Origin of the sequence: Vibrio cholerae ATCC 14035 (genome assembly GCF_000621645.1) — a bacterium.
Lineage (GTDB): Bacteria > Pseudomonadota > Gammaproteobacteria > Enterobacterales > Vibrionaceae > Vibrio > Vibrio cholerae.
The window spans coordinates 57,672-106,542 of the sequence record NZ_JHXR01000016.1 but is presented as its reverse complement, the minus strand read 5'-3'; the positions used below and the strand labels follow the sequence as shown (position 1 = coordinate 106,542).

Here is a 48,871-nt window from a genome sequence, read left to right as displayed (position 1 = left end):
CTTTCCAGAATTGTTGGTTATCACTTTTTTTAAGAAAAAGTGAAATCAAAAACAGAATTTGCTTGGCGACCATAGCGTTTTGGACCCACCTGATTCCATCCCGAACTCAGAAGTGAAACGAAACAGCGTCGATGGTAGTGTGGGGTCTCCCCATGTGAGAGTAGAACATCGCCAGGCTTTAACTTGTTGTTTTTAGATGTTTAAGAAAAATCTAAAGGCAAAAAAAGTAGACGAAACGTCTAACCAGACAGCGGAGCGGTAGTTCAGTCGGTTAGAATACCGGCCTGTCACGCCGGGGGTCGCGGGTTCGAGTCCCGTCCGCTCCGCCACTTATTACGAAACCCAGTCTTAGGACTGGTTTTTTTTTCTAGATAAAAGTGCCGTTATCTCGGTTATTCAATCCTTCTAACTCTCTTATTCTGCTTCTTGAGCCCTTAGAACAATGGTTTATCATTTGTTTTTTGTATGACTCGCACCTCTCCATGCTGGCTGTTATGATGGCAAAAAAGGAGAAAATCAGTCATGCCTCATTTACGTTTTCGCGCAGTAGAAGCGCATATCGTTGAATCGCTAGTCCCTACCTTACTCAATGAGCTTTCCTCTCTACTCAGTACTGCTCGAAATGCTTTTACCTTTGAGTTGATTAATACCCAGTATTTCGCCGAAGGAGGGGTTTATCCCATGGTGGAAGTATTGTGGTTTGGAAGAGAACAGCAGACTCAGGATCAGATTGCACAGGTGATTACTGATCAGATACGTCAGTTGCTCGGTGCTGATTCTCATCTTGCTGTAGTGTTTATACCTTTGCAACGCACCGCTTATTATCTTGATGGACAACATTTCTGAGGAGGCCGCATGAATCCTGTTATTGATACCATACTTAGCCATCGTTCTATTCGTGCTTTTACCCAAGAGCCTATTTCTGCAACGCAACTTGAGACGATCATTGCTTCTGGTATTGCAGCTTCGTCATCCAGCTTACTGCAAGTGATCTCGGTGATCCGAGTGACCGATGGCAGTATGCGTGAGCAATTAGCAGAGTTTGCTGGCAATCAAGCTTATGTGGCGAGTGCGGCTGAGTTCTTAGTATTTTGCATTGATTATCAGCGGCACTATGCATTGAATCCGAACGTAAAACCTGAATTCATGGAGCTCACTTTAATCGGTGCTGTTGATGCGGGGATTATGGCGCAAAACTGTTTGTTAGCGGCAGAGTCGATGGGGTTAGGTGGTGTCTATATTGGTGGTTTACGTAATTCACCGAATGAAGTCGATGCTTTGCTTAACTTGCCGCCTTATACCGCGGTATTGTTTGGTATGTGTTTAGGGCACCCAGCTCAGGAGCCAGAGTTAAAACCGCGCTTGGCTCCGAAGGTGATCTTGCATGAAAACCACTACCAGCCTTTGAATAAAGAGGATGTCGCAGAATATGACCGAACCATGGTTGAGTATTACCAAAAACGTTCCGGTAATCCTAAACAGCAGGGATGGTCAGAACAAATTACCGCTAAGCTTTCTGAAGAGTCTCGGCCATTTATGCTCAGCTATTTGCAGCGTAAAGGATTAGCTCTGAAGTAATAAAGAATCCCAGCACTTGGCTGGGATTTTCGATTTACGCGAGCCCTTGAATTACCACGAACTTTTCGAGTAGTTGCTCTTCGGTTTCGCGATGGGCAGGATCGGTGATGATGCAGTTGCTGATGGGACAAACCGACTGACACGTCGGTTTGTCATAATGCCCCTTACATTCAGTGCATAAATCGGGATTGATCTCATAGATCTTATCGCCCATTGAAATCGCACTGTTTGGGCACTCTGGCTCACACATATCACAGTTGGTGCATTTGGCGGTAATCAGTAGCGCCATAATTACTTGCCTGTTGGGTTACGGGTATCCTGCCCTTGCACTAGGTTACGCATCAGCAGTGCGTAGCTGAGATCCAACTCTTCCGGAACTGGAATGTAAACAAAGTGACCGTTGCCTTTGGCATCATCTGTTGCTTCACCTTTGCGGTTTTCCATCGCTTCTAAAGTGAAGATGACATTGCCTTTTGGCGTCATCAGCTCAAGGCTATCGCCGAGCACAAATTTGTTCTTTACTTCCACTTCGGCCATTGCGCCGCGGCGTTTACCGGTAAATTCACCGACAAACTGTTGAGTGTCGGAAACCGAGTAGCCGTAGTCGTAGTTTTGGTAAGCATCGTGCGTATGGCGACGTAAGAAACCTTCGGTATAGCCACGGTGCGCCAAGCTTTCTAGGGTAGTCATCAGGCTATCATCGAATGGCTTGCCCGCTACCGCATCATCAATCGCTTTACGGTACACTTGCGCGGTACGTGCGCAGTAGTAGAAAGATTTGGTACGGCCTTCGATTTTCAGTGAGTGCACACCCATTTGAGTTAGGCGCTCAACATGCTGTACTGCACGCAGATCTTTGGAGTTCATGATGTAGGTGCCGTGCTCATCTTCAAAGGCGGCCATTTTCTCATCAGGACGATGGCTCTCAGAAAGCAGTACGACATCATCAATCGGTTTGCCGGCCCCGATGGTGGTGTCTGGACGTTCATTTTGAACTTCGATGGCTTGTGCTGCATTAGGGTCAAACTGTTCAACGATCTGACCTGCTTCATCTTCTTTTGCTGCTTCAACTTTGTATTCCCAACGGCATGCGTTAGTGCAAGTACCTTGGTTTGGATCGCGCTTGTTGATGTAACCAGACAGCAAGCAACGACCGGAATAAGCCATACATAGAGCGCCATGCACGAACACTTCAATTTCGGTATTCGGGCATTTTTCGCGGATCTCTTCGATTTCTTCTAAAGAGAGCTCACGAGAAACAATCACACGCTCAACGCCTTGTGAAGCCCAGAATTTCACGGTTGCCCAGTTCACCGCATTCGCTTGTACCGACAGGTGGATCGGCATGTGCGGGAATTCTTCACGAACCATCATGATAAGGCCAGGGTCAGACATGATGAGCGCATCCGGCCCCATATCAATCACCGGCTTAAGGTCACGGATGAAGGTTTTCAGCTTAGAGTTGTGCGGCTGAATGTTACACACCACATAGAATTTTTTACCCAGTGCGTGGGCTTCATTAATGCCGATTTGTAGGTTTTCGTGGTTGAACTCATTGTTACGTACGCGCAGGCTGTAACGAGGTTGGCCGGCATATACCGCATCTGCCCCGTAGGCAAAAGCGTAGCGCATATTCTTCAGGCTACCCGCAGGTGAAAGGAGTTCTGGAACAAAGGTTTTTGGCGTTGTCATTGCTTGCTTCTCTTACAATCTGATCTCAAGTCAGGCCAATACCACCTGATGGTATTGGAAAGGGCGCAAATTTTACGTCAAAAACCCTACTCTGCATAGTGAAACTCTCACCACCTCATTTACGCCGAGGTGGTGAAATTGAGTCCACGATTAGGCTTCAGGGTGAGGCAGGCCACCTAATGCATTGAATAGATCCGGCAGGAAAACCGACATTTCTCCGCACAACAGGGAGAAATCGGCATCAAGACGGGCTGCGCGATCTTCGTGTGGGATGTCATCATTCTGCTCTTTAAGTTCATCGCTGTACGCTAGGCGCTTGATGCTGCAATCTTCCGCGAGGACAAAACGAATTCGGTCTTGCCAGTTGATCGCCAGCTTGGTGACCACTTTATTGGCTTGAATGTGGCTCAGGATTTCATCGCTGCTCAGCTCTTGTTTTTTGCAGCGAATGGTGGCTCCATCATCGAGTAACGATTTGAGCTCCGCTTCTTCCATCAGGCTAAAGCCTTGGGGCAGATTGCCATCTTTCACCCATTGCGTCAGCGTCGTTTCGACCGCTATTTCAGGAATAGCAGGCACCACCGGTAGACTACCCATGGTTTTACGCAGTAGCGAGAGCACATCTTCGGCTTTTTTGTAGCTGCCTGCATCGACTAGAATTAAGCCTTCGGTTGGCATGATCAGCACAAACGTGAGTTGGCTTTTGCTGAAGGCGCGTGGCAGTAAATCGATGACGATGTCTTCTTTCAGCGCGTCTTTTTCTTTTTTCTTCAGTGGGCGGCCTTCTTCGGCTTCCATCGCTTCGACTTTGGCATTGAGCGAATCTTTGATCACCGAAGCGGGGAGCATTTTTTCTTCACGTTTCGCGCAGACTAAAATGCGGTTTTCACTGACGTGGGTCATCATGTCGCCGTGTTTACCCAGTGCGGAAACCCAGCCAAACTTCTGTTTATCTTGACTGCCGCAAGGCGTAAAACGAAATTCGGCCAGCTGTTTTTCCAGCTGATCGGCATTGAAGTTAACCTCGCGATTAACGCGATACACCATACAGTTTTTAAACCACATTGTTGTTTTCCCTTGGTTAGAAAGCCAGACATGATAGGGGAAGATGCTGAGAATGTCTTACCCCGAATGCAAAAAAAGAGGCACATCTTCCAGTTGTTACTTTGCTTTGCTTAAGAGGTTTGGATATATGAATTTCGCCTGAACCTTATATGAAAATTTGTTTGCAAAGGTCACAAAAGTGTCATAAACATTTCCCATAATGCATGGCGTTGGTGAAAAACAAAGGTTAATCAATTATGTCTAGAAGGATTCTGGTTGTTGAAGACGAAGCACCGATTCGTGAAATGTTGTGTTTCGTGCTTGAACAAAAGGGCTATCAGGCGGTTGAGGCTGAAGATTATGATTCGGCGATGAGTAAGCTGGCTGAGCCTTTTCCTGATCTCGTCCTGCTTGACTGGATGTTGCCTGGTGGTAGTGGCATCAACCTCATCAAGCATATGAAGCGCGAAGAGATGACGCGCAACATTCCTGTTGTGATGCTCACCGCCCGTGGTGAAGAAGAAGATAAAGTTCGCGGCTTAGAAGTGGGCGCGGATGATTACATTACCAAACCGTTTTCACCTAAAGAGTTGGTTGCCCGTTTAAAAGCGGTGATCCGCCGTGTCACTCCGACGGCGTTGGAGGATGTGATTGATGTTCAAGGTTTGAAGTTAGATCCGGTCTCACACCGTGTGACCGCTAACGATCAGCCGTTGGATATGGGACCGACTGAGTTCAAGATGTTACACTTCTTCATGACACACCAAGAGCGTGTGTATAGCCGCGAGCAGCTACTCAATAATGTTTGGGGCACCAACGTGTATGTGGAAGATCGCACGGTAGACGTCCACATTCGTCGTCTACGTAAAGCCTTAGAAGACGCTGGACATGATAAGCTGATCCAGACGGTGCGCGGCGCGGGGTATCGTTTTTCAACCAAAGCCTAAGAGGGTGTAGAACAAATCAGTATGGTTGAACGTTTAACATGGAAAAAGCTGGCTTGGGAGCTGGCTTTTTTTTACTTGCCATGGGTTGTGGTGGGATGGATTTTCGGAAGTATGCCGTGGCTGCTGTTGGCAGCGACGGCTTTGCAGCTTTTCTGGCATTTGAACCATCAAATTCGCCTTTCCGCTTGGTTGTGGGATGAAAAACGTCTCACCCCACCTTCTGGAACGGGGAATTGGGAGTCGCTGTTCAATGGCATTTATCGCTTGCAGCAGCGCCATCGTAAAAAACGCAAAGAACTGACTAATCTTATTCGCCGTTTCCGTAATGGTGCGGAATCGCTCCCCGATGCGGTGGTGGTGTTTCGCAGCGAAGGCAATATCGTGTGGTGTAACCGCCTTGCGCAGCATTTGCTGGGTTTTCGTTGGCCTGACGATGCTGGGCAGCCTATCTCGAACCTGCTGCGTACGCCGGACTTTATCAAATACCTCAAAAAAGATGATTTTACTGATCCGCTCGAAATGCGTTCGCCGCTCAATAGTGATCGCATGCTGGAACTGCGGATAGTGCCGTACACCGAAGGTGAACACCTGATGGTGGTGCGTGATGTCACTCAGCTTAAACAGCTCGAAGGCATGCGCCGTAATTTCTTTGCTAACGTTTCCCATGAACTGCGTACACCGATGACGGTGCTGCAAGGTTATCTGGAAATGACAGAAGATCCGGATGTGCTCGCGGGCCCGATGTGGAGTAAAGCCCATGGTGTGATGACCGAGCAGCTCAACCGGATGAATAGCTTGGTGAACCAACTGCTGACGCTCTCGAAAATAGAAGCATCACCGATGGTCGAACTCGATCAAGTGGTCGATGTGCCAGCCATGTTGGAAGTGTTAGAAAAAGAAGCAGTGAGCCTCAGTGGTGAGGCGCTGCATAAGCTGCATTTTGAGGTGGATAAGAGCCTTAAGGTGCTGGCGGATGAAGATCAGCTGCGCAGCGCGATTTCGAATCTGGTGTACAACGCGGTTAAATATACCCCGCCGGGCGCGCAAATTGATGTGCGTTGGTATCGCACTGGCAAAGGCGCTTGCCTCGAAGTGGAAGATAAAGGCGAGGGGATCGAGCCGCAACACTTACACCGTTTAACGGAGCGTTTCTATCGCGTCGATAAAGCCCGCTCTCGTGATACGGGCGGTAGTGGTTTGGGACTCGCGATCGTGAAACACGCACTTGCACACCATGACACGCATTTGGATATCTACAGTAAAGTCGGTGTCGGCAGTAAGTTTTCGTTTGTTTTACCTAAGCGGTTGGTGGCGAAAGGATGAGCCGCATGCTAAGTCGCGTTGGTTGGTTGAGTTCATTGGTTTTGGTTTCATCCACCGCTTGGGCGTTGGATGAAGCGCTGCCACACTATGAAAAAGTCAGCGGTATTTCGGGCAGCCTATTGTCCGTCGGTTCGGATACGCTGGCGGGCATGACTACGCTGTGGGTGGAGGAGTTTCAAGCCTATTACCCTGCAGTCAATGCGCAAGTGCAAGCCTCAGGTTCGGCAACTGCGCCGCCAGCATTATCAGAAAGCACGGCGCAGTTTGGCCCGATGAGCCGCCCAATGCGCAGCAGTGAAATTGCCGCGTTTGAAGCGATGCACGGCTACAAGCCAACGGCATTGCGTGTGGCGATTGATGCGGTCGGGATTTTTGTGCATCGAGATAATCCGATCAAGGGGCTGAATTTCCAGCAACTGGATGCGATTTTTTCCGCCACATTGCGCTGTGGTGCCACTCAGCCGATTGTCACTTGGTCTCAGCTTGGTCTGCCTTATGATTGGGCAAAGCGCAATATTCAACTGTTTGGTCGCAACTCGGTATCCGGTACCTACGGCTATTTTAAGCAAAACGCGCTGTGCCAAGGGGATTTCCAGAACCGAGTCAATGAGCAGCCGGGCTCGGCTTCGGTGGTGCAGTCGGTTGCCTCTTCAATCAATACGCTCGGTTATTCAGGGGTGGGTTATCGTGTTTCTGGGGTGAAGCTGCTGCCGATTGCGCGTGAAGGGAATGACTATGTTGAGCCAACTCAAGCCAATATTCTGTCGGGAGCCTACCCGTTATCGCGCTATTTGTATGTGTATGTGAATAAAAATCCTAACCGAGATTTGTCGCCGATTGAGCGCGAATTTATTCGCTTTATGTTTTCACGGCAGGGACAGGCCTTGGTTGCGAAAGATGGCTATTTGCCCATCACTGCGCTGGTGGCAGAGCAAGAGTTAGCCAAAGTTGGCGTTAAGCCCATCATCGACTGAGTGATGAAATGAAAAACGCCCAACTTGAGTTGGGCGTTTTTCATCGAATTGCAGTGAGTAGGCTGGCTTAAAACAGCAGTTGCCAGCCGACTTCACGCCAGTATTCTTGCTCTGTTTGTAAGTCAGCATGCAACAACTTATTGTTTTCCAGCCAATCTGGCTGTTCACACTCCAATCGCCACTCATCATCTTTGGCGGATAGGGTCAATGGTGGTAAAGGGTCGTCGTTGCGTTGCCTATTAACCACAATCGCCAGTCGTAGGACTCGAATTAAGCCAATAATGTGTTTTTTCTTAAACAGACTAAAGTCATCCAGCTCATTCAATTTCAGCGATTTACGTTGGAAACGTGCCAAATTGGAGAGCACGAGTTGTTGTTCGCTGTTGAAACCTGCCATGTTGTTATGACGCAAAATATACGCGGAGTGACGATGAAAACCTTGTAAGTTAATGCTCAGCCCCACTTCATGTAGCAGAGCGCCCCATTCGAGTAGGTCACACAGCTCACTGCCTTCTGGTAATCCCAACTCATTGGCGACTTGCGCCAAGAATTCACGCGCGTGACCTTTGACTTTGGCTGCATGCTCTAAATCGACCAGATGTTTGGCGGCCAGATTTTCCGTCGTGCGTAAACGGATATCGGAATACTTGAAGCGATCTTCCATCTCATACAGCAGACCTTCGCGCAAAGCACCATCCGAAAAAAGCATCTCTTTGATGTTTAAACCATGAAAGATCGCGGAAAGAATGGCAACGCCCGCCGCAAACACGGGTTTTCGATCATCGGTTAAGCCGGGCAGTTGTAAATCATCAATGCTGTCCCATTCGCAGAGTTTTTCAATTAACTTGCTCAGGCGCTCAAAGGTGATGAGTCCATCTTCATGACCTTGCCCGATTAACACTTCATGAATCGCTTTGATGGTACCGGAAGAACCAAACGCCATTTGCCAACCTTTCTTACGGTATTTGCTGGCAATGGATTCTAATTTTTGCTCACTGGCGACAATCGCTTGGGCAAAGTTTTTACGTGATAGCTTGCCGTTGGCAAAGTAACGCTCGGTAAAGTTGACGCAGCCCATCTGCTTACTGTTGAGCAGTTCTGCTTCAAAGCCTTTGCCGATGATCATTTCCGTGCTGCCGCCGCCAATATCCACTACCAGCATAGAATCCGCTTGGGGTTGGGTATGGGCAACCCCCAGATAAATCAACCGGGCTTCTTCAGAGCCCGGAATGATTTCAATTGGAAAAGGCAACACGTCGAGAGCGCGTTGAATAAACAGATTGGCATTTCTGGCTTGGCGCAGAGTGTGGGTTGCAGCAATACGGACATTACGTGGCTCAAAGCCTTGCAATCGTTCTGCGAACATCGCCAAACACTCTAAGCCACGTTGGATCGACTCTTCATCGAGATTTTTTTGTTCATCCAAGCCCGCAGCAAGACGAACACGCTGCTTATGGCGGCTAATCAATTGGAGATCTTGATCGACCACCTTGGCGACCACCATATGAAAACTGTTCGAACCCAGATCAATGGCAGCGATTTCTCTTGCGTTACTGACTACTGTTGTCATTCGTTTCTTGTTGCCCTTTTGCTTTACGAGTCTGCTTCTCGACATTCTTAAGATAGTCGTAAATGGCAATCTGAGAGCGTACTTTTCTGCGATTACCGCGCTCTACGTACTGATTGCTCATCTCTTTGTCGATGCGACGCGCTTTGACCGTATCAATGAACTGAATATTAAGGATATCAATGATACGCTGTTTGAGTCGTTCGTCACGAATTGGAGCCATGACCTCAATTCGGTGATCTATATTGCGCTCCATCCAGTCTGCCGATGAGATAAAGACCTGTGGATTGCCATCATTATGTACCACTAACACGCGAGGGTGTTCGAGGAAGCGGTCAATAATACTGATGATCTCAATATTGTCACTGACACCTTCCACTCCGGGGACTAAAGAGCACATACCGCGGATGATCATGCGGATTTTGACTCCAGCGGCACTTGCACCATACAGCTTATTGATCAATCCCTTATCAACGAGATTGTTCACTTTAAGGGTGATGGCGGCTTTTTTGCCCGCCTTGGCGTTGGCGATTTCACTATCCAGTAAACGATAAATTTGGGTACGTGAGTTACGCGGCGATACGATCAGGTGGTTAAACTTGACGGGGCGGAATGGATTTTCGATGTAACCAAATACGGCACGGACTTCGGCGGCGAGCTCTTGGTTGGCGGTGAGCAAGGCAAAGTCGGTGTAAATGCGCGCCGTACGTTCGTGGAAGTTGCCGGTACCAATGTGCGCGTAACGAACGAATTCATCCCCTTCTTTACGGGTAATAAGCAGGAGCTTGGCGTGAATCTTCATTCCCGGCACACCGAAAATAACGTGTACGCCCGCATCGGTCAGAATGCGTGACCACTCGATATTGGCCTCTTCATCAAAACGAGCTTGCAGCTCAACCACCACCACCACACGTTTGCCGTTGTGCACCGCATCGACCAGCGAGTTCATCAATTTGGAGTCTTTGGCTACGCGGTAAATGTTGATTTTGATACTGACGACTTTCGGATCAAAAGAGGCTTGGCGCACAAGCTCCGTCATGTGCTCAAAGCTGTGATAAGGGTAGTGCAGTAAAATATCTTGCGCGCGAATCGCATCAAAAGCATTGGCATAGCCTTCAAAGTCAGCACAAGTCATCGGAGGCAAGGGTTTGTTTTCTAAATAATCTCGGCCGACATTGGGGAAAGAAATAAAGTCTTTAAAATTGTGGTAACGTCCACCGGGGATCAAGCTGTCATAGTGGGAAATTTTCAGCTTATAGCATAAGAATTTGAGCATGGCTTCAGGCATTTCACGCTCATACACAAAGCGCACAGGAAGGGCGGTTAAGCGCTGGCTTAAGCCTTCTGACATCTGCTCAAGCAAGCTGTATTCGACTTCGTGGCGCAAATCATACTCGGCATCGCGGGTCATTTTCATCGCGTAACCGTTGAGTGTATCGTAGTCGTAAAAACCGCGGAAAATCTCATCCAGACAGAGACGAATAATGTTATCGAGCAGAATAATGGTTTTGCGCCGTTTGCCTTTTTGCTCAGGCAGCATCACAAAGCGTGGCAGTTGGTCGGTTGGGATCTCGATCAGCGCGTATTTAAATTCATCGCCACTGCGCATTTCGACCGCAATGTAAGCGTATTCGTCTTTTAAAAACTGCATGACATCAATGTCATCACGCAACATGATAGGGGTCACATGCGGCAGCACTTCTTTGTGGAAATACTTTTTCACCCACTTGAGTTGGATTTCATCGAGTTGCGTTTCGTTGACTAAGAAAATGCGCCGTCTGGCCATTTCTAAAATCAATTCGTTGTAGAGGTTATCGAAGTCTTGGTTGAGTTTGAGGGCTTTGCTTTGCATGCGTGAGAGGAGGTGTTTGGAGATATCATTGCCCCCACGTTCTCGATTGATCAAGATTTGTCGTTTTACGTCAGCAAATCTCACCTTATAAAACTCATCGAGGTTATTGGAAAATATCCCCAGAAAACGAATCCGCTCAATCAGCGGGACGGTTTTATCCGCCGCTTCTTGTAGTACGCGCTCGTTAAATGAGAGCCAACTGAGTTCCTTGTCGATGTACAGCTTATCAGCACTCATACTTTACCTTATGCCGTTTTGAGTTGACGTTTTCATCATTAAAGAGCTGCAAACTAAGTGATTTTTGTGACACTTTTATTGCAGTGCCTTTAGTGTCATAGAGTTGTTTTGATTTCAGTAATTTATTGTGAGCTGTAATATAATTGTCACCCAACCGCAATATTATGACACTCCCCAAAACTATAGGTAATCTCAAGCATGGTCAGACAGCCATTTTCATTGAAAGAACGTGATCGCGCGCGGTTAGTGAAAGACCGTGTGGTGCGTTTTGCAGTGACTTGTGGTGGCGTCAGTGTGTTGGGAGCTTTGGTACTGATTTTTATCTATTTAGCCATGGTTGTGGTGCCACTGTTTGGCGATGCGAAATGGCGTGGTGACATTGCGGTTAAAACGGTGTCAACAACAGATCCGTTACTGATGACCATAGGTGCTTACGGTGAAAACGCGTTTTTGATGTCAAATGATGGCGTTGGGCAGTTTTGGTCATTACGTTCCGCCAGCGATCAACCTATCCAGACCCAATCGTTAGGCTTTACGCCTGTATTGTGGGCACAAACCCCCGCTGCTCAAGGTTGGTTTGCCTTGGTAGGTCAGGATAACCAAGTGGCCGTTGTGCATCCGCAGCTCTCCCATTCAATGACAACTCAGGGGCGTGAATTCACCCCGAGCTTGGAACGTTTAGCCTTGCCGGAAGCGTTCCGCTTAAGTGAGCAGCCTCTGCAACAATTCGCTTTTGCCTTAACTGCGGAAGCGCTTATTTTTGCCACGTACGATAACGCGCAGCAGATCCAGATTTTGCGTTTGGATCGCGCGACGCAACAAGAGATTAGCCGTCTGAGTTTGAGTGTGCCGTTCAGCGATCTCAGCCAGTTATTGCTGACCCCAGATGGTAAGACCCTGTATTTGCGTACCCGATCTGAGCTTGTCGTCGCATTACTGGATAAGCAGGGTTATCAGATCCGCGAAATCGTCGATCTCAGTGAAGGCGATAGCCGTCATCAAGTCACGCAACTCTATTTGTTATCAGGGGCGTTCTCTTTACTGGCGGTGCACGAAGATGGTCTGGTGTCACAATGGTTTGATGTGCTGCGCGATGGCCAGCGTCATTTAACCCATATCCGCAATTTTAAGCTCGCCTCAGAAGTGCAGTTTTTGTTGCCCGACACCAACACGAAAGGTTTCTACAGCTTCTATCGCAATGGCACTTTGCAAAGCCATTACACCACGAGTGAAAAGTTGGTGCTGTTTGAGCGTGCTTATCAACGAGCGCCACAGTTGGTGGCGATGTCAGAGAATCAAGCGTATTTGGCGAGTTATGACCAAGGGAAAATTCAGTTAGCGCAGGTGGAAAACCGAAACCCTGAAGTCTCCTTTTCTGCGTTGTGGCAAAAAGTGTGGTACGAAAGTTACCCTGAACCAGAGTTTGTTTGGCAATCCACCGCAGCAACGGACGATTTTGAAGCTAAGTTTAGTTTAGTGCCGATTGCTTTTGGCACCTTGAAAGCCGCTGCCTTTGCCATGTTGTTTGCGATGCCGATTGCGGTCTTAGGGGCGATTTATACCGCCTATTTTATGACGCCTTCGATGCGCCGCGTGGTGAAACCGACCATTGAATTGATGGAAGCCCTACCCACTGTGATTATCGGCTTCCTCGCGGGTTTATGGTTTGCGCCGTTTGTGGAGAGCCATTTGCCCGCAGTATTGGCGCTGATGATTTTGTTACCGCCTTCAACCATAGTGCTCGGGTTCATTTGGTCGCGCTTACCCAAAGCTTGGCTGCGCCGTATCCCCAGTGGTTGGCATGCGCTGATTTTAATCCCAGTGTTGATTGGTATATCAGCCCTGATTCTGTCTTACAGTGGTGAGCTGGAAAATGCTCTGTTTGCGGGTGATCTGCGCGTGTATTTAGCGCAGCACGGTATCGGTTACGATCAGCGCAATGCGCTTGTTGTTGGTTTTGCGATGGGGTTTGCGGTGATCCCAACCATTTTTACCATTGCGGAAGATGCGATTTTCTCAGTGCCGAAACATCTGTCAGATGGCTCTTTGGCGCTGGGGGCGACACCATGGCAGACCTTGATTTATGTGGTACTGCTTACGGCAAGCCCTGGGATTTTTTCGGCGATCATGATGGGGCTCGGGCGTGCCGTCGGTGAGACCATGATAGTGCTGATGGCCACGGGTAATACCCCGTTGTTGGATTGGAATATTTTTGAAGGCATGCGAACCTTATCGGCGACGATTGCCGTTGAACTGCCGGAATCGGAAGTGCAAAGCGCCCATTTTCGTATCCTATTTTTGGCCGCACTGCTGCTGCTGACCTTTACGTTTGCGGTGAATTCCCTAGCGGAATGGGTACGCCAACGGCTACGAGAAAAATACCGTTCTTTATGATGGAGCAATATGTTGAATTGGTTTAAATCCGGTGCTCCGTGGATCTGGCTGACAGGAGGAGCCGTCAGCGTCAGCTTGATTGCTGTACTTGGCCTATTACTGGTGATTGGTTGGCGTGGCTTAACCTATTTCTGGCCAGCGCCCTTGCTGCAATGGCAAACCCCCGATGGAAAAAACGTGGTGGGTCAACTGTACGCTCGTGAAAGTGTGCCGGTTAGCCATTTAAAAGAGATGAATTTACCGCTACCAGAAAAAGTGCAAGCGGCAGGGTTGGCGACACGGCTCAATATCAAAGTCGCTAATCGGGATCTGTATGGATCTGATTTTATTGCTTTACTTGAGTTTGAAACCGAATTTAAAGGCGCGCCACAAGGTTGGGCGGTGATTGAGCGCAGCCGAGGTGGGCAACTGTTTGGTAAACCGCTTCGCTTCGATTCTACGATTGGCGAGCTGGATCTGCCGCTAGAGCGCCATCTGCGTCAAGCATTGTTAGAGGCTGAAGCCATTCGCGATCAAGTGGATACGATGGTTGAACAGCAAGTGCGGGTGATCAGTAGCCAGCTAGAAAAATTACGTTTGGAAAAACGCCGTAAGCAATTGAATAACCAGCTCAGTGATGAGTTTTTACAACACTACGTGTTAAGCAAAAGCCGTTTAGAGAAAGAGCTTGCACTGGTTCAAACTGAGTTAGATGCGCTCCGAGCACCGTTAGAAAAGCAGTTTTTATATCTTGTGGATATGCAAGGAGAGACCGTCTCCGTCCCGCTGAGTGAAATCTTGGATTTTTGGTATCCCAATGATATGAATTTTTCCCAAAAACTCGCGGAGTGGGGCAAGCAAGCATGGCGCTTTTTATCGGAATCACCACGGGAGTCAAACTCGGAAGGGGGCGTGTTTCCGGCCATTTTTGGAACGGTGTTTCTGGTGATCATCATGTCGATCATCGTCATGCCTTTAGGCGTGATAGCAGCTATCTATCTGCATGAATACGCGCAAGAGGGCGCATTTACTCGGATGATTCGAGTCGCGGTGATCAACTTAGCGGGGGTACCTTCCATCGTATATGGGGTGTTTGGCCTCGGCTTTTTTGTTTACACCATAGGCGCTTCGGTTGATAACCTTTTTTATGCTGAGCGTTTGCCCACTCCGACCTTCGGGACGCCTGGGTTGCTGTGGTCTGCTCTGACATTAGCCGTGTTGACGCTGCCTGTGGTGATTGTGGCGACGGAAGAAGGGCTCTCGCGTATTCCGATTTCGGTGCGCCATGGATCATTAGCACTAGGCGCTACCCAGTTTGAAACCATTTGGCGTATTGTGCTACCGATGGCAAGCCCTGCGATCATCACCGGATTGATTTTGGCGATCGCCCGCGCAGCCGGTGAAGTGGCTCCGCTGATGCTGGTCGGTGCGGTGAAACTGGCTTCCAGTTTGCCTGTGGATGGGGAATTTCCCTTCATCCATCTTGAACGCAAATTTATGCATTTAGGTTTCCACATTTACGATATCGGTTTTCAAACCAACAATATTGAAGCGGCACGGCCACTGGTGTATGCCACTTCATTTTTATTGGTCACTGTGATTGTGGCGCTCAACTTAACTGCGATCAGCATTCGTAATAACTTACGCGAAAAATACCGAACCTTGGGGCAAGACTAGTTATGTACTCCGCCAATCCTACTTTGGGCTATTATGTGCCGCCGCTGGACGTGAATAATCTTACCGATCAGCAGACGGCGATTTCGATTGAGCACTTAAGCCTGTATTACCAGCAAAGTCGCGCCTTGAGTGATATTTCCATGCGTATCCCCAAAGGTCAGGTTACGGCGTTTATCGGCCCCTCCGGCTGTGGTAAATCGACGCTTTTGCGCTGCATTAACCGGATGAACGATCTGGTGGAAGGAACGCGTGTTGAAGGTGAGGTGAAATTGCATGGCAAAAACATCTATCATCCGGATGTGGATGTGCCAACGCTGCGCCGCCGAGTCGGGATGGTATTCCAGCGCCCTAATCCCTTTCCTAAATCGATTTATGAAAACGTGGTGTATGGACTGCGTTTGCAGGGGATTAAAAATAGCCGTGCGTTAGATGATGCGGCGGAGCAATCTCTGCGTGCGGCGGCGTTGTGGGATGAAGTCAAACATCGTTTGCACGAAAATGCATTTGGTTTATCGGGCGGGCAGCAACAACGTTTGGTGATTGCCCGTGCGATTGCGATTGAACCTGAAGTGTTGCTTCTTGATGAGCCAACCTCAGCGCTTGATCCTATCTCGACCTTGACCATTGAAGAGCTGATCCACGATCTTAAAACCAAATATACCGTGGTTATCGTCACTCACAACATGCAGCAAGCGGCGCGCGTGAGCGATCACACCGCCTTTATCCATATGGGAAAGTTGATCGAGTACGCAGATACTGACTCTATTTTCACGTCACCATTGAAAAAGCAAACCGAAGACTACATTACGGGGCGATACGGTTAAGCAATTTTTCAGCCAGTTTAGTAAGGATATGCCATGCAGTTCGGTCGACATATTTCAGGTCAGTTCAATGTGGAATTGGAGTCCATTCGTAGCCAAGTATTGACGATGGGCGGCTTAGTCGAGCAGCAGTTGACCTTAGCCATGCAGGCCTTGCATGAAGATGATGAAAAACTGGCGCGCCGTGTGATTGCCGACGATCACAAAGTCAACGCGATGGAAGTCTCGATTGATGAGGCGTGTACGCGCATTATTGCTAAACGTCAGCCGACCGCTAAAGATTTGCGCCTTATTATGGCGATCATCAAAACCATTACCGATCTGGAACGGATTGGCGATTCTGCGACTAAGATGGCTTATATCGCCATCGAACGTCCACCGGCCAAACAGCACCAATTCCAAGTTTCACTTGAGCCTTTGTGTCGCCAAGCGATTGCCATGTTGCATCAAGTGCTTGATGCGTTTGCGCGGATGGATGTAGAAGCCGCAGCGGAAATCTATAAACAAGATGATAGGTTGGATAAAGAGTACGAAGCGGTCGTACGTCAGTTGATGACCTACATGATGGAAGATCCGAAAAACATTCCCCACATTCTGCAAGTCATTTGGTCGGCGCGTGCGATTGAGCGAGTTGGCGATCGCTGTCAAAACATCTGCGAATACATCATCTACTTTGTGAAAGGTAAGGATGTGCGCCATCTTGGCGATCAAGGGATCGACGATGTGCTAAAAAAGCCGAGTTTGTAAGCGGCGCTGTCCGTCAACTTGCCGTTGAGCAGCAAATTGACGGAGTTTGTAGGTAGAGGATTAGTAGCGCTGTGGAACAAAGGTTTGGTCTTCGATGGGGGGGCGTACGTAACCTTGCTTATTGATTTCCGGCAGAGAGATCTGCGCATGCTCAATCTCTTGATACTCAACACTACTGAGTAGGTGGCTGATGCAGTTGAGGCGAGCGCGCTTTTTGTCATCCGAAGGCACCACCCACCACGGGCAGTGTTTGGTATCGGTGTAAGCAAACATCTCATCTTTAGCTCTCGAATAGGCTGCCCAGCGCTGACGAGACTCGAGATCCATTGGACTGAATTTCCAGCGTTTGAGTGGCGTATTAATCCGCTCGATAAAGCGCCGCTCTTGCTCTTCATCGGATACTGAAAACCAGTATTTGAGTAAGATGATCCCAGAACGTTGCAGCATGCGTTCAAATTCAGGGCAAGAGCGCAGAAATTCTTGATACTCTTCATCGCTGCAAAAGCCCATCACCTTTTCGACTCCCGCGCGGTTGTACCAACTGCGGTCAAACAAGACAATTTCACCACCGGCCGGAAGATGGGCGACGTAGCGCTGAAAATACCATTGGGTTTTCTCTTTTTCGGTGGGGGCCGGGAGGGCGGCCACACGGCATACCCGCGGATTGAGTTTCTCGGTGATGGTTTTGATCACTCCACCTTTTCCCGCGGCATCGCGTCCTTCAAAAATAACCACTAGCTTGAGCTTTTCTTGTTTCACCCACTCTTGCAGTTTGACTAGCTCAATTTGCAGCAGCTCTAATTCACGTTCGTAGACTTTCTTATCCAATTTCGCCATCGCATTCTCTCCTTTGCTAGGTTAAGCATAGCAGTGGGAGCGGCGAAGTTCCGTGGCGGATGATCGTATTTTCCCCTTCCTACTTGAAACTGCAGCGGTGTTGGCTACGTTCGTTCACCCCAATCACATCGTTTATCTATGCTCATGGGGATGAACTCACTTGCCGCCTACCTGCAACGCCAAGTCGTTTGGGTATACATCATTAATGTAGGACAGAATTGAGTGCTGCCAGAGCGTGTACGGTTTGCTGTAACGCATCGCGGCTGGTCACCGGGATAATAAAATCATCACAGTCCGCCGCGCCCATTTTGCTCTCCGAGCGAATAAACAGCATCTCGCTCGGACGCGTGGTTTTCGCGGATAAATGCAGCTCATTGACCCCGGTGGCTAACGCAATTTCAGCCACATTCTGCGCATTGATCCCAGCGCCTGCCATGATTGAAATGCGCCCAGCACTCTGTTTGACCAGTTGCGCTAAACGTTCAATACCCAGATAAGCGTTGCGCGCCAAGCCTGAGGTCAAAATGCGTTCACAACCGAGCGCAATGATCTCTTCTAACGCGTGTTCAGGGTTTACACAGTGGTCAAATGCGCGGTGAAACGTCACACCTAACCCGAGGGAGTGAGCAAGTTCGATTAAAGGTTTGCTGCGTTTCACATCAATCGTGCCATCGGCATTGAGTAACCCTAGTACCACGCCTTGTAAGTTTGCTTGATGCGCCGTACGAATGTCCTGCGCCATAATGCTGAGTTCATCATCGTGATAGAAAAAATCCCCTTCTCTTGGTCTGATCATTGCGTAAGCCGGAATCGGTGACACTCTGCCTGCGCTGTACATCAACCCGGCACTAGGGGTTAATCCACCTAGCGCAAGGGATGAACAAAGCTCAATACGGGTTGCGCCTCCCGCGATGGCGTTATGCAGGGATTCGATATTGTCGATACAGACTTCAACTTGATATTTCATCAGGTTAACTCCGGTTGGATAAAGGAAATGGCAGTATCATAGCAGCAGATATCGCGCAGAATGCGCAAGAATAGGGGTAAAGTTTAAGACCCGAATTACCCATTTATACCCTTCCTACTTGAAGCTGCAGGAGGGATATCTCATTCCTGCTGCTTAGCGGCCACTACATAGCAAGTCATCTCGTTTAAGTGTGGGACAGATTCGGTGAAATGAAGAATAGAAAAAGCCCAAAGCAGTGCTTTGGGCTTTTGATGACTTTACTTCTTAACTGATTGGCGTAGCGTTTTCGCTTTATTATTTCCAACCACCCGTGTTGAGCGCGGGGTTAAGAGTCTTATTTTAGGTCAGCAGAGTATTGAGACAGGAATGCTGCAACGCCTTTTGGAGATGCTTCCATACCTGCTTTGCCTGCTTCCCATTGTGCTGGGCACACTTCACCGTGAGTTTGGTGGAAGTTCAGTGCATCAACCATACGTAGCATTTCGTCGATGTTACGACCCAGTGGCAGATCGTTCACTACTTGGTGACGAACCATGCCTTCTTCGTCGATCAGGAATGAACCACGGAAAGCCACGCCAGCTTCTGGGTGCTCAACATCGTAAGCTTTACAGATTTCGTGTTTAACGTCTGCAACCAGTGGGTATTTCACTTGACCGATACCGCCGTTTTCAACAGCAGTGTTACGCCATGCGTTGTGAGAGAACTGAGAGTCGATAGAAACACCGATCACTTCTACACCTTTAGCAAGGAAGTCTTCGTAACGGTTGTCGAATGCAATCAGTTCAGATGGGCAAACGAAAGTGAAGTCTAGTGGGTAGAAGAAAACAACCGCTTTCTTACCTTTTGTAAATTCTGCGAAGTTGAAGTTATCAACGATTTCACCGTTACCAAGAACAGCAGCTGCAGTAAAATCAGGGGCTTTGCGACCAACTAGTACCATTTTTTTGCTCCTAAGCAATTTTGTAAGTACTGAACTATGTGCGTTGAGTTCATAATTCAGTCCGTGAATAACGAGGAGAAATATAGTACAAAGTAGACAAAGTAAAAAATGAATTAATTAGATTAAGTTAATCGAAAAAAGCGATAAGTCTCGGTGAGGTCAGTAGTGCCTAGGTACCATGATGTTTTTAGCGCGGTTTTTGATGAGAGGATGGAAGATGTATGAATAAATGGCCAAGCCTCAAGCAGTTATCTTATTTGGTGACACTTTATGAAACCCGCCATTTTAGTGAGGCGGCTGAGCGTTGCTTTGTCAGTCAATCGACCTTAAGTAAAGGCATTCAAAACCTTGAAGAGTTGATCGGCTGTTCCTTGTATGAAAAGCAAGATAAGAAAAGCCCTCTGGTATTTACTCGGGTCGGAGAGTTGGTGGTCAAGCAGGGGCGAGAATTGCTCGCCAAGGGGCAAGATTTAGTCGAGCTTGGTAAGTTGTGCCAAGGTGACACCATGGAAGGGCAATTGCGTTTGGGGTGCATTCCAACCATTGCGCCGTTTTTGTTGTGTGATTTAGTCCAAGAGATTAACCAGCGTTACCCTAAATTGCACTTATTGTTGCGCGAAGATACCACGGCAAATCTGCTTTCCGCCTTGCGCAGTGGTGAACTGGATGTGTTGATCCTCGCCTTACCCGTCGATATTGGCAATATGGAGAGCTATGTGGTGGGGCAAGATCCGTTTCGTATGGTGATCAGCCGTAACCAAGTTAATCAGATCCGCGTGCCGATCCGCTACGCTGATCTACCCGATGAATCGGTGTTTTTACTCGAAAACGAGCACTGTTTAACTGAACATGCCGTATCGGCTTGTAAGCTCACCGATAAAGAGAAGATTAATCCATTTACCGCGGCCAGTTTGCATACCTTAGTGCAAATGGTGGCCAATGGCTTAGGTACGACTTTTATTCCGCAAATGGCCATCGACCACGGTTTGCTGGATAACCAAAATCTGGTGGTGATCGACCCTCCTGGGCAAAAAGCTTACCGAGAAATCGGCCTAGTGTGGCGTCCAAGTTCTTCCCGAATTCACACTTTTCGCCAGTTAGCTGAGATAGTGGCTGAGCTGTTATAGCGATTGGTCGTAGTGATAATTCTGCTATGGACTAGTGAAAGCGCATTGTCAACGATGCGCTTTTTAGCATTTTGTGTGGTTAGTGATTTTTTAATTGTGAAATTTCACAAGTCAAAATTGGTGGGGCTTTCATAAAATTGTAAATATTCACAATGTGAATTTTACATATCCTGACCGTAACGCTGTTTTAATTACAGACGATGGGTTCCGCTCTAAGCCAGTCATTCCGACCTTTTATACCGTAAGGATAAATTTAAACACTTGTTTAAGTGCTATTTTCAATGTCAATTTTTGTGTAATTAAATTACGTAATAACTTACGTATTTTGGTGTGTGAATTGTGTGGGGGTGGCAACCGAATAAAACTTCGAATTTAACCTTGGGTTAACTTTTGCTCTTTCTTGTTGGTGCTTTGTGGGTTAAGGTTTATTGGCATTGTTAAGACTTATGTCTAGTGCCCGGAGTCTTGCAAAAGTGCGCAATTTAAGTGACTTTAAATCACAACGGATAAGCCAACTGAATAATGAAAATTTGTAGTTTTAAAGTTACAAATGTTCTTGGTGAGTGTTTCAAGGAAGGAATTTATGTCAATCAATACTGCTGAATTAACCCAACACACCACGGAAACCAAAATCACCCAAGGCAAGCTTGCTGTGGTGGGTACCCTTTCACCCGAACATCAAGCGATTTTCCCTGTCGAAGCCCAAACTTTTTTACAGCAACTCTGTGAGCGCTTTGCGCCGCGAGTTGATGAATTGCTGAACTTGCGTGAACAAAAACAAACGCTTATCGACCAAGGCCAGCTACCTGATTTTCTTGCCGAAACCAAAGATATCCGTGAAGGAAGCTGGAAGATTCTCGGCATTCCAGACGATCTGCAAGATCGTCGCGTAGAGATCACGGGGCCAATCGATCGCAAAATGGTGATTAATGCACTGAACGCGAATGTGAAAGTCTTTATGGCTGACTTTGAAGATTCGATGTCGCCCGCGTGGGACAAGGTGTTGGATGGGCAGATCAACCTGCGTGATGCGATTCTGGGCTGCATAAGCTATACCAACCCAGATAATGGCAAGCGTTATGAGCTCAATGCCAACCCAGCGGTGCTTATCTGCCGCGTGCGCGGTCTGCATCTCAAAGAAAAACATGTCACTTACAACGGCTTGGCGATTCCCAGTTCACTGTTCGATTTTGCGCTCTATTTTTACAACAACCATCGCGCACTGTTGAAAAAAGGCAGTGGCCCTTATTTCTACCTACCTAAGCTGCAAGCTTATCAAGAGGCGCAGTGGTGGAGTGACGTGTTCCATTTCACGGAAGATTATTTTGGTTTAGACACAGGCACCATCAAAGCAACAGTGTTGATTGAAACTCTGCCTGCGGTATTTCAGATGGATGAGATCCTCTTCTCACTCAAAGAGCACATTGTCGGTCTGAACTGTGGACGCTGGGATTATATTTTCAGCTACATCAAAACCTTGAAAAAGCATCCCGACCGCGTATTGCCGGATCGCCAAGTGGTGACCATGGATAAGCCTTTCCTCAATGCGTATTCCCGTTTGTTGATTTACACCTGTCATAAACGCGGCGCGTTTGCGATGGGCGGGATGGCGGCGTTTATTCCAGCCAAAGATCCTGCGCTCAATGAGCAAGTGCTACAAAAAATTCGCGGCGACAAAATGCTTGAAGCGACCAATGGCCACGATGGCACTTGGGTTGCTCACCCCGGTTTAGCGGATACCGCGATGGCGGTGTTTAACGAAGTGCTTGGTGAGCGCAAAAACCAACTCAATGTAAGCCGAATGGCCGATGCTCCGATAACCGCGGCCGATCTATTGGCACCTTGCGATGGGCCACGCTCTGAGCATGGCATGCGCCACAACATTCGCGTTGCGTTGCAATACATCGAAGCATGGATTTCTGGTAACGGTTGTGTGCCGATCTACGGCTTGATGGAAGATGCGGCGACAGCGGAGATTTCACGCGCTTCGATTTGGCAATGGATCCAACACGGCAAAACGTTAGATAACGGGCAAGTGGTCACTAACGAACTGTTTCGCGACTACCTCAAACAAGAGATTGAGGTGGTGAAAAGTGAAGTGGGTGAGTCCCGTTTTGCACAAGGGCGTTTTACTGAAGCGGCCGAATTGATGGAGCGCTTAACGACCAGTCAAGAGCTACCGAATTTCTTAACCATACCGGGCTACGACTACTTGCCGTAGGCCTCTATAACACCAGTAAGGTGAAAAAACACCAGTAACGTGAAACCACTTTACGATCAGCGAGCGCAGTACTGATCGAACAAGGAATCGAGCTGCCAACAGGCAACCAATATACAAGAGGGATAGATTATGACACTGACTCGTCGCCAACAAATTGAAGCACTAGAAAAAGATTGGGCAACCAACCCACGCTGGAAAAATGTGAAACGCACTTACACCGCTGAAGAAGTGGTGAGTTTGCGCGGCTCGGTTGTACCAGCCAATACCATCGCCCAACGTGGTGCAGACAAACTGTGGGAACTGGTGAATGGTTCAGCGAAAAAAGGGTATGTGAACTGTTTGGGCGCACTCACTGGCGGCCAAGCGGTGCAACAAGCCAAGGCGGGCATTGAAGCGATTTATCTCTCTGGCTGGCAAGTGGCGGCGGATAACAACACCGCAGGCACCATGTACCCAGACCAATCTCTCTATCCAGTGGATTCTGTACCGTCAGTCGTACGCCGCATCAATAATGCGTTTCGTCGCGCTGACCAAATCCAGTGGTCAAACGGCAAATCACCACAAGATGAAGGCGGAATTGATTACTTCCTGCCAATCGTCGCGGATGCGGAAGCCGGTTTTGGTGGCGTACTCAACGCTTATGAGTTGATGAAATCTATGATTGAAGCGGGCGCTGCTGGCGTTCACTTTGAAGACCAATTGGCTTCGGTGAAAAAATGTGGCCACATGGGCGGCAAAGTATTGGTACCGACTCAAGAAGCGGTGCAAAAACTGATTGCAGCACGTTTGGCTGCCGATGTTGCAGGCACGACTACGTTAGTGATTGCTCGCACCGATGCTAACGCCGCCGATTTGCTCACTTCAGACAGCGATCCGTACGATGCCGATTTCGTGACCGGTGAGCGTACTTCCGAAGGTTTCTACCGTGTACGCGCGGGCATTGACCAAGCGATTTCTCGCGGCTTGGCTTACGCACCTTACGCAGATTTGGTGTGGTGTGAAACCGCGAAGCCGGATCTGGAAGAAGCGCGTAAATTTGCTGAAGCGATTCATGCACAATACCCAGATCAACTGTTGGCTTACAACTGCTCACCGTCGTTCAACTGGGAAAAGAATCTCGATGCGAAAACCATCGCCCATTTCCAGCAAGCGCTGTCGGACATGGGTTACAAGTACCAGTTCATCACGTTAGCGGGTATTCACAACATGTGGTTTAACATGTTTGAGTTAGCGCACGCTTACGCGCAAGGCGAAGGTATGCGTCACTATGTCGAAATGGTACAGCGTCGCGAATTTGAAGCAGCATCCAAAGGTTATACCTTCGTGGCGCACCAACAAGAAGTGGGGACGGGTTACTTCGATAAGATGACCAACACCATTCAAGGCGGCAACAGTTCGGTGACGGCTCTGACCGGCTCAACCGAAGAAGATCAATTTCACTAATCGATAATCCACCATTCTGTGCGAACCTTGGCGGCCGAATGGCCGCCTTTTTTAGGGTGAGCGTTTACTCTGCTTGAGTATGGCGAACCCATTCCTACATGCCGCTACAAATCGTTTGGCCGAGCCGAGAATGAATCGGGTGATAGCTTGACTTATTGCTCCTCATCCAACTCATCGGGTTCACTCTCTTCCTGAAGCTCGAGCAGATTGATCGCAATTGTCACGAAATCACTGTCGGTAATGATCCCAACTAACACGTCTTTGGCGACGACAGGCAAACAGCCAATTTTGTGTTTTTGCATGTAAATTGCGCTTTCTTTGAGCCCCGCTTGCGGCGCGACGCTCGCAACATCGGTGTGCATCACCTCAAACAGCGGAGTTTCGAAGGTGAGAGAATCGCCTTGGGCACTGCGCTGCAAGCTGGATTCCTGAGCCGCCAACAAATCGCGTTGGCTGACGATACCCAGCAGCTTTTTATTCGCATCCACAATCGGCACGTGGCGAATATCCAGCGCCTCCATAAGATGTTTCGCATCGTTGAGCGTGTGAGTCCGCAATAAGGTGTGCGGGTGACGCGTCATCATGTCTTCAACTTTGATCATAGCCAACTCCTTTCTGCGCAGAGAACCATCGGAGCCGGGGTCTCTAACCCCTTTTCCCATTAACGCTTTATTATTTAACTATAGTGTGATTGGCCAGCAACTTCTGCGAAGTGAAACCGAAATATGCGGATTGTTGAATCCGTTGGCGAACCTGATGGCTCTTTACAAAAGGTTACCTTGCGAGAGGTGTATCACCACGCAGCATTCCTGTATCTTGAGCGCACTTAGGTATATACTGGCGCGCCGCGAAATCGGGCGACGATACTGATCACTTAATCAAGAAAGAGCCATGCAAGTTTCAGATTTTCATTTTGAACTCCCAGACGAGCTGATTGCTCGCTACCCAAAAGCAGAACGTACCGCGAGCCGCTTGCTGCAGCTTGACGGCAACAGTGGTCAACTGGTGGATGGCACCTTTAAAGATGTCCTCGAACTGGTTGAACCGGGAGATCTGCTGGTGTTTAACAACACGCGAGTGATCCCAGCTCGCATGTTTGGGCGCAAAGCCAGCGGTGGCAAATTAGAAGTGTTGGTAGAGCGTATGCTCGATGAGCACACGATTTTAGCGCACGTTCGTTCATCAAAACCGCCCAAACCGGGTACTGAACTTTATTTAGGCGAGAACGATGAGTTTCATGCCGTGATGCAGGCGCGTCACGATGCGTTGTTTGAAATCCGTTTTACTGCGGAAACCGTGGTATTGGATATTCTCAATCAAATTGGTCACATGCCGTTGCCACCTTACATCGACCGTCCTGATGAAGAGACAGATAAAGAGCGTTATCAAACGGTGTACAACCAAAAGCCGGGTGCGGTAGCTGCCCCAACGGCGGGTTTGCATTTTGACCAAGCGCTGCTTGAGCAGATCCAAGCCAAAGGCGTTGAGTTGGCGTATGTGACACTGCATGTTGGCGCGGGGACCTTCCAGCCTGTGCGGGTGGAAAATATTCACGATCACCATATGCATGCGGAATACGTTGAAGTGCCACAAGAAGTGGTGGATGCGATTGCGGCGACCAAAGCGCGTGGTGGTCGAGTGGTTGCTGTGGGTACCACCTCAGTACGTTCACTCGAAAGTGCGGCGCAAGATGCGCTGCAAAAAGGCACCGAGTTAAAGCCATTTTTTGGTGATACCGAAATCTTCATCTTCCCGGGGTATCAATACCAGTTGGTGGATTGCTTGATCACCAATTTCCACTTGCCTGAATCGACCTTGATCATGCTGGTGAGTGCGTTTGCAGGTTATGAGCACACCATGGCCGCTTATGAACATGCGGTCAAAGAGCAATATCGCTTCTTTAGTTACGGCGATGCGATGTTTATTCGTAAGCAGACGACTAAAGCGTAATCATCCCTAATCACTTGGAGTGGTTGCTTCAGGTGGCAAGGGATAACGAAAACGAGTGCTGGCAGTAGCCAGAAAAGGTGCAGACCTTTTTCGCAGGGAAACGCGACCGCTCCGCAAAGAGCCTTGTTGATGGCAATAAGGCTTGAATTATCGACCTGCTGAGAGCGTAAGTTTGCGCGATTAGGTGGGTAAAAATGGTCAGACTGTTTCTCTGACATTGGAGGCTTCGTGAAATTAAAATTTGAACTGAAAAAGAAAAACGGTAATGCCCGTCGTGGTCAATTGATTTTTGAACGCGGCACAGTGCAAACCCCTGCGTTTATGCCCGTAGGTACTTACGGCACGGTAAAAGGGATGACCCCTGAAGAAGTGAAAGAGACCGGCGCACAAATTCTGCTCGGTAACACTTTCCACCTCTGGCTGCGCCCTGGCCAAGAAGTGATGAAAATGCACGGTGACTTGCACGATTTCATGAACTGGCAAGGTCCTATCCTGACTGACTCTGGTGGTTTTCAGGTATTCAGCTTAGGCGATATCCGTAAGATCACCGAAGAAGGCGTGCATTTCCGCAACCCAGTAAACGGCGACAAAATCTTTATGGACGCCGAGAAATCGATGGAAATCCAAAAAGATTTGGGTTCAGACATCGTGATGATTTTTGACGAGTGTACGCCATACCCAGCGACCCACGATGAAGCGAAAAAATCGATGGAAATGTCTCTGCGTTGGGCAAAACGTTCGCGTGACCACTTCGATAAGCTCGAAAACCCGAACAACCTGTTTGGTATCGTACAGGGTGGTGTGTATGAAGATTTGCGTGATGTATCGGTAAAAGGCCTGACGGAAATCGGTTTTGATGGTTATGCTGTGGGTGGTCTTGCGGTGGGTGAGCCGAAAGAAGACATGCATCGTGTACTGGAACATACCTGTCCACAACTGCCGGAAGACAAGCCACGTTATCTGATGGGCGTCGGTAAACCGGAAGACTTGGTGGAAGGTGTGCGTCGTGGTATCGACATGTTTGACTGTGTGATGCCAACGCGTAACGCACGTAACGGTCACCTGTTTGTGACGGGTGGTGTGATCAAGATCCGTAATGCAGCACATAAAACCGATACAACACCACTGGATCTGCATTGCGACTGTTACACTTGCAAAAATTATTCGAAGTCATACCTGCATCATTTGGATCGCTGTAACGAAATCCTCGGTGCACGCTTGAATACCATCCATAACCTGCGTTACTACCAACGCTTGATGGAAAGCATTCGTAAAGCGATTGATGAAGACCGTTTTGACCAATTTGTAGCCGAGTTCTACGCGCGTCGTAACCGCGAAGTGCCACCACTACAAAAAGACAAAGCCTGATTTCGTGCACTGGGTTGGATTTGCGTGGTAAGCCGCTTGAATTCACCCCTGTGCATCCCAATAGAATCAACATTAAACAACAATAACTTAGAGGACGTTTCTCAATGAGTTTAATTTCTGTAGCACATGCCGCAGGCGAAGGTGCCCCACAAGGTGGCGGTTTTGAAATGATCATCATGCTCGCGATGTTCGCAGTGATCTTCTATTTCATGATCTACCGTCCACAAGCTAAGCGTGTCAAAGAACACAAAAACCTGATGGCTGCGATGGCAAAAGGTGACGAAGTGTTGACCTCTGGTGGTCTAGTGGGTCGTATCACTAAGATTGCTGAAGATAACGCTTACATCACAATCGAGTTGAACACCAACAACGAAGTTGTGATCAAGAAGGACTTCGTGACTGCAGTGCTGCCAAAAGGTACGCTGAAATCTCTTTAAAACAGCCATAGGATCCTCGCTGTGCTAAACCGTTATCCGTTATGGAAGTATCTGATGGTGATGTTAACCATCGCCGTTGCAGCCTTGTATGCACTTCCAAATATCTACGGTGAAGATCCAGCTATCCAAATAACAGGGGCGCGTGGCGCCTCTGTTGATATGTCAACGCTGGATGCTGTCACCGATGCGCTCAATAAAGCGCAACTCTCCCAAAAATCCATTGCTCTTGAAAATGGCTCAATCCTTGTTCGTTTCAATGATACGGATACGCAAATCAGCGCCCGAGATATCATCAGTGAAGCGTTAGGTAAGGATAAAATCGTCGCGTTAAACCTCGCTCCTTCAACGCCAGATTGGCTAGAGTCAATTGGTGCTGCACCAATGAAACTCGGCCTTGATCTGCGTGGTGGTGTGCACTTCCTGATGGAAGTGGATATGGATGCCGCGATGGAAAAATTGGTCAGCCAACAAGAAGAAGCTTTCCGCAGTGATCTGCGTGACGAGAAAATTCGTTACCGCGCGATCCGTCCATTATCGGATGCGGTTGAAGTGACCCTGCGTGATGCCGAGCAGCTTGCGCAAACTAAGCTGCTTCTGGAGTCGAAACACCGTGATATGACCTTTACGACTTCAGAATCCGATGGCCGTTTTGTGCTCGTGGCTAAGTTTACCGAAGCTCGCTTACAGGAAATTCGCAACTACGCCGTTGAGCAGAACATCACTATTTTGCGTAACCGGGTGAACGAACTGGGTGTGGCTGAGCCTCTGGTTCAACGCCAAGGTGCGACACGTATCGTGGTAGAGCTGCCGGGTGTACAAGACACCGCGCGTGCTAAAGAAATCTTAGGCGCGACCGCAACCCTTGAGTTTCGTGAAGTGGACGATAAAGCCGACCTTGCCGCTGCGGCAGCAGGACGTGCGCCAGCTGGCAGCGAAATCAAGTTCGATCGTAATGGTCGTCCTGTAGTGCTGAAAAAGCGCGTGATTCTGGGTGGTTCAAGCATTACCGATGCAAGCTCAAGCGCCGACGAATATGGTCGCCCACAGGTGAACATTTCGCTCGATAGCGAAGGCGGCAACAAGATGTCAGCGTTCTCGAAAAAGAACATTGGCAAGTTGATGGCGACGGTATTTGCTGAATACAAAGACAGCGGTAAGCGCTCTCCTGAAGGTAAAGTCATTCTGACCAAGCATGAAGAAGTGATTAACCAAGCGACGATTCAGTCGGCATTGGGACGTAACTTCCGTATTACTGGGATTGATTCACCGGCAGAAGCGCATAACCTTGCTCTGCTATTGCGTGCCGGTGCTTTGATTGCGCCAATTTCTATCGTCGAAGAGCGCACCATTGGTCCATCAATGGGTCAGCAGAATATCGATATGGGTATTCAGGCCTGTATTTGGGGTATGGTGGCGGTAATGCTGTTTACGGTTCTTTACTACCGTAAGTTTGGCATGATCGCTAACATCGCACTGATGGCGAACCTCGTGCTGATCATTGGCGTAATGTCGATGATCCCGGGCGCAACCATGACCTTGCCGGGTATTGCTGGTATCGTGTTGACGGTCGGTATGGCGGTCGATGCCAACGTACTGATTTTCGAGCGTATTCGTGAAGAGCTACGCGAAGGAAAAAATCCGCAGCAAGCGATTCATCAAGGTTACGCTAACGCATTCAGTACCATTGCCGATGCCAACATCACCACCTTAATTACGGCGATCATTTTGTTTGCCGTTGGTACAGGGGCGATTAAAGGCTTCGCAGTGACGCTGTCTATCGGTATTTTAACCTCTATGTTTACCGCGATTGTGGGTACACGTTGTATCGTGAACCTGCTGTATGGCGGCAAACGTATCAACAAATTGTCGATCTGAGGCTGGGGTAAGTTATGTTTCAAATCCTAAAAGCAGACAAAATGATCGACTTTATGCGTTGGTCGAAATTCGCCTTCGCCTTGTCGCTGGTGATGATTGCCGCATCGATTTTTACTCTGTCTACCAAATGGCTGAACTGGGGGCTGGATTTCACGGGCGGTACATTGATTGAAGTGGGCTTTGAGCAGCCTGCCAATCTGGAGCAAATCCGTAGCGCCCTTGAAGCGAAAGGTTTTGGTGATGCTACCGTGCAAAACTTTGGTTCTGCACGTGATGTAATGGTACGTCTACGTCCTCGTGATGATATGGCGGGTGAGGCGTTGGGTAACCAGATCCTCGCGGCGATCAAAGAAGGTACCGGCGGCAACGTGGAAATGCGCCGTATCGAATTCGTTGGCCCGAACGTGGGTGATGAGCTCACTGAAGCGGGCGGCTTGGCGATTCTGGTTTCTTTGCTGTGTATCTTGCTTTACGTGTCAGTACGCTTTGAATGGCGTTTGGCTGCAGGTGCGGTGCTGGCATTGGCGCACGACGTCATCATTACTTTAGGCATCTTCTCTATCTTACAGATTGAAGTTGATCTCACGATTGTTGCAGCATTGCTGACGGTTGTGGGTTACTCACTCAACGATACCATCGTGGTGTTTGACCGGATCCGTGAAAACTTCCGTAAGATGCGCAAAGAAGAACCCGCAGAGATCATGAATAGCTCAATTACACAAACTTTGAGCCGTACTTTGATCACTTCAGGTACCACTTTGTTTGTGGTGATTGCCCTCTTTACTCAAGGTGGAGCAATGATCCACGGTTTTGCGCTGGCCTTGTTGCTGGGTATTACCGTTGGTACTTATTCTTCTATCTATGTGGCATCAGCACTGGCGCTGAAACTCGGGATCACCCGTGAGCACTTATTGCCTCCACAAGTAGAGAAAGAAGGCGCAGAGTTGGATGAAATGCCGTAGGCATCTCTTTCATCGATAAATAAAAAAACCGCTGCTAAGTCAGCGGTTTTTTTATCAAGCTTGGTTAGCTATGACCTGATTGATCATGAAGCAGTAGGCGATCGGTTGATAGAACAAAAAAAAGCCCTGCCATAATGGCAGGGCGATATCAGCTGTGACGGAGCAGATATTATTTCAAAATTGCGCTGTTACCGTTTTCACGGATGTGCTGCAGAATCGCTTTCACACCACGTGGGCTTGATGCCACGATGTTGCCCGATTGCATGTAATCGGTGCCGCCAGCAAAGTCAGTCACGATGGCACCCGCTTCACGAGCAATCAGTTCACCTGCAGCCATATCCCAAGGTTTTAGGCCAAGCTCAAAGTAGCCATCAACGCGGTTTGCGGCTAGGTAGCACAGATCCAGTGCGGCTGAACCAGTACGACGGAAATCTGCACATTCAACAAACATTGCAGAGAGGATCTTCATGAAAGATTCTGAGTGCTGTTTTTGTTTGAATGGGAATGCGGTGGCCAAAACTGCGCCTTGCAGATCTTTGATTGGCTGAACGCGAATACGAGCGTTGTTGAGCTGTGCACCTGCACCACGTTGGGCAGTGAACAGTTCGTTAGTCATTGGGTCGTAAACACAAGCGACTTCAGTTTTGCCTCTAAAGCGTACCGCAATAGAAACAGCAAAGTGAGGGAAACCTTTTACAAAGTTAGTGGTGCCATCCAGTGGGTCGATGATCCATTGCACTTCCTTATCTTTACCTTCGATAAGGCCGCCTTCTTCTGCAATGATGCAGTGCTCAGGGTAAGAGCTTTTGATGGTTGAAACGATAATCGCTTCTGCTTCTTTGTCGACGTTAGTCACAAAGTCGTTGCTGCCTTTCTGAGTAGTTTGAATCTTCTCTGCGTTTTCCAGAGATTTGGCAATATGGTTACCTGCTTTTCGCGCGGCGCGAATAGCGATATTTAGCATTGGATGCATACGAGTTTCCCAACGGATGTTAAAGAACGAAAAAGCGGGCGGCAGTATACCAAAACAAATCAAAAAAGGAAGTGGTTATTTTTTGTGCGCTTAGTTGCTCGTCAAGGTAAAGGGTCTGACCATTTTGGTCAGGTTTGTGTTAATATCCCGCGGCTTTGTTTGGAGTACATTTTAGCAAATGATGTTAGAACGCGTGAAAGTCGTATTGGTCGGCACAACTCACTCTGGAAATATTGGTTCGGCCGCTCGGGCGATGAAAGTCATGGGGCTGAGCCAGATGGTGCTGGTCGATCCGCAGTGTCAGGTTGATGCTCAAGCGATCGCGTTAGCCGCAGGGGCAAGTGAAATTGCACTCAATGCGCAAATTTATCCAACGCTGGAAGCCGCCGTTGCTGATTGTGGGTTAGTCGTGGGCACCAGTGCGCGTTCACGCACCCTTGAATGGCCAATGCTTGAGCCACGCGAGTGCGGAGAAAAACTCATCAGCGAAGCCAACCAACATAGTGTGGCTATGGTGTTTGGTCGTGAACGTACTGGCTTGACCAATGATGAGCTGCAACTGTGTCACTACCACGTATGCGTGCCTGCGAATCCAGAATACAGCTCACTGAATTTAGCAATGGCGGTTCAACTGCTGAGTTATGAAGTGCGGATGGCCTATCTTGCTTTGCAGCAGAGCTCGCAAAGCAGCACATTGCAGGAAGAGTATCCGCGTCATCAAGAGTTGGAGCGTTTTTATGCCCATCTTGAACAAGTGATAATGCAAACCGAGTTTATTTCTGCGCAGCAGCCGGGGCAGGTGATGAATAAACTGCGCCGCATGTTTACGCGCGCTCGGCCAGAAGCTCAAGAAATCAATATCTTGCGTGGGATCTTAACGTCAGTACAAAAGTCAATCTCACGCAAAGAATAAGCTTATAAGTCTCAGGGTTAAATACCTGACTAAATTAGTCAAATAAATACTTGACCAAAAGAGTCAAGTATGGAAAACTTCCAGCCACATAAACAGTGTGGATACGGTGTGATTATGAGACTGACATCTAAAGGAAGATATGCGGTAACAGCCATGTTAGATGTGGCTCTGCATTCGCAACAAAACCCAGTACCGTTGGCGGACATTTCTGAGCGCCAAGGCATTTCTCTCTCGTACTTAGAGCAGCTTTTTTCTAAGTTACGTAAAGCGGGCTTAGTCGCCAGTGTGCGCGGTCCGGGCGGCGGTTATCGCTTAGGAATGGACTCATACGCCATTTCTATTGGTACTGTGATTGCCGCGGTTGATGAATCGGTCGATGCGACCAAATGCAACGGGAAAGGGGATTGTCAGGGCGGGACTCGCTGTCTGACTCACACACTGTGGCGTGATCTCAGCTCACGCATTACGGATTTTCTTAACAACATCACGCTCGGTGAGCTGATGATGGATAACGAAGTTCTCGAAGTTTCAGATCGTCAAGATCTTCATCTTGCGGTCAGCCAAAGGGTTTCGCAAAACAACTCAAACACAGTCACCATTGGTGCTGCGCCTTTTGGTATTAATGTTCGCTCATAGCGGCAAGGTTTACACTGGAGTAGAAAATGAAACTGCCTATTTATCTAGATTATTCAGCGACATGCCCGGTTGATCCGCGCGTAGCTGAAAAAATGGTTCAGTACATGACGATGGATGGTACCTTCGGTAACCCAGCTTCGCGCTCGCACCGTTATGGCTGGCAGGCAGAAGAAGCGGTAGACACTGCGCGTGAGCAAATCGCAGCCCTGCTGAATGCAGACCCACGTGAAATTGTGTTCACTTCGGGTGCTACTGAATCTGACAACCTCGCGATCAAAGGTGTTGCTCACTTCTATAACAAGCAAGGCAAGCACATCATCACCAGCAAAACCGAACACAAAGCGGTACTGGATACCATGCGCCAATTGGAGCGTGAAGGCTTTGAAGTGACTTATCTTGATCCAGAAAGCAATGGCTTGGTTGATCTGGCTAAGCTTGAAGCCGCGATGCGTGATGACACTATTTTGGTTTCTATCATGCACGTGAACAATGAAATCGGCGTGGTGCAAGATATCGCAGCGATCGGCGAACTGTGCCGTTCACGTAAAGTGGTGTTCCATGTTGATGCAGCGCAATCCGCGGGTAAAGTGGCTATTGATGTCCAAGAGATGAAGGTTGATCTGATTTCTCTTTCTGCGCACAAAGCTTACGGCCCGAAAGGTATTGGTGCTTTGTATGTTCGCCGTAAACCACGTATTCGTCTTGAAGCACAAATGCACGGTGGTGGTCATGAACGTGGTTTCCGTTCTGGTACTCTGCCGACTCACCAAATTGTGGGTATGGGTGAAGCGTTCCGTATCGCGAAGGAAGAGCTGCAGCAAGATTACGATCACGCACTGAAGCTGCGTAATCGTCTGCTTGATGGCATTAAAGATATGGAAGCCGTGACCATTAACGGTGATCTGGATCAGCGTGTACCACACAATCTCAACGTCAGTTTTGCGTTTGTAGAAGGTGAATCTCTGCTGATGGCACTGAAAGATCTGGCTGTATCGTCAGGCAGTGCATGTACTTCAGCCAGCCTTGAGCCTTCTTACGTATTGCGCGCTCTGGGTCTTAACGATGAACTGGCACACAGCTCAATTCGCTTCTCTTTTGGTCGTTTCACGACCGAAGCAGAGATTGATTATGCGATCGAACTGATCCGCGTAGCAGTGGATAAACTGCGTGCGATGTCTCCACTTTGGGACATGTACAAAGACGGCGTAGATCTGAACACGGTTGAGTGGGCACACCACTAATCATTCCAAGGTTATAAAGGATTCGAGGTAACGAACATGGCATACAGCGAAAAGGTCATTGACCATTACGAGAACCCACGTAACGTTGGTTCATTTGATAAAGAAGATCCTTCTGTAGGTAGCGGCATGGTTGGCGCACCTGCGTGTGGTGATGTAATGCGTTTGCAGATCAAAGTATCACCAGAAGGCATCATCGAAGATGCAAAATTCAAAACTTACGGCTGTGGTAGCGCAATTGCTTCTAGCTCGCTAGTGACTGAGTGGGTGAAAGGCAAGAGCATTGATGAAGCGGCAGCGATCAAGAACAGTGAAATCGCCGAAGAGCTCGAATTGCCACCGGTGAAAATTCACTGCTCAATCCTAGCCGAAGATGCCATCAAAGCCGCTGTTGCGGACTACAAGAAAAAGCATCAACACTAATTCGTTTGGGAGCGTCGAGCGCTCCCACCCTTTAATTTATTGAAATCATAAGGTTGAAGTATGGCCGTCACTCTTAGCGAAACCGCAGCAAGCCGAGTAAAAACTTTTCTGGATAATCGTGGAAAAGGCATCGGTTTACGTCTTGGTGTCAAGACAACTGGGTGTTCGGGAATGGCGTATGTGCTCGAGTTTGTTGATGATCTCAACGAAGAAGACCACGTATTTGAAAGCCATGGTGTGAAGGTGATCATTGACACCAAAAGCATGGTCTATTTAGATGGCACTCAACTCGATTACAAAAAAGAAGGGTTAAACGAAGGCTTTGAATTCAACAACCCAAATGTCAAAAGCGAATGTGGTTGTGGTGAAAGCTTCAACGTTTAACGGTAACTGACCATCGAGACTGTTCTCGATCACAGGACCGCTATCAAGATGAATTATTTTGAATTATTTGGGCTGCCGATCCAGTTTGAACTGGATGGTAGCCTTCTTTCTTCTCAGTTCAGAGCGTTGCAGAAACGATTCCATCCGGATAATTTTGCTACCGCTTCTGAGCGTGACCGCCTAATGGCAGTGCAGCAAGCCGCGCAAATTAACGATGCGTATCAGACACTGAAAGATCCACTCCGCCGCGCGGAATATCTTTTGTCGTTACAAGGCATAGAGATGAACGCTGAGCAGCAGACGCTGCAAGATCCGATGTTTCTGATGGAACAGATGGAGCTACGCGAAGAGCTAGAGTCCGTGACGGCTTGTGCAGATCCAGAGGCCGCCTTAGTCGCTTTTGACACTAAGGTAACCGCGATGCAGCGTCATTATCTCGCACAGCTACAAGGCCAATTAGCTCAAAGTGAGTGGTTAGCGGCGGCTGATCAGATCAGAAAGCTCAAATTTATTGCCAAACTCAAAAATGAAGTAGAACGAGTCGAAGACCAACTGCTTGGCTAATTCAAGATTCAAAGGAACAACTGATGGCATTACTTCAGATTGCAGAGCCGGGGCAAAGTTCGGCACCACACCAGCATAAGTTGGCTGCGGGTATTGATTTAGGCACCACGAATTCACTGGTCGCTTCTGTGCGCAGCGGAACCGCAAGCACACTCGTCGATAGCCAAGGGCGTAGTATTCTCCCCTCAGTGGTGAACTATGGTGCTGATGCGACTCGCGTCGGCTATCCCGCTCGTGAACAAGCTGAAACCGATCCGCACAACACTGTGATTTCGGTAAAACGTCTGCTTGGACGTTCACTGCAAGACATCAACCAGCGTTATCCTCATCTGCCTTACCGCTTTAAAGCGAGTGAGAAAGGCTTGCCGATTGTGCAAACCGCGCAAGGGGATAAAAACCCTATTCAAATCTCTGCCGATATTTTGAAAGCCTTGGCAGAACGTGCCACCGCCACCTTAGGTGGCGAATTGGCGGGAGTGGTCATCACGGTACCTGCGTATTTTGATGATGCGCAGCGGGTTGCGACTAAAGATGCTGCGGCGTTAGCGGGCTTGCATGTGCTGCGTTTACTCAATGAGCCGACAGCAGCGGCGATTGCTTATGGTTTGGACTCAGGCCAAGAAGGTGTGATCGCGGTGTACGATCTAGGTGGCGGCACCTTCGATATTTCGATTTTACGCCTTTCACGCGGCGTGTTTGAAGTGCTCGCAACCGGTGGTGACTCTGCACTGGGTGGTGATGATTTTGACCATCTGATCGCCGATCACCTGCAAGCACAAATCGGACTCACCAGTTTAACCGCTGAGCAGCAGCGCGCGCTGATTAACGCCGCGACACAAGCCAAAATCGATCTGACTGAATACATGACGGCTGAGCTGAATGTGCTTGGCTGGCAAGGTTCGCTTACTCGTGAAGAGTTGGAAAACCTAATTGCACCATTGTTGAAAAAGACGCTACTTTCTTGCCGCCGCGCATTGAAAGATGCCGGTGTTGAAGCGGATGAAGTGCTCGAAGTCGTGATGGTGGGCGGTTCAACCCGCACACCGTTTGTGCGCGAGCAAGTGGGGGAGTTTTTTGGCCGCACACCACTGACCAGCATCAACCCAGACGAAGTTGTGGCGATTGGTGCGGCGATTCAAGCGGACATTCTGGCCGGCAATAAGCCTGATGCAGAAATGTTGCTGCTCGATGTCATCCCACTCTCTTTGGGGATTGAAACCATGGGCGGTTTGGTCGAAAAAATCATCCCACGCAACACCACCATTCCTGTCGCTCGCGCGCAAGAGTTTACCACCTTCAAAGATGGGCAAACGGCGATGAGTGTGCATGTGGTTCAAGGGGAGCGTGAAATGGTTGATGACTGTCGCTCTCTGGCACGCTTCTCACTCAAAGGTATACCGCCGATGGCGGCAGGTGCTGCGCACATTCGCGTGACTTATCAAGTGGATGCGGATGGTTTACTTTCCGTGACGGCTTTGGAAAAAAGCACCGGTGTACAAGCAGAGATTCAGGTTAAGCCATCTTATGGTTTAAGCGATGACGAAGTCACCCAGATGCTCAAAGACTCCATGGCCTATGCTAAAGAGGATATGCTGGCGCGTGCGTTGGCAGAGCAGCGCGTAGAAGCCGATCGCGTGATTGAAGGCTTAGTTTCAGCCCTGCAAGCGGATGGTGATGAGCTGCTGAACGAGCAAGAGCGCCAAACTTTATTACAGGCGATCGAGCGCTTGATTGAACTGCGCAATGGCGATAATGCGGATGCCATTGAGCAAGGAATAAAAGACACAGACAAAGCGAGTCAGGATTTTGCGTCAAGACGAATGGATAAATCGATTCGTAGCGCACTGGCTGGCCACTCCGTTGACGAGATTTGAAGAGATTACCAACATGCCAAAGATTATTGTTTTGCCTCATGAAACCCTTTGCCCGGAAGGCGCAGTGTTAGAAGCGCAAACCGGGGAAACGATTCTTGATGTGGCACTCAAAAACGGTATCGCTATTGAGCATGCGTGTGAGAAATCGTGCGCTTGTACTACTTGCCACTGTATCGTTCGAGAAGGGTTTGATTCACTGGAGGAGAGTGATGAGCTGGAAGACGATATGCTGGATAAAGCTTGGGGTCTGGAGCCAGAATCTCGTCTCAGCTGTCAGGCTCGAGTGGCGGATGAAGATCTCGTCGTCGAGATCCCGAAATACACGCTAAACCACGCAAGCGAAGATCATTAATTCTTAGCCTCGGTCGCAGCCGAGGTAAAACCAATAGGAAGGCTAACCATGAAATGGACAGATTCACGCGATATCGCGATTGAGCTGTGTGACAAGTTTCCCGATGTCGATCCCAAAACCGTACGTTTTACCGATCTGCATCGTTGGATCATGGAGTTGGAAGATTTTGAAGATGATCCGAATCATTCCAACGAAAAAATCCTTGAAGCCGTCATTCTGTGCTGGATGGATGAATTCGAGTAATTCATCTCATGTAAAATGAAGTGAGGAGTCAATCAATATGGCGCTTGCTTTGTTTAGCAGGGGGAGAAACCCCACAGAGTTAACACTTCTTAGCAAAAAATGCGGACCACTTGGTCCGTTTTTTTATTCGGTTGACATTTTGCCTCGACATAATGCTAACATCTTGGCGATTTAATGAGATGGCACAGGCAAAGCCAATATTTAAGACAAGGAGAAACCATGTCTACACAGATGTCTGTATTTTTGAGTACTCAAGCTGCCCAGCCTCAGTGGGGAGAGAAAGCGCTCATTTCTTTTGCAGAGCAAGGTGCAACCATTCACCTGCAACAAACACAAGATTTCAGCGCAATCCAACGCGCAGCTCGTAAGTTAGATAATCAAGGTATCCGCACGGCATTCCTGGCTGGAGAAGGTTGGGATCTGGAGAGCATTTGGGCTTTCTATCAAGGCTACCGTGATGCGAAAAAGCGCAATACCGTCGAGTGGAAAGCGTTAGCGGCTGCTGAACAAGCAGAGCTAGAAGCGCGCATTAAAGCGACGGATTGGACACGCGATATCATCAACAAAAGCGCGGAAGAAGTCGCGCCACGCCAATTGGCGACCATGGCAGCAGAGTTCATCAAATCGCTTGCGCCTGACCATGTTTCTTACCGTATCGTCAAAGACAAAGATCTGCTCACTGAAGGGTGGGAGGGGATTTACGCTGTAGGCCGTGGCTCTGAGCGTACGTCGGCGATGCTGCAACTCGACTACAACCCAACGGGCGATGAAAATGCACCGGTATTCGCGTGTTTAGTCGGTAAAGGCATCACTTTTGACTCGGGTGGTTACAGCTTAAAACCTTCCAACATGATGTCAGCGATGAAAGCGGACATGGGCGGCTCAGGCATGATCACTGGTGCGCTTGGTTTGGCTATCATGCGCGGCTTTAACAAGCGCGTGAAACTCATTCTATGCTGCGCGGAAAACATGGTTTCCGGCCGTGCGTTGAAGCTTGGTGACATCATCACCTACAAAAATGGCAAAACCGTTGAAATCATGAACACCGATGCGGAAGGCCGTTTGGTGCTGGCCGACGGTCTTATCTACGCCAGTGAACAGAAACCGCAATTGATTATCGACTGTGCAACCTTAACCGGAGCGGCGAAAAACGCGCTGGGTAATGATTACCACGCACTGCTTTCTTATGATGAGTCGCTGAGCCAACAAGCATTATCTGCGGCAAAAGAAGAGAATGAAGCGCTGTGGGCTCTGCCTTTAGCTGAGTTCCACCGTGAAATGCTGCCTTCTAACTTTGCGGATCTGTCAAACATCAGTAACGGCGATTACACGCCGGGAGCCAGCACCGCAGCGGCCTTCCTTTCCTATTTCGTGGAAGGCTACCAAAAAGGTTGGCTACACTTCGATTGTTCAGCCACGTATCGCAAGTCAGCCAGCGATAAATGGGCTGCAGGAGCCACGGGCATGGGCGTGAAAATGCTCGCACGTATTTTGATGCAGCAAGCATAAATTTAAAGGCAGCTTGTATAGCTGCCTTGTTTTTATTAATAAAAGTATACCCTTCCAATTTGACGCTGCAGCGGTGTTGGCTCTGTTCGTTCATCCTAATCACATAGTGTGTCTATGCTGATGGAGGTGAACTCCCTTGCCGACTACCTGTGACGCCAAGTCGCTTGGGTATAACATAAGCACAATAAACAAAAGGAAATTTTATGGCTCTAGAAAGAACATTTTCGATCATTAAGCCGGATGCGGTGAAGCGTAACTTGATTGGTGAGATTTACCACCGTATTGAAAAAGCCGGTTTGCAGATCATTGCCGCGAAAATGGTTCACCTGTCGGAAGAGCAAGCCAGTGGCTTTTACGCTGAGCATGAAGGCAAACCGTTTTTTGAACCTCTGAAAGAATTTATGACCTCAGGCCCGATCATGGTGCAGGTCTTAGAGGGTGAAAACGCAATTGCACGTTACCGTGAATTGATGGGGAAAACTAACCCAGAAGAAGCCGCCTGCGGTACTCTGCGTGCCGATTATGCACTGAGCATGCGTTACAACTCAGTACACGGTAGCGACAGTCCTGCATCAGCCGCTCGTGAAATTGAATTCTTCTTTCCAGAATCAGAAATCTGCCCTCGTCCATAGTCTTTAAGACAGATTAATTAGGCTCCTAGTGTGGAGCCTAAATTTTGCACAAAATATAACCTGTCTTGAATTAACACCTTAGAAAAGACGCGGTTTTGCAGCCCTTGTTGTTGCTGAATAAAGGCTGTACAATTCGCGCCCTTAATTACTGTTCCGTCTTCCTGAGAGGCCCCATGACCACAGAAAAAGTCAATCTACTCGATTTTGACCGCAAGGGTTTGCGCACGTTTTTTGCCGAAGAACTGGGTGAGAAAGCGTTTCGTGCCGAGCAGGTCATGAAGTGGATTTATCACTTTGGTTGTGATGACTTCGATCAAATGAATAACATCAACAAGCAGCTGCGTGAAAAGCTCAAAGCCAAGTGTGAGATCCGTGCACCTTATGTCTCGGAAGCGCAACACTCGGCGGATGGCACCATCAAGTGGGCAATGCGTGTGGGTGATCAGGATGTAGAAACGGTTTACATTCCCGAAGATGATCGCGCGACCTTATGTGTATCTTCCCAAGTAGGGTGTGCGTTGGAATGCAAATTCTGCTCAACGGCGCAGCAAGGTTTTAACCGTAACCTACGCGTTTCAGAAATCATTGGTCAGGTTTGGCGTGCGGCACGTGAAATCGGTCTAGAGAAAGAAACTGGGCGTCGTCCTATCACTAACGTGGTGATGATGGGCATGGGTGAGCCTTTGCTCAACATGAAAAACCTCATCCCAGCGTTAGAGATCATGCTCGATGATCTCGGTTTTGGTCTTTCTAAGCGCCGTGTGACCGTTTCTACCTCTGGTGTGGTTTCTGGTTTAGAGCAGATGATTGGCCAAATCGATGTGGCTTTGGCTATCTCATTGCATGCGCCGAATGACAAGCTGCGTAGCGAAATCATGCCGATCAACGATCGCTGGAATATCGAAGCGTTTTTAGAGGTGGTGCGTCGCTATATTGCATCCTCAAATGCTAACCGCGGTAAGGTGACCGTTGAGTATGTGCTGCTGGATCATGTGAACGATGGTACAGAGCATGCTCACGAGTTGGCGGAATTACTGAAAAGGACGCCTTGTAAAATTAACCTGATCCCGTTTAACCCTTATCCGGGCTCACCCTACAAGAAGCCAAGTAATTCACGCATCGACCGTTTCCAGAAAACCTTGATGCAATATGAGCATACCGTCACCATTCGTAAAACTCGTGGTGATGACATTGATGCGGCATGTGGGCAGTTGGTGGGAGATGTCATTGATCGCACTAAACGAACCAAAGCTAAACAATTTGATGGACAAGCGATTCCAGTGAAAACACTGTAATTGATGTTATAAGATAAGCCAGAGATGTTTCTCTGGCTTTATTTTTGCCTAATATGGCAACAAATCACTGCGTTTAAATGTCAAATCAAAGAAAAACCTTGAGCTAACTGTGATTTATTGGCCATTTCTTTATTGTTTAGTCAACAATATCTATTAGAATGAGGCAAATTTCTCAAACTTGATTTGAGCTATACCCAAGCGACGCGCTAACCGATTGCACCGATTAAGCCAAGTTGTTCCATTACTACCTATAATCAAAAATAAAAGTGAATGGCCCAGCGGCTTAGTCCTGACTAAGAGATTGAAATTACGGATGAATACTGAACAGCAAGATTACAACCAAACTGAGACGACCGAGCAAGTAAATCAACCTGCCATCGAGAAAGTTGCTCCCGGCACTTTACTCAAGCAAAAACGTGAAGATTTGGGGCTGACTCAGCGCCAAATCGCTGACCGCCTCAGATTACGCCTTTCTATTATCCAAAGCATTGAAGAGAACCGTTTTGAAGATGGTCAAGTCGCCACTTTTACTCGCGGTTATTTGCGTTCGTATGCCAAAGCGGTGGGTATTCGTGAATCTGAGATCTTGTGTGCTTTTGATGACAGCTATTGCCAAAAGCCAGAAGTTCAGCCGGATATGAAAAGCTTCTCGAAAAAGACCAAGCGTCAGTTGCACGACAGCCGAATCATGCTGATCACTTGGGTGATCTTAGCGGTTATCGTCGGCATGTCGACCTTGTGGTGGTGGCAAAATAGCCAGAAGAACAGCTTAATCCCGGATAAAACAACCATTGCGCCGAGTGCTATTTCGGATATTCAGTCTAGCAATGACGCCAGTCTTGCCAATGAAGACTTCGCAACCGTTCCTCCACTCAATGAGCTACAAGATGCGGCGCCAGCCAGTGAAGAGGCACCGATGAGCCAAGAGTCTCTTTCTGGTGAGGCCAGTGAATTGACTCCGCCAGCACCGAATGAAGCTGATGTGGTGACAGATAAACCTGTGGTTGAAGAAACGGCGGCGGCACCAGTAGCACCTGCTCAGCCTCAAGGACAAACTCCAGTTCAGTCTCAAGCTCCAGTGGCGGCTGCGCCTGTGACTCAACCTGAAGCGGCGCCTAGTGCACCTAGTCAACCTGTAAGCTCTTCCACTGAGAGTGCTTCCGCACTGCTGGTGATGAATTTTTCTGCCGATTGCTGGATTCAAGTCAAAGATGCCACGGGCAAAATACTGTCAACGGGTGTGAAAAAAGCAGGGCAGAGTGTGAGTTTGAGTGGCCAGCGCCCTTATAAATTGGTGTTGGGTGCACCAGAAGGGGTTTCAATCACATTAGCGAGTGAACCCGTCGACCTTTCTGGGTATACTTCCGGCAAAGTAGCAAGATTGACCTTACCTTAGAAAAATGTCTATGCAACATGAGTCTCCTATCAAACGTCGCCCCTCGACACGTATCTATGTGGGCGACGTTCCTATTGGTGATGGTGCGCCCATCGCCGTACAGTCAATGACCAACACCCGAACCACTGACGTGGCTGCCACGGTTGCGCAGATCAAGTCTTTGGAAAAAGTGGGGGCGGACATTGTGCGTGTTTCGGTTCCGACTATGGAAGCTGCCGAAGCGTTCAAACTGATCAAACAACAAGTCTCTGTGCCTTTAGTGGCCGATATCCACTTCGATTATCGTATTGCGCTAAAAGTGGCGGAATACGGTGTGGATTGTCTACGCATCAACCCGGGCAATATCGGTAACGAAGCGCGGATTCGTTCGGTTGTGGATTGTGCGCGCGACAAAGGCATTCCGATTCGAATCGGGGTCAATGGCGGCTCGCTAGAAAAAGATCTGCAACTGAAATACGGTGAACCGACGCCAGAAGCCTTAGTGGAATCGGCGATGCGTCATGTGGATATTTTAGATCGCCTCAACTTTGATCAGTTCAAAGTCAGCGTAAAAGCCTCCGATGTTTTCCTTGCGGTAGACTCCTATCGACTGCTGGCGAAAAAGATTGATCAGCCTTTGCATCTTGGCATTACTGAAGCGGGGGGCGCGCGTGCTGGTTCAGTGAAGTCAGCCGTAGGCCTAGGTATGCTGCTTGCGGAAGGTATTGGCGATACGCTGCGTATTTCGCTGGCGGCCGATCCGGTAGAAGAAATCAAAGTTGGTTTTGATATTTTAAAATCGCTGCGCATTCGTTCGCGTGGCATTAACTTTATTGCATGCCCAAGCTGTTCACGTCAGGAGTTTGATGTGATTGGCACCGTGAATGCCCTTGAGCAGCGTCTAGAAGACGTGCTGACACCAATGGATGTATCAATCATTGGCTGTGTGGTAAACGGTCCCGGTGAAGCTGAGGTGTCTCACTTAGGCTTAGCGGGCAGTAATAAGAAAAGTGCGTTCTATGAAGATGGCGTGCGCCAGAAAGAGCGATTTGATAACGATGATCTCGTCGCTCAACTGGAAGCGAAAATTCGCGCTAAAGCCGCGCGATTGGATGAAAAAAATCGCATCGATATCAAGCACGTAGAACAAGATTAATCTCAACGATATAACGGTAAGAATTGTGGCAAAAACTATTCAAGCAATCCGAGGCATGAACGATTGTCTCCCAACCCAGTCTCCACTTTGGCAAAAAGTGGAAGGCGTGGTGAAAAATGTAATCAGCGCTTACGGTTACAGCGAAGTTCGTATGCCAATCGTTGAGATGACTCATCTATTTAGCCGCGCCATCGGTGAAGTGACCGATGTGGTGGAAAAAGAGATGTACACCTTTGAAGATCGCAATGGTGATAGCTTAACGCTGCGACCTGAAGGTACGGCGGGCTGTGTGCGCTCTGGTATCGAAAATGGTTTGCTGTACAACCAAGAGCAACGTTTGTGGTACATGGGACCGATGTTCCGTCACGAACGTCCGCAAAAAGGTCGTTACCGTCAATTCCATCAGTGTGGTGTTGAAGTGTTTGGTTTAGATGGCCCCGATGTGGACGCTGAACTGATCATGATGACGGCACGTCTGTGGCGCGAATTGGGTATTGCACAACATGTGCGTTTAGAGCTCAACTCGATTGGCTCTCTAGAGGCTCGCGCTAATTATCGCACCGCCTTGATTGACTATCTTGAGCAGTACCAAAACGTACTGGATGAAGATTGCAAGCGCCGCATGTACACCAACCCGCTGCGTGTGCTTGATTCGAAGAATCCTGATGTACAAGCGATTTTAGGTGATGCCCCTCAGCTCTCTGATTATCTCGATGCTGAATCAAAACAACATTTTGCGGGCTTGTGTGAACTTCTGGATGCGGCGGGTATCGAATACACGGTAAATCAACGTTTAGTTCGCGGCCTTGATTATTACAACCGCACGGTTTTTGAGTGGATCACCGAAAGTCTGGGATCGCAAGGTACCGTTTGTGGCGGCGGCCGCTATGATGGCTTGGTTGAACAACTGGGCGGTAAACCAACCCCTGCGGTAGGTTTCGCTATGGGCCTAGAGCGTTTAGTGCTGATGATGGAAACACTCGGTAATACGGATGTCCGTCGCAGCGTAGATGTGTATATGGTTACTGCAGGTGAAGGCACCATGATGGCGGGAATGAAGCTTGCGGAACAGTTACGTGAGCAAGTGCCCGGCCTACGTGTGATGACTCACTTCGGTGGCGGCAATTTTAAAAAGCAATTTAAACGCGCGGATAAAGTGGGCGCAGCGATTGCCTTGGTTTTGGGTGAAGATGAAGTTGCAGCCCAAACCGTTGTGGTAAAAGATTTGGCGGGAGGCGAGCAAAATACTGTTGCCCAAGCTGAAGTAGCTAAACTACTGGCACATTTAGCCTAATTCTCCTGCAGCACGTTTTAAATAAGAGGACAGGAAGTGGAACTCTACGATACTGAAGAACAACAAGTTGAAGCGATCAAAGATTGGTGGAAAGAGAACGGCAAAGCGGTGATCTTTGGCGCGGTAATTGGTCTTGGTGGCCTATTTGGCTGGCGCTACTATCAAGACTCTGTGGTTGCTGCGCAAGAAGCAGCATCGCAAAGCTACAGCAAAGCGATGGATGCACTGCAGGCAAAAGGCATTGAATCAGAAGGCACTATCCAAACTTTTATTGATGCCAATAAAGAGACCGAATACGCAGTTTTGGCTGCAATGCAGTTAGCCAAAGCTCAAGTGGACGCGGGTCAACTGGATGAAGCGTTAGCGCAATTGGAGTGGGCAAAAGGAGCAACCAAGGATGCTGCACTGAAACCTTTGCTGACATTCCGTGTTGCTCGCTTACAGGCTGAGCAAGGCCAATTTGATGACGCATTAACTCAGCTAACCAGCATTCAAGAGAAATCTTGGGCTGGCCGAGTGGCAGAGCTGCGCGGTGATATCTTGATGCGTAAAGGGGATAGTGCAGCTGCTTATGCCGCTTATACCGAAGCGCAACAGGCAGAGGATGCTAGCCAAACTCTGCAAATGAAACTGGATGATCTCGCGAAGTAAGGGCACTCCCTGATGAAGAAGCTGTTCAATCAAGTGCTGGTCGCTGCGGGTGTGTTAGCTCTGCTCGCGGGTTGTGCTAGTGAAGAAGAAAACGTCATTATGGCGCCGTTGCCTATCGTCAAAAGCGAATTTACGCCGAAAACGCTGTGGAGCGCTTCGGTGGGCGATGGTGTTGGGCACTATTTCTCAAAACTGGCTCCTGATTATGCTTACGACAAAGTCTTCGTGGCGAGTCGAGATGGGGTAGTAAAAGCACTTGATCCGCAAAACGGTAAAGTGATTTGGACCACGGATCTTGAGATTGAAGGCTCGGCACGCTTGTCCGGTGGTATTACCGCAGCGTTTGGTAAATTATTCATTGGTAGCGAAAATGGCGTAGTCAATGCTTTAGACGCAGAGACCGGCGAACCGCTATGGGCTTCAGCGATTGAAGGTGAAGTGTTAGCCGCCCCCGCGGCAGATAACAACATCGTTATCGTGAACACCAGCCGTGGTGCTCTGATTGCGCTTAACCAAGAAGATGGGGCGCAGAAATGGACGATCAGTACGGAAGTGCCTAACCTGACGCTGCGCGGTGATAGCCGTCCAACAGCGGTTGCGGGTGGTGTATTCTGGGGAACCCCAAGTGGTCGTCTGGCTGCGGCAATTGCTGAACGTGGTCAACTGATTTGGCAGCAACCTGTCGGTCAGCCAAAAGGTGCAACCGAGATTGATCGCCTTGTCGATGTGGATGCCTCCCCATTGGTCATCGGTGGCACGTTGTTTACGGTTGGATTTAACGGGCAATTGATCGCGATCGATTTACGTTCAGGCCAGCCAATCTGGAAACGCAATTACTCGTCAGCCACCGACATGGCGACGGATGGTAGCCGTCTTTATCTGGTTACCGATAAAGATCATCTGGTAGCGGTCGATACCCGCAGCGGTACCGAGCTTTGGAGTAATACTCAGTTAGAGCATCGTTTGCTCACTGCGCCAAAAATGATTGATGATTATTTGGTGGTCGGTGACGCGGAAGGTTATCTGCACTGGATTGATCGCAATAGCGGGGAATTTATTGCCCAGCAACTGGTTAATGACAGCGGCTTTGCAGTGGGTCCGCTCGCGCTGAATGACGGTTACGTCATCGTGACTCGTAATGGCCAGATAAAGAAGCTGACGATTCAACAGTAAATTGTGATATGATTCACACGCGGCTCCTGGCTGGAAACAGTTAGGAGCCGTTTTATTGCCAGTGGCATCAGATTGATGGAGAGAAACTGACCATCATAATGATGATAATGAAAGTGGTTATAGGTAAAAATTTAGCGCTTGTGACAGAGTGTTTACCTATAACTACATAAATGAAAGTTTGTAGAGGTTGTTATGGTACCTGTTGTTGCTCTTGTTGGGCGTCCAAACGTCGGTAAATCGACGCTGTTTAATCGACTCACTCGCACACGGGACGCATTAGTCGCGGATTTTCCCGGCTTAACGCGTGATCGCAAATACGGTCAAGCTAAGTTGGGTGAGCACGAATTTATCGTGATCGATACCGGCGGTATCGATGGCTCTGAAGAAGGCGTTGAGACCAAAATGGCACAGCAATCGCTCGCTGCGATTGACGAAGCTGATGTGGTGCTGTTTATGGTGGATGGCCGCGCGGGTCTGACGGTTGCAGATGAAGCGATTGCTCAGCATCTGCGCCGTATTGAAAAGCCAGCAATTTTGGTTGTGAACAAAGTGGATGGTATCGATGCGGATGCCGCTTCGGCGGAGTTCTGGCAACTCGGTATGGATCAGATGTACCAGATCGCCGCCGCGCATGGCCGTGGTGTGGGCGCATTGATTGACCGTGTGCTGAATCCGTTTGCTGAGCAAATGGAATCTGAGCAAGCTCAACTTGAAGATCTGACCAACGAAGAAGATCCAGAAGAAGAGCAGTTAGAGTACAGCGAAGAAGAAGCGGAAGCCGAATACAAGCGCCTGCAAGACTTGCCGATTAAACTCGCGATCATCGGTCGTCCAAACGTGGGTAAATCAACACTGACTAACCGCATTCTGGGTGAAGAGCGAGTCGTGGTTTACGATATGCCGGGAACCACGCGTGACTCTATCTACATCCCAATGAAACGTGATGAGCGTGAATATGTGTTGATTGATACTGCGGGCGTGCGTCGCCGTAAGCGTATCAATGAAACCGTTGAGAAGTTCTCGGTAGTCAAAACCTTACAAGCGATTGAAGATGCTAACGTGGTATTGTTGGTGGTCGACGCGCGTGAGAACATCTCAGATCAAGATCTTAGCCTACTTGGTTTTGCCCTAAATTCTGGCCGCTCCATTGTAATTGCGGTGAATAAGTGGGATGGTCTGAGTTTTGACGTCAAAGAACACGTGAAGAAAGAGCTAGACCGTCGACTG

General features: G+C 48.6%; 45 protein-coding genes, 1 tRNA gene and 1 rRNA gene (1 of these 47 running past the window's edge). 37 read left to right on the top strand and 10 right to left on the bottom strand.

Features of this window, described 5'->3' with window-relative positions; genetic code table 11:
* Positions 1–61: 61 nt before the first annotated feature.
* From rrf to nfsA, 4 genes are all read left to right on the top strand, one after another.
* A 5S ribosomal RNA gene (gene rrf / locus T411_RS0110565) occupies positions 62–177 on the top strand.
* 75 nt (positions 178–252) lie between these two features.
* Positions 253–329, top strand: a tRNA-Asp gene (locus T411_RS0110560).
* Between the two features lie 193 nt (positions 330–522).
* The gene (locus tag T411_RS0110555) at positions 523–846 is read left to right on the top strand and encodes a DUF1904 domain-containing protein (RefSeq protein WP_001120309.1); all 324 of its coding nucleotides are present in this window, start codon (positions 523–525) and stop codon (positions 844–846) included.
* A gap of 9 nt (positions 847–855) precedes the next feature.
* Positions 856–1,578: an oxygen-insensitive NADPH nitroreductase gene (nfsA, locus tag T411_RS0110550; RefSeq protein ID WP_001070278.1), complete on the top strand. Its 723-nt coding sequence runs from the start codon at positions 856–858 to the stop codon at positions 1,576–1,578.
* Between the two features lie 34 nt (positions 1,579–1,612).
* Here the strand turns inward: nfsA and T411_RS0110545 are convergent, their stop codons facing one another.
* The 3 genes from T411_RS0110545 to rdgC form a co-directional block, all read right to left on the bottom strand.
* Positions 1,613–1,867, bottom strand: coding sequence for a YfhL family 4Fe-4S dicluster ferredoxin (locus T411_RS0110545; protein ID WP_001196281.1), 255 nt, complete (start codon positions 1,865–1,867; stop codon positions 1,613–1,615).
* A 2-nt stretch (positions 1,868–1,869) separates the two neighbouring features.
* Entirely contained in the window at positions 1,870–3,270 is a 1,401-nt protein-coding gene (gene trhP / locus T411_RS0110540; RefSeq protein WP_000211023.1) for a prephenate-dependent tRNA uridine(34) hydroxylase TrhP, read from the bottom strand.
* 150 nt (positions 3,271–3,420) lie between these two features.
* Positions 3,421–4,335, bottom strand: coding sequence for a recombination-associated protein RdgC (rdgC, locus tag T411_RS0110535; RefSeq protein WP_000264262.1), 915 nt, complete (start codon positions 4,333–4,335; stop codon positions 3,421–3,423).
* Positions 4,336–4,571: 236 nt separating this feature from the next.
* Here rdgC and phoB point away from each other — a divergent pair, with 236 nt between their 5' ends.
* From phoB to T411_RS0110520, 3 genes are read left to right on the top strand one after another with little or no spacing between them, the layout of a single operon-like run.
* Positions 4,572–5,261, top strand: a complete 690-nt coding sequence (gene phoB / locus T411_RS0110530; protein WP_000091117.1) for a phosphate regulon transcriptional regulator PhoB — start codon at positions 4,572–4,574, stop codon at positions 5,259–5,261.
* Positions 5,262–5,282: 21 nt separating this feature from the next.
* Positions 5,283–6,584 carry a phosphate regulon sensor histidine kinase PhoR gene (gene phoR / locus T411_RS0110525; RefSeq protein ID WP_000230248.1) on the top strand — a complete coding sequence of 434 codons (1,302 nt, stop codon included), beginning with the start codon at positions 5,283–5,285 and terminating at the stop codon, positions 6,582–6,584.
* Between the two features lie 5 nt (positions 6,585–6,589).
* A complete protein-coding gene (locus T411_RS0110520; RefSeq protein WP_000952783.1) occupies positions 6,590–7,558 on the top strand; it encodes a PstS family phosphate ABC transporter substrate-binding protein in 969 nt (322 codons plus the stop codon).
* 67 nt (positions 7,559–7,625) lie between these two features.
* Here T411_RS0110520 and ppx read toward each other — a convergent pair whose 3' ends face one another.
* Both ppx and ppk1 read right to left on the bottom strand, forming a co-directional pair.
* A complete protein-coding gene (gene ppx, locus T411_RS0110515; protein ID WP_001912334.1) occupies positions 7,626–9,128 on the bottom strand; it encodes an exopolyphosphatase in 1,503 nt (500 codons plus the stop codon).
* Entirely contained in the window at positions 9,109–11,214 is a 2,106-nt protein-coding gene (ppk1, locus tag T411_RS0110510) for a polyphosphate kinase 1 (RefSeq protein ID WP_001271572.1), read from the bottom strand. Before ppk1 ends, ppx begins: the two co-directional genes overlap by 20 nt.
* A gap of 198 nt (positions 11,215–11,412) precedes the next feature.
* On the opposite strand from ppk1, the gene T411_RS0110505 reads away from it, so the two are divergent.
* From T411_RS0110505 to phoU, 4 genes are read left to right on the top strand one after another with little or no spacing between them, the layout of a single operon-like run.
* Positions 11,413–13,608 (top strand): ABC transporter permease subunit, encoded by a 2,196-nt coding sequence (locus T411_RS0110505; protein ID WP_000252165.1) that lies wholly within the window; start codon positions 11,413–11,415, stop codon positions 13,606–13,608.
* Between the two features lie 9 nt (positions 13,609–13,617).
* A complete protein-coding gene (gene pstA, locus T411_RS0110500; protein WP_000935841.1) occupies positions 13,618–15,264 on the top strand; it encodes a phosphate ABC transporter permease PstA in 1,647 nt (548 codons plus the stop codon).
* Positions 15,265–15,266: 2 nt separating this feature from the next.
* Positions 15,267–16,088, top strand: a complete 822-nt coding sequence (gene pstB / locus T411_RS0110495) for a phosphate ABC transporter ATP-binding protein PstB (RefSeq protein WP_000286625.1) — start codon at positions 15,267–15,269, stop codon at positions 16,086–16,088.
* A 33-nt stretch (positions 16,089–16,121) separates the two neighbouring features.
* Positions 16,122–16,832 (top strand): phosphate signaling complex protein PhoU, encoded by a 711-nt coding sequence (gene phoU / locus T411_RS0110490; protein ID WP_001159461.1) that lies wholly within the window; start codon positions 16,122–16,124, stop codon positions 16,830–16,832.
* Between the two features lie 60 nt (positions 16,833–16,892).
* On the opposite strand, the gene ppk2 is transcribed toward phoU, so the two are convergent.
* From ppk2 to T411_RS0110475, 3 genes are all read right to left on the bottom strand, one after another.
* On the bottom strand, positions 16,893–17,669 hold the full coding sequence (ppk2, locus tag T411_RS0110485; protein WP_001086043.1) for a polyphosphate kinase 2: 777 nt from the start codon (positions 17,667–17,669) through the stop codon (positions 16,893–16,895).
* 202 nt (positions 17,670–17,871) lie between these two features.
* Complete coding sequence (locus T411_RS0110480) at positions 17,872–18,636, bottom strand: copper homeostasis protein CutC (protein ID WP_000877206.1); 765 nt, start codon at positions 18,634–18,636, stop codon at positions 17,872–17,874.
* A 334-nt stretch (positions 18,637–18,970) separates the two neighbouring features.
* Positions 18,971–19,576, bottom strand: a complete 606-nt coding sequence (locus tag T411_RS0110475; protein WP_000244647.1) for a peroxiredoxin C — start codon at positions 19,574–19,576, stop codon at positions 18,971–18,973.
* A gap of 221 nt (positions 19,577–19,797) precedes the next feature.
* Between T411_RS0110475 and T411_RS0110470 the strand changes: the two genes are divergently transcribed.
* From T411_RS0110470 to aceA, 3 genes are all read left to right on the top strand, one after another.
* Positions 19,798–20,703, top strand: coding sequence for a hydrogen peroxide-inducible genes activator (locus tag T411_RS0110470; RefSeq protein ID WP_001045921.1), 906 nt, complete (start codon positions 19,798–19,800; stop codon positions 20,701–20,703).
* Positions 20,704–21,286: 583 nt separating this feature from the next.
* On the top strand, positions 21,287–22,924 hold the full coding sequence (gene aceB, locus T411_RS0110465; RefSeq protein WP_000026557.1) for a malate synthase A: 1,638 nt from the start codon (positions 21,287–21,289) through the stop codon (positions 22,922–22,924).
* A gap of 129 nt (positions 22,925–23,053) precedes the next feature.
* Positions 23,054–24,367 (top strand): isocitrate lyase, encoded by a 1,314-nt coding sequence (gene aceA, locus T411_RS0110460; protein WP_000176892.1) that lies wholly within the window; start codon positions 23,054–23,056, stop codon positions 24,365–24,367.
* Between the two features lie 152 nt (positions 24,368–24,519).
* Here the strand turns inward: aceA and T411_RS0110455 are convergent, their stop codons facing one another.
* A complete protein-coding gene (locus T411_RS0110455; protein ID WP_000598453.1) occupies positions 24,520–24,969 on the bottom strand; it encodes a CBS domain-containing protein in 450 nt (149 codons plus the stop codon).
* 289 nt (positions 24,970–25,258) lie between these two features.
* On the opposite strand from T411_RS0110455, the gene queA reads away from it, so the two are divergent.
* From queA to secF, 5 genes are all read left to right on the top strand, one after another.
* The gene (queA, locus tag T411_RS0110450) at positions 25,259–26,317 is read left to right on the top strand and encodes a tRNA preQ1(34) S-adenosylmethionine ribosyltransferase-isomerase QueA (RefSeq protein ID WP_001198120.1); all 1,059 of its coding nucleotides are present in this window, start codon (positions 25,259–25,261) and stop codon (positions 26,315–26,317) included.
* A gap of 228 nt (positions 26,318–26,545) precedes the next feature.
* Positions 26,546–27,685, top strand: coding sequence for a tRNA guanosine(34) transglycosylase Tgt (tgt, locus tag T411_RS0110445; protein ID WP_000768199.1), 1,140 nt, complete (start codon positions 26,546–26,548; stop codon positions 27,683–27,685).
* A 104-nt stretch (positions 27,686–27,789) separates the two neighbouring features.
* Entirely contained in the window at positions 27,790–28,122 is a 333-nt protein-coding gene (yajC, locus tag T411_RS0110440; RefSeq protein ID WP_000053137.1) for a preprotein translocase subunit YajC, read from the top strand.
* A gap of 21 nt (positions 28,123–28,143) precedes the next feature.
* Positions 28,144–29,997 carry a protein translocase subunit SecD gene (secD, locus tag T411_RS0110435; protein ID WP_001890323.1) on the top strand — a complete coding sequence of 618 codons (1,854 nt, stop codon included), beginning with the start codon at positions 28,144–28,146 and terminating at the stop codon, positions 29,995–29,997.
* A gap of 14 nt (positions 29,998–30,011) precedes the next feature.
* Positions 30,012–30,959 carry a protein translocase subunit SecF gene (gene secF, locus T411_RS0110430; RefSeq protein ID WP_000486403.1) on the top strand — a complete coding sequence of 316 codons (948 nt, stop codon included), beginning with the start codon at positions 30,012–30,014 and terminating at the stop codon, positions 30,957–30,959.
* A 169-nt stretch (positions 30,960–31,128) separates the two neighbouring features.
* Here secF and suhB read toward each other — a convergent pair whose 3' ends face one another.
* The gene (gene suhB, locus T411_RS0110425; protein WP_000553435.1) at positions 31,129–31,932 is read right to left on the bottom strand and encodes an inositol-1-monophosphatase; all 804 of its coding nucleotides are present in this window, start codon (positions 31,930–31,932) and stop codon (positions 31,129–31,131) included.
* Between the two features lie 181 nt (positions 31,933–32,113).
* On the opposite strand from suhB, the gene trmJ reads away from it, so the two are divergent.
* From trmJ to der, 18 genes are all read left to right on the top strand, one after another.
* On the top strand, positions 32,114–32,845 hold the full coding sequence (gene trmJ, locus T411_RS0110420) for a tRNA (cytosine(32)/uridine(32)-2'-O)-methyltransferase TrmJ (protein WP_001918300.1): 732 nt from the start codon (positions 32,114–32,116) through the stop codon (positions 32,843–32,845).
* Positions 32,846–32,959: 114 nt separating this feature from the next.
* Positions 32,960–33,481: a Fe-S cluster assembly transcriptional regulator IscR gene (gene iscR, locus T411_RS0110415; protein WP_001918301.1), complete on the top strand. Its 522-nt coding sequence runs from the start codon at positions 32,960–32,962 to the stop codon at positions 33,479–33,481.
* Positions 33,482–33,507: 26 nt separating this feature from the next.
* A complete protein-coding gene (locus T411_RS0110410; protein WP_000775253.1) occupies positions 33,508–34,722 on the top strand; it encodes an IscS subfamily cysteine desulfurase in 1,215 nt (404 codons plus the stop codon).
* A 36-nt stretch (positions 34,723–34,758) separates the two neighbouring features.
* On the top strand, positions 34,759–35,142 hold the full coding sequence (iscU, locus tag T411_RS0110405; RefSeq protein ID WP_000331703.1) for a Fe-S cluster assembly scaffold IscU: 384 nt from the start codon (positions 34,759–34,761) through the stop codon (positions 35,140–35,142).
* A 60-nt stretch (positions 35,143–35,202) separates the two neighbouring features.
* Positions 35,203–35,526, top strand: coding sequence for an iron-sulfur cluster assembly protein IscA (gene iscA / locus T411_RS0110400; protein ID WP_000301571.1), 324 nt, complete (start codon positions 35,203–35,205; stop codon positions 35,524–35,526).
* A 48-nt stretch (positions 35,527–35,574) separates the two neighbouring features.
* Entirely contained in the window at positions 35,575–36,090 is a 516-nt protein-coding gene (gene hscB, locus T411_RS0110395) for a co-chaperone HscB (protein ID WP_001105747.1), read from the top strand.
* A gap of 23 nt (positions 36,091–36,113) precedes the next feature.
* Positions 36,114–37,964 carry a Fe-S protein assembly chaperone HscA gene (hscA, locus tag T411_RS0110390; RefSeq protein ID WP_001196560.1) on the top strand — a complete coding sequence of 617 codons (1,851 nt, stop codon included), beginning with the start codon at positions 36,114–36,116 and terminating at the stop codon, positions 37,962–37,964.
* A 13-nt stretch (positions 37,965–37,977) separates the two neighbouring features.
* A complete protein-coding gene (fdx, locus tag T411_RS0110385) occupies positions 37,978–38,316 on the top strand; it encodes an ISC system 2Fe-2S type ferredoxin (protein WP_001124187.1) in 339 nt (112 codons plus the stop codon).
* Between the two features lie 48 nt (positions 38,317–38,364).
* A complete protein-coding gene (iscX, locus tag T411_RS0110380; RefSeq protein ID WP_000872176.1) occupies positions 38,365–38,559 on the top strand; it encodes a Fe-S cluster assembly protein IscX in 195 nt (64 codons plus the stop codon).
* 219 nt (positions 38,560–38,778) lie between these two features.
* On the top strand, positions 38,779–40,068 hold the full coding sequence (gene pepB / locus T411_RS0110375; protein ID WP_000107236.1) for an aminopeptidase PepB: 1,290 nt from the start codon (positions 38,779–38,781) through the stop codon (positions 40,066–40,068).
* Positions 40,069–40,271: 203 nt separating this feature from the next.
* The gene (gene ndk / locus T411_RS0110370; RefSeq protein ID WP_001162850.1) at positions 40,272–40,700 is read left to right on the top strand and encodes a nucleoside-diphosphate kinase; all 429 of its coding nucleotides are present in this window, start codon (positions 40,272–40,274) and stop codon (positions 40,698–40,700) included.
* 173 nt (positions 40,701–40,873) lie between these two features.
* Entirely contained in the window at positions 40,874–41,995 is a 1,122-nt protein-coding gene (rlmN, locus tag T411_RS0110365; RefSeq protein ID WP_000206078.1) for a dual-specificity RNA methyltransferase RlmN, read from the top strand.
* 313 nt (positions 41,996–42,308) lie between these two features.
* Entirely contained in the window at positions 42,309–43,391 is a 1,083-nt protein-coding gene (gene rodZ / locus T411_RS0110360; protein ID WP_001091138.1) for a cytoskeleton protein RodZ, read from the top strand.
* Positions 43,392–43,401: 10 nt separating this feature from the next.
* Entirely contained in the window at positions 43,402–44,526 is a 1,125-nt protein-coding gene (ispG, locus tag T411_RS0110355) for a flavodoxin-dependent (E)-4-hydroxy-3-methylbut-2-enyl-diphosphate synthase (RefSeq protein WP_001163464.1), read from the top strand.
* A 25-nt stretch (positions 44,527–44,551) separates the two neighbouring features.
* Complete coding sequence (hisS, locus tag T411_RS0110350; RefSeq protein ID WP_001140461.1) at positions 44,552–45,820, top strand: histidine--tRNA ligase; 1,269 nt, start codon at positions 44,552–44,554, stop codon at positions 45,818–45,820.
* Between the two features lie 36 nt (positions 45,821–45,856).
* The gene (locus T411_RS0110345; RefSeq protein WP_000424767.1) at positions 45,857–46,471 is read left to right on the top strand and encodes a YfgM family protein; all 615 of its coding nucleotides are present in this window, start codon (positions 45,857–45,859) and stop codon (positions 46,469–46,471) included.
* A 12-nt stretch (positions 46,472–46,483) separates the two neighbouring features.
* The gene (bamB, locus tag T411_RS0110340; protein ID WP_000732723.1) at positions 46,484–47,644 is read left to right on the top strand and encodes an outer membrane protein assembly factor BamB; all 1,161 of its coding nucleotides are present in this window, start codon (positions 46,484–46,486) and stop codon (positions 47,642–47,644) included.
* 192 nt (positions 47,645–47,836) lie between these two features.
* On the top strand, positions 47,837–48,871 hold the 5' portion of the coding sequence (gene der / locus T411_RS0110335; RefSeq protein ID WP_000249403.1) for a ribosome biogenesis GTPase Der. Its footprint extends 450 nt past the window's final position; 1,035 of the gene's 1,485 nt are visible here — the first part of the coding sequence; its start codon is at positions 47,837–47,839; its stop codon lies beyond the right edge, outside the window.

Excerpts from the sequence above, each read along its gene's own strand:
- T411_RS0110555 (WP_001120309.1), top strand. The coding sequence starts at position 523 with ATGCCTCATTTACGTTTTCGCGCAGTAGAAGCGCATATCGTTGAATCG.
- nfsA (WP_001070278.1), top strand. The coding sequence starts at position 856 with ATGAATCCTGTTATTGATACCATACTTAGCCATCGTTCTATTCGTGCT.
- T411_RS0110545 (WP_001196281.1), bottom strand. The coding sequence starts at position 1,867 with ATGGCGCTACTGATTACCGCCAAATGCACCAACTGTGATATGTGTGAG.
- trhP (WP_000211023.1), bottom strand. The coding sequence starts at position 3,270 with ATGACAACGCCAAAAACCTTTGTTCCAGAACTCCTTTCACCTGCGGGT.
- rdgC (WP_000264262.1), bottom strand. The coding sequence starts at position 4,335 with ATGTGGTTTAAAAACTGTATGGTGTATCGCGTTAATCGCGAGGTTAAC.
- phoB (WP_000091117.1), top strand. The coding sequence starts at position 4,572 with ATGTCTAGAAGGATTCTGGTTGTTGAAGACGAAGCACCGATTCGTGAA.
- phoR (WP_000230248.1), top strand. The coding sequence starts at position 5,283 with ATGGTTGAACGTTTAACATGGAAAAAGCTGGCTTGGGAGCTGGCTTTT.
- T411_RS0110520 (WP_000952783.1), top strand. The coding sequence starts at position 6,590 with ATGCTAAGTCGCGTTGGTTGGTTGAGTTCATTGGTTTTGGTTTCATCC.
- ppx (WP_001912334.1), bottom strand. The coding sequence starts at position 9,128 with ATGACAACAGTAGTCAGTAACGCAAGAGAAATCGCTGCCATTGATCTG.
- ppk1 (WP_001271572.1), bottom strand. The coding sequence starts at position 11,214 with ATGAGTGCTGATAAGCTGTACATCGACAAGGAACTCAGTTGGCTCTCA.
- T411_RS0110505 (WP_000252165.1), top strand. The coding sequence starts at position 11,413 with ATGGTCAGACAGCCATTTTCATTGAAAGAACGTGATCGCGCGCGGTTA.
- pstA (WP_000935841.1), top strand. The coding sequence starts at position 13,618 with ATGTTGAATTGGTTTAAATCCGGTGCTCCGTGGATCTGGCTGACAGGA.
- pstB (WP_000286625.1), top strand. The coding sequence starts at position 15,267 with ATGTACTCCGCCAATCCTACTTTGGGCTATTATGTGCCGCCGCTGGAC.
- phoU (WP_001159461.1), top strand. The coding sequence starts at position 16,122 with ATGCAGTTCGGTCGACATATTTCAGGTCAGTTCAATGTGGAATTGGAG.
- ppk2 (WP_001086043.1), bottom strand. The coding sequence starts at position 17,669 with ATGGCGAAATTGGATAAGAAAGTCTACGAACGTGAATTAGAGCTGCTG.
- T411_RS0110480 (WP_000877206.1), bottom strand. The coding sequence starts at position 18,636 with ATGAAATATCAAGTTGAAGTCTGTATCGACAATATCGAATCCCTGCAT.
- T411_RS0110475 (WP_000244647.1), bottom strand. The coding sequence starts at position 19,576 with ATGGTACTAGTTGGTCGCAAAGCCCCTGATTTTACTGCAGCTGCTGTT.
- T411_RS0110470 (WP_001045921.1), top strand. The coding sequence starts at position 19,798 with ATGAATAAATGGCCAAGCCTCAAGCAGTTATCTTATTTGGTGACACTT.
- aceB (WP_000026557.1), top strand. The coding sequence starts at position 21,287 with ATGTCAATCAATACTGCTGAATTAACCCAACACACCACGGAAACCAAA.
- aceA (WP_000176892.1), top strand. The coding sequence starts at position 23,054 with ATGACACTGACTCGTCGCCAACAAATTGAAGCACTAGAAAAAGATTGG.
- T411_RS0110455 (WP_000598453.1), bottom strand. The coding sequence starts at position 24,969 with ATGATCAAAGTTGAAGACATGATGACGCGTCACCCGCACACCTTATTG.
- queA (WP_001198120.1), top strand. The coding sequence starts at position 25,259 with ATGCAAGTTTCAGATTTTCATTTTGAACTCCCAGACGAGCTGATTGCT.
- yajC (WP_000053137.1), top strand. The coding sequence starts at position 27,790 with ATGAGTTTAATTTCTGTAGCACATGCCGCAGGCGAAGGTGCCCCACAA.
- secF (WP_000486403.1), top strand. The coding sequence starts at position 30,012 with ATGTTTCAAATCCTAAAAGCAGACAAAATGATCGACTTTATGCGTTGG.
- suhB (WP_000553435.1), bottom strand. The coding sequence starts at position 31,932 with ATGCATCCAATGCTAAATATCGCTATTCGCGCCGCGCGAAAAGCAGGT.
- trmJ (WP_001918300.1), top strand. The coding sequence starts at position 32,114 with ATGTTAGAACGCGTGAAAGTCGTATTGGTCGGCACAACTCACTCTGGA.
- iscR (WP_001918301.1), top strand. The coding sequence starts at position 32,960 with ATGAGACTGACATCTAAAGGAAGATATGCGGTAACAGCCATGTTAGAT.
- T411_RS0110410 (WP_000775253.1), top strand. The coding sequence starts at position 33,508 with ATGAAACTGCCTATTTATCTAGATTATTCAGCGACATGCCCGGTTGAT.
- iscU (WP_000331703.1), top strand. The coding sequence starts at position 34,759 with ATGGCATACAGCGAAAAGGTCATTGACCATTACGAGAACCCACGTAAC.
- iscA (WP_000301571.1), top strand. The coding sequence starts at position 35,203 with ATGGCCGTCACTCTTAGCGAAACCGCAGCAAGCCGAGTAAAAACTTTT.
- hscB (WP_001105747.1), top strand. The coding sequence starts at position 35,575 with ATGAATTATTTTGAATTATTTGGGCTGCCGATCCAGTTTGAACTGGAT.
- hscA (WP_001196560.1), top strand. The coding sequence starts at position 36,114 with ATGGCATTACTTCAGATTGCAGAGCCGGGGCAAAGTTCGGCACCACAC.
- fdx (WP_001124187.1), top strand. The coding sequence starts at position 37,978 with ATGCCAAAGATTATTGTTTTGCCTCATGAAACCCTTTGCCCGGAAGGC.
- iscX (WP_000872176.1), top strand. The coding sequence starts at position 38,365 with ATGAAATGGACAGATTCACGCGATATCGCGATTGAGCTGTGTGACAAG.
- pepB (WP_000107236.1), top strand. The coding sequence starts at position 38,779 with ATGTCTACACAGATGTCTGTATTTTTGAGTACTCAAGCTGCCCAGCCT.
- ndk (WP_001162850.1), top strand. The coding sequence starts at position 40,272 with ATGGCTCTAGAAAGAACATTTTCGATCATTAAGCCGGATGCGGTGAAG.
- rlmN (WP_000206078.1), top strand. The coding sequence starts at position 40,874 with ATGACCACAGAAAAAGTCAATCTACTCGATTTTGACCGCAAGGGTTTG.
- rodZ (WP_001091138.1), top strand. The coding sequence starts at position 42,309 with ATGAATACTGAACAGCAAGATTACAACCAAACTGAGACGACCGAGCAA.
- ispG (WP_001163464.1), top strand. The coding sequence starts at position 43,402 with ATGCAACATGAGTCTCCTATCAAACGTCGCCCCTCGACACGTATCTAT.
- bamB (WP_000732723.1), top strand. The coding sequence starts at position 46,484 with ATGAAGAAGCTGTTCAATCAAGTGCTGGTCGCTGCGGGTGTGTTAGCT.